This is a genomic window from Aeromonas hydrophila subsp. hydrophila ATCC 7966 (assembly GCF_000014805.1).
GTDB classification, from domain to species: domain Bacteria; phylum Pseudomonadota; class Gammaproteobacteria; order Enterobacterales; family Aeromonadaceae; genus Aeromonas; species Aeromonas hydrophila.
This window is the reverse complement of record NC_008570.1, coordinates 3,744,060-3,800,454: the sequence shown is the minus strand read 5'-3', so window position 1 is coordinate 3,800,454 and position 56,395 is coordinate 3,744,060. Positions and strand designations below refer to the sequence as shown.

51 protein-coding genes (2 of these 51 only partly in view) are annotated in these 56,395 nt (G+C 61.2%); 24 read left to right on the top strand and 27 right to left on the bottom strand.

The window, feature by feature from the left end; translation table 11 throughout:
- Both cysI and AHA_RS17055 read right to left on the bottom strand, forming a co-directional pair.
- On the bottom strand, positions 1-663 hold the beginning of the coding sequence (cysI, locus tag AHA_RS17060; protein ID WP_011707137.1) for an assimilatory sulfite reductase (NADPH) hemoprotein subunit. 1,050 nt of this gene lie to the left of the window's left edge; only the first 663 of its 1,713 coding nucleotides appear in the window; it begins with the start codon at positions 661-663; the stop codon falls past the left edge of the window.
- Positions 663-2,453 (bottom strand): assimilatory sulfite reductase (NADPH) flavoprotein subunit, encoded by a 1,791-nt coding sequence (locus tag AHA_RS17055; protein ID WP_164927808.1) that lies wholly within the window; start codon positions 2,451-2,453, stop codon positions 663-665. Before AHA_RS17055 ends, cysI begins: the two co-directional genes overlap by 1 nt.
- Positions 2,454-2,651: 198 nt before the next feature.
- Between AHA_RS17055 and AHA_RS17050 the strand changes: the two genes are divergently transcribed.
- Entirely contained in the window at positions 2,652-3,455 is an 804-nt protein-coding gene (locus AHA_RS17050) for a PhzF family phenazine biosynthesis protein (protein WP_011707135.1), read from the top strand.
- Between the two features lie 129 nt (positions 3,456-3,584).
- Here AHA_RS17050 and lysS read toward each other — a convergent pair whose 3' ends face one another.
- Positions 3,585-5,120, bottom strand: a complete 1,536-nt coding sequence (gene lysS / locus AHA_RS17045; RefSeq protein WP_011707134.1) for a lysine--tRNA ligase — start codon at positions 5,118-5,120, stop codon at positions 3,585-3,587.
- Between the two features lie 24 nt (positions 5,121-5,144).
- Positions 5,145-6,243 (bottom strand): peptide chain release factor 2 gene (prfB, locus tag AHA_RS17040; RefSeq protein ID WP_011707133.1). Its coding sequence is split into 2 segments (ribosomal slippage): positions 5,145-6,167 and positions 6,169-6,243, totalling 1,098 coding nucleotides; the frame shifts between segments, so codons are not numbered across the junction.
- Positions 6,244-6,496: 253 nt separating this feature from the next.
- On the opposite strand from prfB, the gene AHA_RS17035 reads away from it, so the two are divergent.
- A complete protein-coding gene (locus AHA_RS17035; RefSeq protein WP_011707132.1) occupies positions 6,497-8,368 on the top strand; it encodes a methyl-accepting chemotaxis protein in 1,872 nt (623 codons plus the stop codon).
- Positions 8,369-8,554: 186 nt separating this feature from the next.
- Here the strand turns inward: AHA_RS17035 and gltS are convergent, their stop codons facing one another.
- Entirely contained in the window at positions 8,555-9,754 is a 1,200-nt protein-coding gene (gltS, locus tag AHA_RS17030) for a sodium/glutamate symporter (protein WP_011707131.1), read from the bottom strand.
- Positions 9,755-10,268: 514 nt separating this feature from the next.
- Here gltS and ansA point away from each other — a divergent pair.
- Genes ansA through AHA_RS17010 form a run of 4 tightly spaced genes read left to right on the top strand, consistent with a single transcriptional unit; the run spans position 10,269 to position 15,325 of the window.
- A complete protein-coding gene (ansA, locus tag AHA_RS17025; RefSeq protein ID WP_011707130.1) occupies positions 10,269-11,276 on the top strand; it encodes an asparaginase in 1,008 nt (335 codons plus the stop codon).
- A 39-nt stretch (positions 11,277-11,315) separates the two neighbouring features.
- Positions 11,316-11,486, top strand: coding sequence for a hypothetical protein (locus tag AHA_RS17020; RefSeq protein ID WP_164927730.1), 171 nt, complete (start codon positions 11,316-11,318; stop codon positions 11,484-11,486).
- 57 nt (positions 11,487-11,543) lie between these two features.
- A complete protein-coding gene (locus AHA_RS17015; RefSeq protein ID WP_011707129.1) occupies positions 11,544-13,658 on the top strand; it encodes an AAA family ATPase in 2,115 nt (704 codons plus the stop codon).
- A gap of 8 nt (positions 13,659-13,666) precedes the next feature.
- Positions 13,667-15,325: a VWA domain-containing protein gene (locus AHA_RS17010; RefSeq protein ID WP_011707128.1), complete on the top strand. Its 1,659-nt coding sequence runs from the start codon at positions 13,667-13,669 to the stop codon at positions 15,323-15,325.
- 96 nt (positions 15,326-15,421) lie between these two features.
- On the opposite strand, the gene AHA_RS17005 is transcribed toward AHA_RS17010, so the two are convergent.
- Together AHA_RS17005 and AHA_RS17000 are read right to left on the bottom strand one after the other, a co-directional pair.
- Positions 15,422-15,715, bottom strand: a complete 294-nt coding sequence (locus tag AHA_RS17005) for a YeaC family protein (protein WP_011707127.1) — start codon at positions 15,713-15,715, stop codon at positions 15,422-15,424.
- Positions 15,716-15,755: 40 nt separating this feature from the next.
- Entirely contained in the window at positions 15,756-17,186 is a 1,431-nt protein-coding gene (locus AHA_RS17000) for a glyceraldehyde-3-phosphate dehydrogenase (RefSeq protein ID WP_077392291.1), read from the bottom strand.
- 197 nt (positions 17,187-17,383) lie between these two features.
- On the opposite strand from AHA_RS17000, the gene AHA_RS16995 reads away from it, so the two are divergent.
- Positions 17,384-18,184, top strand: a complete 801-nt coding sequence (locus AHA_RS16995; protein WP_011707125.1) for a DUF2989 domain-containing protein — start codon at positions 17,384-17,386, stop codon at positions 18,182-18,184.
- Between the two features lie 6 nt (positions 18,185-18,190).
- Complete coding sequence (locus tag AHA_RS16990) at positions 18,191-18,748, top strand: NUDIX domain-containing protein (protein ID WP_011707124.1); 558 nt, start codon at positions 18,191-18,193, stop codon at positions 18,746-18,748.
- A 67-nt stretch (positions 18,749-18,815) separates the two neighbouring features.
- On the opposite strand, the gene sppA is transcribed toward AHA_RS16990, so the two are convergent.
- The gene (gene sppA / locus AHA_RS16985) at positions 18,816-20,660 is read right to left on the bottom strand and encodes a signal peptide peptidase SppA (protein ID WP_011707123.1); all 1,845 of its coding nucleotides are present in this window, start codon (positions 20,658-20,660) and stop codon (positions 18,816-18,818) included.
- Between the two features lie 310 nt (positions 20,661-20,970).
- On the opposite strand from sppA, the gene AHA_RS16980 reads away from it, so the two are divergent.
- Both AHA_RS16980 and AHA_RS16975 read left to right on the top strand, forming a co-directional pair.
- The gene (locus tag AHA_RS16980) at positions 20,971-22,986 is read left to right on the top strand and encodes an NADPH-dependent 2,4-dienoyl-CoA reductase (RefSeq protein ID WP_011707122.1); all 2,016 of its coding nucleotides are present in this window, start codon (positions 20,971-20,973) and stop codon (positions 22,984-22,986) included.
- Positions 22,987-23,092: 106 nt separating this feature from the next.
- Positions 23,093-23,641 carry an NAD(P)H nitroreductase gene (locus AHA_RS16975; protein WP_011707121.1) on the top strand — a complete coding sequence of 183 codons (549 nt, stop codon included), beginning with the start codon at positions 23,093-23,095 and terminating at the stop codon, positions 23,639-23,641.
- A 548-nt stretch (positions 23,642-24,189) separates the two neighbouring features.
- Here AHA_RS16975 and AHA_RS16970 read toward each other — a convergent pair.
- The 4 genes from AHA_RS16970 to AHA_RS16955 form a co-directional block, all read right to left on the bottom strand.
- Complete coding sequence (locus AHA_RS16970; protein WP_011707120.1) at positions 24,190-24,753, bottom strand: sugar O-acetyltransferase; 564 nt, start codon at positions 24,751-24,753, stop codon at positions 24,190-24,192.
- A 73-nt stretch (positions 24,754-24,826) separates the two neighbouring features.
- Complete coding sequence (locus tag AHA_RS16965) at positions 24,827-25,804, bottom strand: D-2-hydroxyacid dehydrogenase family protein (protein ID WP_011707119.1); 978 nt, start codon at positions 25,802-25,804, stop codon at positions 24,827-24,829.
- 195 nt (positions 25,805-25,999) lie between these two features.
- The gene (gene prmA / locus AHA_RS16960) at positions 26,000-26,878 is read right to left on the bottom strand and encodes a 50S ribosomal protein L11 methyltransferase (RefSeq protein WP_010675412.1); all 879 of its coding nucleotides are present in this window, start codon (positions 26,876-26,878) and stop codon (positions 26,000-26,002) included.
- Between the two features lie 515 nt (positions 26,879-27,393).
- Positions 27,394-28,410 (bottom strand): zinc-binding alcohol dehydrogenase family protein, encoded by a 1,017-nt coding sequence (locus tag AHA_RS16955; RefSeq protein WP_011707118.1) that lies wholly within the window; start codon positions 28,408-28,410, stop codon positions 27,394-27,396.
- A 100-nt stretch (positions 28,411-28,510) separates the two neighbouring features.
- Here AHA_RS16955 and AHA_RS16950 point away from each other — a divergent pair, with 100 nt between their 5' ends.
- On the top strand, positions 28,511-29,383 hold the full coding sequence (locus AHA_RS16950; protein ID WP_164927729.1) for a LysR family transcriptional regulator: 873 nt from the start codon (positions 28,511-28,513) through the stop codon (positions 29,381-29,383).
- Between the two features lie 2 nt (positions 29,384-29,385).
- Here the strand turns inward: AHA_RS16950 and AHA_RS16945 are convergent, their stop codons facing one another.
- The 7 genes from AHA_RS16945 to acs all read right to left on the bottom strand — a co-directional run bounded on the left by AHA_RS16945 (position 29,386) and on the right by acs (position 37,260).
- Positions 29,386-30,813 carry a PTS transporter subunit EIIC gene (locus AHA_RS16945; RefSeq protein ID WP_011707116.1) on the bottom strand — a complete coding sequence of 476 codons (1,428 nt, stop codon included), beginning with the start codon at positions 30,811-30,813 and terminating at the stop codon, positions 29,386-29,388.
- A 77-nt stretch (positions 30,814-30,890) separates the two neighbouring features.
- Positions 30,891-32,369, bottom strand: a complete 1,479-nt coding sequence (panF, locus tag AHA_RS16940; RefSeq protein WP_011707115.1) for a sodium/pantothenate symporter — start codon at positions 32,367-32,369, stop codon at positions 30,891-30,893.
- Positions 32,359-32,637 (bottom strand): YhdT family protein, encoded by a 279-nt coding sequence (locus tag AHA_RS16935; RefSeq protein WP_016351749.1) that lies wholly within the window; start codon positions 32,635-32,637, stop codon positions 32,359-32,361. Before AHA_RS16935 ends, panF begins: the two co-directional genes overlap by 11 nt.
- A gap of 112 nt (positions 32,638-32,749) precedes the next feature.
- Complete coding sequence (gene accC, locus AHA_RS16930) at positions 32,750-34,090, bottom strand: acetyl-CoA carboxylase biotin carboxylase subunit (protein ID WP_011707113.1); 1,341 nt, start codon at positions 34,088-34,090, stop codon at positions 32,750-32,752.
- Positions 34,091-34,105: 15 nt separating this feature from the next.
- Entirely contained in the window at positions 34,106-34,561 is a 456-nt protein-coding gene (accB, locus tag AHA_RS16925; protein WP_011707112.1) for an acetyl-CoA carboxylase biotin carboxyl carrier protein, read from the bottom strand.
- Between the two features lie 36 nt (positions 34,562-34,597).
- The gene (gene aroQ / locus AHA_RS16920) at positions 34,598-35,047 is read right to left on the bottom strand and encodes a type II 3-dehydroquinate dehydratase (protein ID WP_011707111.1); all 450 of its coding nucleotides are present in this window, start codon (positions 35,045-35,047) and stop codon (positions 34,598-34,600) included.
- A 266-nt stretch (positions 35,048-35,313) separates the two neighbouring features.
- Positions 35,314-37,260 (bottom strand): acetate--CoA ligase, encoded by a 1,947-nt coding sequence (gene acs, locus AHA_RS16915; protein WP_011707110.1) that lies wholly within the window; start codon positions 37,258-37,260, stop codon positions 35,314-35,316.
- Positions 37,261-37,428: 168 nt separating this feature from the next.
- Between acs and AHA_RS16910 the strand changes: the two genes are divergently transcribed.
- Positions 37,429-37,725: a hypothetical protein gene (locus tag AHA_RS16910; protein ID WP_011707109.1), complete on the top strand. Its 297-nt coding sequence runs from the start codon at positions 37,429-37,431 to the stop codon at positions 37,723-37,725.
- Positions 37,726-37,771: 46 nt separating this feature from the next.
- Here the strand turns inward: AHA_RS16910 and AHA_RS16905 are convergent, their stop codons facing one another.
- From AHA_RS16905 to AHA_RS16875, 7 genes are all read right to left on the bottom strand, one after another.
- Positions 37,772-40,222, bottom strand: a complete 2,451-nt coding sequence (locus AHA_RS16905; RefSeq protein WP_011707108.1) for a sensor domain-containing protein — start codon at positions 40,220-40,222, stop codon at positions 37,772-37,774.
- 105 nt (positions 40,223-40,327) lie between these two features.
- On the bottom strand, positions 40,328-40,960 hold the full coding sequence (locus AHA_RS16900; RefSeq protein WP_164927728.1) for a porin family protein: 633 nt from the start codon (positions 40,958-40,960) through the stop codon (positions 40,328-40,330).
- Positions 40,950-42,089, bottom strand: a complete 1,140-nt coding sequence (locus AHA_RS16895) for a hypothetical protein (protein ID WP_011707106.1) — start codon at positions 42,087-42,089, stop codon at positions 40,950-40,952. The genes AHA_RS16900 and AHA_RS16895 overlap by 11 nt, the downstream gene beginning before the upstream one ends.
- 169 nt (positions 42,090-42,258) lie before the next feature.
- A complete protein-coding gene (locus AHA_RS16890) occupies positions 42,259-42,627 on the bottom strand; it encodes a hypothetical protein (protein ID WP_011707105.1) in 369 nt (122 codons plus the stop codon).
- Between the two features lie 7 nt (positions 42,628-42,634).
- Complete coding sequence (gene torD / locus AHA_RS16885; RefSeq protein WP_011707104.1) at positions 42,635-43,279, bottom strand: molecular chaperone TorD; 645 nt, start codon at positions 43,277-43,279, stop codon at positions 42,635-42,637.
- Positions 43,280-43,427: 148 nt separating this feature from the next.
- A complete protein-coding gene (locus tag AHA_RS16880) occupies positions 43,428-43,832 on the bottom strand; it encodes a GFA family protein (protein ID WP_024944278.1) in 405 nt (134 codons plus the stop codon).
- Between the two features lie 23 nt (positions 43,833-43,855).
- Positions 43,856-44,143 (bottom strand): hypothetical protein, encoded by a 288-nt coding sequence (locus AHA_RS16875; RefSeq protein WP_017409302.1) that lies wholly within the window; start codon positions 44,141-44,143, stop codon positions 43,856-43,858.
- Positions 44,144-44,576: 433 nt separating this feature from the next.
- On the opposite strand from AHA_RS16875, the gene glyA reads away from it, so the two are divergent.
- The 6 genes from glyA (at position 44,577) to ribBA (ending at position 50,142) form a co-directional block, all read left to right on the top strand.
- Positions 44,577-45,830 carry a serine hydroxymethyltransferase gene (gene glyA / locus AHA_RS16870; protein ID WP_011707102.1) on the top strand — a complete coding sequence of 418 codons (1,254 nt, stop codon included), beginning with the start codon at positions 44,577-44,579 and terminating at the stop codon, positions 45,828-45,830.
- 129 nt (positions 45,831-45,959) lie between these two features.
- Positions 45,960-46,394, top strand: coding sequence for a hypothetical protein (locus AHA_RS16865; protein WP_165444147.1), 435 nt, complete (start codon positions 45,960-45,962; stop codon positions 46,392-46,394).
- Positions 46,395-46,527: 133 nt separating this feature from the next.
- The gene (gene nrdR, locus AHA_RS16860) at positions 46,528-46,977 is read left to right on the top strand and encodes a transcriptional regulator NrdR (RefSeq protein WP_010675395.1); all 450 of its coding nucleotides are present in this window, start codon (positions 46,528-46,530) and stop codon (positions 46,975-46,977) included.
- A 96-nt stretch (positions 46,978-47,073) separates the two neighbouring features.
- Complete coding sequence (ribD, locus tag AHA_RS16855) at positions 47,074-48,183, top strand: bifunctional diaminohydroxyphosphoribosylaminopyrimidine deaminase/5-amino-6-(5-phosphoribosylamino)uracil reductase RibD (RefSeq protein ID WP_011707100.1); 1,110 nt, start codon at positions 47,074-47,076, stop codon at positions 48,181-48,183.
- Positions 48,184-48,237: 54 nt separating this feature from the next.
- A complete protein-coding gene (locus tag AHA_RS16850; RefSeq protein WP_011707099.1) occupies positions 48,238-48,891 on the top strand; it encodes a riboflavin synthase in 654 nt (217 codons plus the stop codon).
- Positions 48,892-49,032: 141 nt separating this feature from the next.
- On the top strand, positions 49,033-50,142 hold the full coding sequence (gene ribBA, locus AHA_RS16845) for a bifunctional 3,4-dihydroxy-2-butanone-4-phosphate synthase/GTP cyclohydrolase II (protein ID WP_011707098.1): 1,110 nt from the start codon (positions 49,033-49,035) through the stop codon (positions 50,140-50,142).
- 63 nt (positions 50,143-50,205) lie between these two features.
- Here ribBA and AHA_RS16840 read toward each other — a convergent pair whose 3' ends face one another.
- Positions 50,206-51,405 carry a S1 family peptidase gene (locus AHA_RS16840; RefSeq protein WP_011707097.1) on the bottom strand — a complete coding sequence of 400 codons (1,200 nt, stop codon included), beginning with the start codon at positions 51,403-51,405 and terminating at the stop codon, positions 50,206-50,208.
- 197 nt (positions 51,406-51,602) lie between these two features.
- Here AHA_RS16840 and ribH point away from each other — a divergent pair, with 197 nt between their 5' ends.
- The 6 genes from ribH to AHA_RS16810 all read left to right on the top strand — a co-directional run.
- Positions 51,603-52,073, top strand: a complete 471-nt coding sequence (gene ribH, locus AHA_RS16835; RefSeq protein WP_016351731.1) for a 6,7-dimethyl-8-ribityllumazine synthase — start codon at positions 51,603-51,605, stop codon at positions 52,071-52,073.
- 14 nt (positions 52,074-52,087) lie between these two features.
- Positions 52,088-52,501 carry a transcription antitermination factor NusB gene (nusB, locus tag AHA_RS16830; RefSeq protein WP_011707095.1) on the top strand — a complete coding sequence of 138 codons (414 nt, stop codon included), beginning with the start codon at positions 52,088-52,090 and terminating at the stop codon, positions 52,499-52,501.
- Between the two features lie 60 nt (positions 52,502-52,561).
- Entirely contained in the window at positions 52,562-53,521 is a 960-nt protein-coding gene (gene thiL, locus AHA_RS16825; protein ID WP_011707094.1) for a thiamine-phosphate kinase, read from the top strand.
- A complete protein-coding gene (locus AHA_RS16820; RefSeq protein ID WP_011707093.1) occupies positions 53,518-54,012 on the top strand; it encodes a phosphatidylglycerophosphatase A family protein in 495 nt (164 codons plus the stop codon). The genes thiL and AHA_RS16820 overlap by 4 nt, the downstream gene beginning before the upstream one ends.
- Before the next feature lie 510 nt (positions 54,013-54,522).
- A complete protein-coding gene (locus AHA_RS16815) occupies positions 54,523-56,247 on the top strand; it encodes a dipeptide ABC transporter ATP-binding protein (protein ID WP_011707092.1) in 1,725 nt (574 codons plus the stop codon).
- Between the two features lie 70 nt (positions 56,248-56,317).
- Positions 56,318-56,395 carry the 5' end (the start) of an ABC transporter substrate-binding protein gene (locus AHA_RS16810; protein ID WP_011707091.1) on the top strand. 1,479 nt of this gene lie beyond the right edge of the window, so 78 of the gene's 1,557 nt are visible here — the first part of the coding sequence; it begins with the start codon at positions 56,318-56,320; its stop codon lies off the right edge, out of view.

Below are 56,395 nucleotides of genomic sequence, written 5' to 3'. Positions count from 1 at the left end.
CGGGATCACCACAGTGGTCTTGAACTTGCGCGGCAGGTAGTTGGAACCCAGGATCGGCTCCTCGTCACCCCCCAGCTTCTCGCCGTCCAGCCAGATCTCCACGTAGGCGCGGGTCTTGGGCAGCAGGTGCTCGGAGATCTTCTTGGCCCACTCGTAGGCCTCCTGATGCAGCTCGGATTCCACCGGGTTGCTGGTGCAGAGCACGTTGCGGTTCACGTCGCCGGCGGTGGCTATGCTGTCGATGCCGGTGCTGTTGAGGGTCTGGTGCATCATCTTGATGTCGCGCTTGAGCACCCCGTGGAACTGGAAGGTCTGGCGGGTGGTCAGGCGGATGCTGCCGTACAGGCTGTGATCCTCGGCGAACTTGTCGATCACCTGCCACTGGGCCGGGGTGATGATGCCACCGGGCAGGCGGGCGCGCAGCATGACGTTGTGCAGCGGCTCCAGCTTCTGGGCGGTGCGCTCCGGGCGGATGTCGCGATCATCCTGCTGGTACATGCCGTGAAAGCGGATCAACTGGAAGTTGTCGCCGTTGAAGCCACCGGTGAGCGGGTCTGTGAGATCCTGCGCTATGGTGCCGCGCAGATGATCGCTCTCGCGTTTCAGACGTTCGTTGTCGGCCAGCGGTCCTTCCACCGGTCCCGGAATAAGTTGCTTGCTCATCAATAGACATCCCTTTGATAACGTTTGGCACGACGCAATTCGCTCAAATACTCTTCTGCTTCCTCACGGCTCTTGTGGCCATGTTCCGCAATCACATCCAGCAGGGCTTCCTGCACATCTTTCGCCATCTGGTTGGCATCGCCGCACACATAGAAGTGAGCGCCTGCTTCCAGCCACTGATAGAGCTCCTGGCCCGCTTCGCGCAGGCGGTGCTGTACGTAGACCTTCTCGGCCTGATCCCGGCTGAAGGCCAGCGAGATCTTGCTGAGCAGCCCGCTCTTCACATAGCGCTGCCACTCCACCTGATAGAGGAAATCCTGGGTGAAGTGCGGGTTGCCGAAGAACAGCCAGTTGTTGCCTTCGGCCCCCTGGGCCTCGCGCTCCTGCAGGAAGGCGCGAAACGGGGCGATGCCGGTACCCGGGCCCACCATGATGACGGGGGTGTCGGGGTTTGACGGCAGGCGGAAGTTGTCGTTGTGCTCGACGAACACCCGCACCTCGGCATCTTCAGCCAGCCTGTCCGCCAGGTAGGAGGAGGCGGCGCCGCTGCGCACAGTGCCGTCTTCCTGTGGGTAGCGCACCACGCCGACGGTCAGGTGCACCTCCTCTTCCACCTCGCTCTGGCTGGAGGCGATGGAGTAGAGGCGCGGGGTGAGCGGGCGCAGCAGGCCAAGCAGCTGTTCGGCTGTGAGCGCGGTCGGGAAGCGTTTCAATACATCCACCACCTGGGCAGAGGCCACCAGCGCGTTGACCTGGGCCTTGTCGCCAGCCAGATCTTTCAGTGCTGCGTTGCCCGAGATCTCGGCAAGACCGGTGATGAAGCCGCCGTGCAAGCGGGTCAGCTCCAGCTCGCGGCTGAGCACTTCGCGCAGGCTGCCGCGGGCGGTGGCCTCGTCGCCGGAGAGACCGGCCAGCGCCAGCACCTCGTTTACCAGTGCGGGGTCGTTGTCAAACCAGATGCCGAGGGCATCGCCCGGCTGGTAGCGGATGCCTGACTCTTCAAGGCTGATCTCGATGTGACGGATATCCTTGGTCGAGTCGCGGCCGGTGATCTTCTGATTGACCGAGAGTCTGGCCGGGAAGGGGTTCTCCTTGCTGTACTGGCTGTGGCCGACCGCCTGCTGTACCGCACTGGCCACGCTGCTGCCGGCAGGACCGGCGGAGAGGGTGGCGGCAATGGCATTGAGCGCCTGTTCGCCCCACGCCTTGGCGGCATCCTGATAATCCACGTCCAGGCTGGCGAGTTCATGCACCCGATCGGCGCCTGCCTTGGTCAGCAGGCTGTCAAAGTCCTTGCCGGTCTGGCAGAAAAATTCATAGGAGCTGTCACCCAGCCCCAGCACGGCGAACTTGAGCCCTTCCAGCTTGCCGACCTTGCCTTTCTTGAGCTGCTCGAACAGATCGACCGCGCTCTCCGGCGGTTCACCCTCCCCGTAAGTGCTCACTACCACCAGCAGGTGGGTCTCTTTCTTGAGCTGCTTGGGTTTGTAGTCCGCCATGGAGGTGAGGGTCACCGGCAGGCCACGGGCCTCGGCCTGCGCCTTGATGGCACTGGCCACGCCTTTGGCGTTGCCGGTCTGGGAGCCGTAGAGAATGGTCAGATTGCCGCTGGGGGCAGTGGCGGCTGCGCCGGTCACGGCCGGCTGGCTGCCCGCCTGGGAGAGACCGTAGAGATAACCGCTGACCCAGGCCAGTTGCTGGGTGTTGAGGGTCGATAGCGCCTGGCTCAGCTGTCGCTGCTGCTCGTCGGAGAGGGGAGTCAGGTTGGTCAGGGAGTCCTTCAATTGCATCACACACGTCTTCCATGGTCTGATTTTTGGTCAGGTTAAGGGGTGTGATGGATAACAACAAAGAATAAAAATGTCTTTTTTATTCTATTACTGCATTAAAAAGGCGATGGAGAGGGGCGCAAGGCGACTCAGGTCGACAGGGCTCTCATGGTATAAAGGGCGATGAATGAACCCGTATTACCCACACAGGAAGCGTGAATGTCGACCATCAGCTTGTTTCATGTCAATGCCTTCAGCCGGCAGCCATTTAGCGGCAACCCGGCGGTGGTGGCGCTGGGGCCGAGTCAGCCGGATGCCACCTTGCTGGCCATGGCGGCCGAGTTCAACCTGTCGGAGACCGCCTTTCTGGTGCCCCTTGGCCATTCCCGCTACCAGCTGCGCTGGTTTACCCCCGAGCTGGAAGTGGATCTCTGCGGCCACGGCACCCTGGCAGCGGCCCACGTACTGTGGCAGACGGGGGCGGTGGCCGGGGATGAGGTCATACGCTTCGAGACCCGCAGCGGCGAGCTGCTGGCCCAGTGCGAAGGGGAGTGGATCTGGCTCGATTTCCCACGCATTGCCACGGCGCCGCTCGTTCTGGATCCGGCCTATGCGGCTGCGGTCGGTTGCCGGCCGCTGCAAACCCTGGCGGCTGGCGCCAAGTTCTTGCTGGCGCTGGCCAGCGAGGAGGAGGTTAGCGCGCTCACTCCCGATTTTCAGGCCCTGCGCGCGCTGCCCGGTCGCGGCCTGATGGTGACGGCGCCCTCGCGCGACCCGGACCATGACTTTGTCTCCCGCTACTTCGCCCCCTGGGTCGGGGTAGATGAGGATCCGGTGACCGGCTCCAACCACTGCGCCCTGGTGCCCTTCTGGGCCGAACGGCTCGGCAAGCGGCAGTTGCGGGCCCGTCAGATCTCGGCAAGGGGTGGTGAGCTGCGGCTAGAACTGCAGGAGAATCGGGTGCTGATGGCCGGTCAGGCCATCACCTTGTGGCAGGGGGAGTGGCTGCTGCCGGCCTTATAAGCGGCAAGCTGGCGGTGTATTGAAGGTTCGTCAGCGGTTTGTGCCTGCCATAAAAAACGCCCCGCAATTGCGGGGCGTTTTGATTGCCATGGACGGCAGCGTTTTGCTGCGGCCCTGTTTCTGCGGCTCTTACTTTTGTGGACGCAGAGCCGGGAACAGGATGACGTCGCGGATGGTGTGGCTGTTGGTGAACAGCATCACCAGACGGTCGATACCGATACCCTGACCGGCAGTCGGTGGCAGACCGTGTTCCAGTGCGGTCACGAAGTCGGCGTCGTAGAACATGGCTTCGTCATCGCCTGCGGCTTTCTGGTCAACCTGAGCCTGGAAGCGCTCGGCCTGATCTTCCGCATCGTTCAGCTCGGAGAAGCCGTTGGCCAGCTCGCGGCCGCCGATGAAGAATTCGAAGCGGTCGGTGACGTCCGGGTTCTGGTCGTTGCGACGGGCCAGCGGAGAAACGGCGGCCGGGTACTCGGTAATGAAGGTCGGTTGCAGCAGCATGTGCTCCACGGTCTCTTCGAAGATCGCGGTGATCACGTGGCCCAGTTCCCAGCTCTTCATCAGCTCGATGTGCAGGCGCTTGGCGACGGCGGTGGCCTTCTCCAGGGTCGCCAGATCGTCACGGGTCACATCCGGGTTGTACTTCAGGATGGAGTCAACCATGGAGAGGCGCTGGAACGGCTGACCGAAATCGATGGTCAGACCCTCTTCGCCCTCTTTGGCGTAACGGATCTTGGTGTCGCCCAGGATATCCTGCGCCAGGGTGCGCAGCATCTCTTCGGTGAGATCCATCAGATCGATGTAGTCGGCGTAAGCCATATAGAACTCGAGCATGGTGAACTCGGGGTTATGGCGAACGGAGATACCTTCGTTACGGAAGTTGCGGTTGATCTCGTACACACGCTCGAAACCACCGACCACCAGACGCTTCAGATAGAGTTCCGGAGCGATACGCAGGTACATGTCGATGTCCAGCGCATTGTGGTGAGTGATGAACGGACGGGCAGAGGCGCCACCCGGGATGACCTGCATCATGGGGGTTTCCACTTCCATGAAGCGCTTGTCGTTCAGGAACTTGCGGATACCGGCCACGACCTTGGTACGGGTCACGAAAGTCTTGCGGGACTCTTCGTTGGCGATCAGATCCAGGTAACGCTGACGGCAGCGGGCTTCCTGGTCGGTCAGACCTTTGTGCTTCTCGGGCAGCGGGCGCAGGGCCTTGGTCAGCAGGCGAATGTCGGAGACATGAACGGAGAGTTCGCCTGTGTTGGTGCGGAACAGGGTACCTTCGACACCCACGATGTCGCCCAGATCCCACTTCTTGAACTGCTCGTTGTAGAAGCCTTCCGGCAGGTCGTCACGGGTGACGTAGACCTGGATCTTGCCAGCCATGTCCTGCAGGGTGGCGAAAGATGCCTTGCCCATGATCCGGCGGGTCATGATGCGACCGGCAATCTTCACCCGTTTACCCAGTGCGGCCAGTTCGTCGGCGCTCTTGTCACCAAACTCGGCGTGCAGATCGCCGGAAAGGCTGTCACGACGGAAGTCGTTGGGGAAGGGGTTGCCCTGGGCGCGCAAGGCGGCCAGCTTGGAACGACGCTCCTGCATCTCGTTGTTCAGATCGAGAGTTTGGTCGACTTCCGGAGTAGTGGTTTGTTCAGACATGGTGATTCCTGCTGTTCTGTTTTTTTACAGGCCTGATTTCAGGCTAGCTTCGATAAACTTGTCCAAGTCGCCGTCGAGTACCGCCTGGGTGTTGCGGGTTTCGACGCCGGTACGTAGATCCTTGATGCGCGCATCATCCAGCACATAGGAACGGATCTGGCTGCCCCAGCCGATATCGGACTTGGTCTCTTCGAGGGCTTGCTTCTCGGCATTCTGCTTCTGAATTTCCAGCTCGTAGAGCTTGGCCTTCAGCTGCTTCATACACTGATCTTTGTTTTTGTGCTGGGAACGATCGTTCTGGCACTGTACCACGACCCCAGTAGGAATGTGGGTAATACGTACCGCGGATTCGGTCCGGTTGACGTGCTGACCACCGGCGCCGGAGGCACGGTAGACGTCGATACGCAGGTCGGCCGGGTTGATCTCGATGTCGATGTCATCGTCGATCTCGGGGTAGACGAACACCGAGCAGAACGAGGTGTGGCGACGGCCACCGGAATCGAACGGGGATTTGCGCACCAGGCGGTGGACGCCGGTCTCGGTACGCAGCCAGCCGAAGGCATACTCACCGGTGAACTTGATGGTGGCGGACTTGATGCCGGCCACGTCGCCTTCGGAGCATTCGATCAGCTCTGGCTTGTAGCCGTGGGCATCGCCCCAGCGCAGGTACATGCGCAGGACCATGTTGGCCCAATCCTGCGCTTCGGTACCACCGGAGCCGGACTGGATGTCGATGTAGCAGTCGGAGGGATCGTGCTGACCGGAGAACATGCGGCGGAACTCGAGATCCACCAGCTTGGTTTCCAGCACGTCGGCTTCGGCCACGGCTTCGTTGAAGGTGTCTTCGTCTTCACCTTCCACGGCCAGCTCGACCAGCATGGCCACGTCGTCAGCGCCCTGGGTCAGGGTGTCGATGGTGCCGACCACGTTTTCCAGCGCCACGCGCTCCTTGCCCAGCGCCTGTGCGCGCTCGGGTTCATTCCAGACGTCCGGCTGTTCCAGCTCGGCGTTGACCTCTTCTAGACGCTCTTTCTTGGCGTCATAGTCAAAGGTACCCCCTAAGCAGCTCGGTCCTCTCAGACAGCTCCTTAAGCTTGTTTAATACAGGATTGACTTCAAACATCGTGAAAACTCTCGGGGTCGATGTGATTTAAAAACGGGATATTCTAGCCAATTGTGGAAGGAATAAACAGGGTCGGCTGTCCTTGTGCGTGCCTCGTAGTCAATTTCTGGTGCAGTTTTCCCCAACTCGGTGGAAAATATCGCCCGCCGGCCCATTTTCCGGTTTAGTTTTGCGCCGACGGGTCGTTAATAACTACGCAGTGCTGTGCACTTTTTGGGAAATCCTGTTCCTGACCTCATAAGAAGAACGCATGATGAAAAACCTATCACTCAAGCAGAAGATACTGTTGTCGGTGGTGATCGCCCTGTCGCTGGTGATCCTGCTGCTCTCCTGGCAGAGCTATACCAGCCAGAAGTCCCTGTTGCTGCAAGGCAGTCAGGAACAGGTACAACGCCTCGGCAGCCAGCAGGCCGCCAGTGTCAGTGACTGGCTCGCGGCCCGTCGCGACGTGATTCAGGCGCTCGGCAACAAGGCCGGTGCCGAACCCCTCAACGCCCTGCAACAGGCGCAAGTCTCCGGCCGCTTCCAGCTCACCTACTTTGGCGAGAGCGGCGGCAAGATGAACGACTCCGATCCCTCCATCAACCGCGACGGTTACGATCCCCGCTCCCGCGGCTGGTATCAGGAAGCCATGAGCAAGGGCGGCCTGATCGTGACCAAACCCTATCTGGATGTGGCCTACAACATCATGGTGGTGACCCTGGCCCAGCCGGCTCAGGGCGGCGTGGTCGGCGGAGACCTCTCCATCGCCTCGCTGGTGGAAGACGTCACCAAGATGAAGCTGCCGGCCGACGGTTTCGCCATCATGATGCACAAGGATGGCACCGTCATCGCCTACAAGGACGCCGCCAAGGCGATGAAACCGGCCACCGAGATCGACAACGATCTGACCAATGCCCTGATCGAGCAGAGCAAGACCAGCAACAGCCTGGTGCCGGCCTACTTCGACAACGAAGGGCGTGACAAGCTGCTGTGGGCGGTGGACATCCCCGATACCGACTGGGAACTGGTGCTGGTGCTGGACAAGGAGACCCTGGAGGCGCCGCTCTCTTCCCTGCTGATGACCCAGCTCGGCCTGGCCCTGCTGGTGCTGGTGGGCAGTATCCTCGCCATCTCCTGGCTGGTCAGCATGCTGCTCGGCCCGCTCAGCAAGGTCTCCCAGGCCCTGGCGCGCATTGCCGACGGTAACGGCGATCTGACCCAGCGCATCAAGATCGACACCAACGACGAAGTGGGTCAGCTGGCCAACAGCTTCAACCGCTTCGTCGGCAGCCAGCACCAGCTGATCGGCAATATCCGCAAGCTGGCCAACGAGCTGAACGCCGATGCCGAGCGCAGTCTGGTGACCAACCAGGCCGCCGTGGACGAGCTGCAGCGCCAGCAGCAGGAGGTGACCATGGTCGCCACCGCCGTCACCGAGATGGCGAGCGCCACCATGGAGATCGCCGGCAACGCCGAGAACACCGCCGCCGCGGCCCAGCAATCCGCCCAGAGCAGTGAGCAGGGCAAGATGCTGGTGAACCAGACCCGTCAGTCCATCAACGGTCTGGCCGAGGAAGTGGGGCAGGCGACCGAGGTGATCGGCGAGCTGAGCCGCCACGCCCAGGCTATCTCCGGCATCCTCTCCACCATTCAGGGCATCGCCGAGCAGACCAACCTGCTGGCGCTGAACGCAGCGATCGAAGCGGCCCGCGCCGGTGAACAGGGTCGCGGTTTCGCGGTGGTGGCGGACGAGGTGCGGGTGCTGTCGCGCCGTACCCAGGACTCCACCCAGGAGATCCAGTCCACCATCGAGACCCTGCAGCAGACCACGGCCCGTGCGGTGAGCCTGATGCAGACCAGCCAGGGGCTGGCGGACAACAGCGTGAAAGACGCCGATGCCGCTGCCGCCGCGCTCGAAGAGATCACCCAGGCGGTGTCGCTCATCTCCGACATGGCGGGTCAGATCGCCACCGCCGCCGAGGAGCAGACCCAGGTGACCGGCGAGATCACCCAGAACACCACCGCCATCAAGGATGTGAGTGACGAGATCACCGCCGCCGCCATGCGCGATCTGGATCAGGCCGAAAGCCTCAAGGGCCGGGCCACCGACCTGAACCAGCAGGTCTCGACTTTTATCCTGTAAGTGTTTGAACGCGGCGAGCACGGCCGCCATGACAAAGCCCCGTACTCTGCCGAGTGCGGGGCTTTTTGTTTATGCGTCTCGCCGCGGGCAGCCATGAAGGGTGGGGCGTAGCGCCGCTGGCGAGCAGAATAAGGCAGAGCCCACCAAGGGGTGGGCTCTGTTCATAGACGTCTGACGGGAAAGGAATTACAGGAAGGGCAGTGCCAGGAACAGCTTGATCACCATGGCGTTGATGATGTCGATGAAGAAGGCGCCGACCATGGGCACCACCAGAAACGCCAGGTGGGAGGGGCCGAAGCGCTGGGTAATGGCCTGCATGTTGGCAATGGCGGTGGGGGTGGCCCCCAGACCAAAACCACAGTGGCCTGCCGCCAGCACGGCCGCATCGTAGTTGCTGCCCATCACCCGGAAGGTGACGAAGATGGCGTAGAGCGCCATGGCCACGGTCTGGGCCGCCAGCAGGATGAAGATGGGCAGCGCCAGGTTGGCCAGATCCCACAGTCGCAGGCTCATCAGCGCCATCGCCAGGAACAGCGACAGGCTGACGTTGCCGAGCAGGGAGACTTCGCGGTCGCTCACCTCGTGCCAGTTCAGCAGGGTCAGCACGTTGCGCAGCAGCACGCCGACGAACAGCACGCAGACGAAGACCGGCAGCTCGAAGGCGCCGCCCTTGAGGTAGGCGGAGAGCATCTCGCCTCCCTTCAGGCTGATGGCGATCAGCGCCAGGGTCTCGATCAGGCTGAAGGTGGTGAGCGGGCGCTCCATGTCCGGCATCTCGAAGCCTTGCGGCGCGTCATCCCGGTTGTGCTCCTCGCCGGGTACCTTCACCTTCTTCACCAGATAGCGGGCGACCGGGCCGCCGATGAGGCCGCCCAGCACCAGGCCGAAGGTGGCACAGGCGATGGCCAGTTCGGCGGCGGATTGCACCCCGTATTTTTCGGTGAAGGTGGCGCCCCAGGCCGCCCCGGTGCCGTGGCCACCGGAGAGGGTGATGGAGCCGGCCAGCAGCCCCATGTGGGGATCCAGACCGAGCAGGGTCGCCAGACCCACGCCCAGGCTGTTTTGCACCAGCAGCAGACCGGTGACCACCAGCAGGAAGGTGAGCACCGCCTTGCCGCCGCGCTTGAGGCTGGCGAGATCGGCGGAGAGACCGATGGAGGCGAAGAACGCCAGCATCAGCGGGGTTTGCAGGCTGGTATCGAACTGCAGCTCCATCTGCAGGGTGGAGCGCAGCAGCAGCAGCACCAGGGCGACCACCAGGCCGCCGGCAACCGGCTTGGGGATGTTGAAGGTTCGCAGCAGCCCGACTCGGGTCACCAGCAAACGACCGAGCAGCAACACCAGGGTGGCTGCGACCAGGGTGGCGTAGGAATCAAGTTGTAGCATTCAGTACTCCCATGTTGATTGGCTGTGTCTTTCGTTGATGCAGACTCACAGATTCAGCCGGGATAAAAACAGTGTGGCTCAGGTGCCAACAAAGAAGGGGCGACATGCCCCCGCCCCACGTAAAAATGGGACCAGTGCGGGCCTGAACGGATCAGGCTTCCAGATGAGATTTATGAAAAATCGAGCGGATAGTAGCAAAAAGCACCACTTATATCCACATTTGTCAGATAAATGGTCACTCTTGATGTATCTTGTGACATTTAACACTATTGGGTTAGTCGCCGTTTAATACCGGCCGCAGGCCATTTCCCGGCTGTCATTTGGGGCGCCAGTCCCTATAATTCGGCGGTTTTTGGCCCGCCGGACGGCACTGGTGGGATGTGAGCCGGCGGCCCGGCGCGCTATCATGGGCGGGCTTTTGGCCCATGGCGAATGCGGCAGGCTGTCGATGCCGCCGTTTCGCCCCGGGTGAGCCACGATTCGCGGGTGTTGTGCCCATCAAAGAGGAGAGGGTGTGAAGAAGTCCATCTACATCGCCTACACAGGCGGCACCATAGGGATGCAGCGTTCCGACCACGGTTATGTGCCGATGGCGGGCTTCATGGAAGACTGTCTGGCGCGGATGCCCGAGTTCCATCGCCCCGAGATGCCGGATTACCATATTCACGAATATGCGCCCCTCATCGACTCTTCCGACATGACGCCGGCGGACTGGCAGCGCATCGCTGAGGATATTAAAGGCAACTACGACAAGTACGACGGTTTCGTCATTCTGCACGGCACCGACACCATGTCGTTCACTGCCTCGGCGCTCTCCTTCATGCTCGAGGATCTGCACAAGCCGGTGATCATCACCGGCTCCCAGATCCCGCTCGCCGAGCTGCGCTCCGACGGGCAGCAGAACCTGCTCAACGCCCTCTACATCGCGGCCAACTACCCGATCCACGAGGTGACGCTGTTCTTCAACAACCAGCTCTATCGCGGCAACCGCAGCAAGAAGGTGCACGCCGACGGCTTCCACGCCTTCGATTCGCCCAACTACCCGCCGCTGCTCAATGCCGGTATCGCCATCTCGCTGGAAGCGGGCGAACTGGGGGTGCCGTCCGAGCGGCCGCTGGTGCTGCACGACATCACTCCCCAGCCCATCGGCGTGGTGACCCTCTACCCCGGCATCTCGGCCGAGGTGATCGCCAACATCCTGCAGCAGCCGGTGCGGGCGCTGATCCTGCTCTCCTTCGGGGTGGGCAATGCGCCGCAGAATCCGGCCATGCTGGCGCTGCTCTCCGAGGCCTCGGCCCGCGGCGTCATCATCGTCAACCTGAGCCAGTGCCTGCACGGCAAGGTCAACATGGGCGGCTATGCCACCGGCAATGCGCTGTCCCGGGCCGGGGTCATCTCGGGCTTCGACATGACCGCCGAGGCGGCGCTGACCAAGCTGCACTTCCTGCTGAGCCAGGATCTGCCGGCGCCGCGCATCCGCGAGCTGATGCAGCAGTCCCTGCGCGGGGAGCTGACTCCCTGATGCTCAGGTGAGGTATGGATAAACAAGAAGGGAGCCATCATGGCTCCCTTCTTGTTTTTACCAATTATGAATCAGTTGTTGGCTGAATCAGCACAGTCGGGACAGTATCTAACTGAAAAATATGTTTTTCCATTTGATACAGAGCACATAACAATGCTGGAAGTCCTGCTCATTGGCGATGTTCATGATAGATTGCGTTGGTGGGGTTAATTTGAATCCACCGTGTGGTGTGGTTAACGCGTGACTGAATGGGAGATGAAACGGCAGATGCTCGAGATCAAACAAAAACTGGCAACTCTGTTGGCACAGCTTAACGAAGGATTGGTAGAGCGCGACGAGGCGATGAAGCTTGCTTTGCTCTCGTTATTGGCGGGAGAGAACATACTGCTGGTGGGCCCACCGGGAACGGCAAAGAGCCTTATTTCTCGTCAGGTCGCCAAGGCGCTTAAGGATGATGACAAAGAGGGGGTCAGTCATTTTGAATATCTGCTGACCAAATTTTCAACACCCGAGGAGATCTTTGGCCCCCTCTCGATCTCCAAACTGAAAGAGGATCGTTTTGAGCGCAATACGGCTGGGTATCTGCCATCGGTGCAGGTCGCGTTTCTCGATGAGATATTTAAGGCCAGCTCCTCCATTCTTAATGCTTTGCTGACCATTCTTAACGAACGTATCTATCACAATGGGGCAGCAGTGCAGAAGGTGCCGCTACGCAGCCTGATCGCAGCGTCTAACGAATTGCCTACTGGGCAGGAAGAATTGAGTGCACTGTATGACCGCTTTTTACTGCGCGGCTTTGTTAATTATGTGAGCGAAGATAATTTGCATAAGTTATTTACCGTTAGAAAAGGTGAGCAGTTAGAAAAATTGAATAAATTGACATTAGGTGAATTAGTTGAGTTGGATAATAAGATTGCTATTGTAAAGACCCCGGAATTAATCCAGAGGGCGGTTTTGGATATTTTGAAAAAACATAAAGAGTTATTTAAAGAGGATCGCAGAGAGGGGATCTCTGATAGGCGTGTAGTCAAGGTTATTCGGCTGCTAAAGATATCAGCATTGACCAACGATCGAGATGAGATCGACCTATCGGACCTAGTACTATTATGTAACTGTTTATGGAGCTCTCAAGATAATATGGTTGAGGTGAAAAAGCTTATTTTTGATACGTTAAAAAAATATAGCGAAATTCTTTATGAACTTAAAGTGGCAGAATCTAACAATATTAATGCAAGCAACACTCATGTTGCAATAAAATATACTAAAAATATCGAAAACCTCCATTTTATAAGTAGATTTAAAGGCTTAAAAGGGGGGGGGGGGGAACATGATCCCATATTAATTAATAATCTCGATGAGCTATTGCGTTTAAGGAATCCAGAAGTTGGGCTGCAAGGATATTATTTTAAGCAGATGGCAGATATCGATGTATCTACGGTGTCTAACTGGACTGCAATTGATTTTAAGGGGCACTATGATGGTGCCGGTTTTTCTATTGTTGGTCGAGAAAAATCAGAGTCACTCTTTGATTCATTTCAGTCAACATCTTCTGTTAAGAATCTTTACTTAGCTGGATTTTCATTGGCCAATCAGGCAAACAGTTGTAAAATAAGTAGTTGCGTAATGGAACAATCGATGATTTTAGGTAATGCAAATGATTGTGACATCAGTGGTTGTAATATTAAAGGTAGTCTTGCCAAGAAAGATATAAAGAAATGCAATATTTCACAGTGTATAGTATCAGGGTATTCAAATTCGCCTAAGCTTGCCAATCTAGTTCATGACTGTAAAGTTAGTGATGTTGCATTTATTCTAGATTTTAAATCGCGCGATGAAGGTGGTGCGGTAGCTAGAGAAATATCAAATAGTAAAGTAATGCGTTGTTTCATATCTGGTAAAATTGAAAATTCTTATGATAACTCGTTTTTTGGTCGAATTTATGGGGTTTGTTTTTCTTATTCTATGCACGATAGTGAAATAGATTCATGCGCATTGGGATATATTTTTTCAACGTTTGGTAATAACGTGCCAATCTATGGGTTTCATGGTCCAGTATTCGGGGCTACTCAAGAAATGATGCTTGCCAGCAATAAATTTTCGAATAATGCATCACTTGATAAAACTTCTTTGGTGAAGCGACTTAATGATGCTAATGGGAAAGACGGGCAGACAGTTTCATTTGTCAATTTTAATAAGTATTTTTTTGAATTCACGCTGAATTGGGATTTTGATACTGTTTGGGATTGGGATGAACAGAATAATAACCCAATACTGCAATCCGTAGGATTCAACTCTGCGGAAAAAGTTGTAAAACATACTATACCCGAGCAAGATAAAATTGGTCCTCTACTGCAACAAATAAACGCCAATCTTTGGGTGTGAGACGCGCTATGCTCGGTCTACTAGCTGGAATACGCAGTTCATTGTGGCGAGGTATCAGTGGTATTACCGCTGCAATTCCATTCGGGATAAAGGGTATAAAATATTTTATTGACAGCAATTTTCGTGATCAGGTAACCCCACAGCCAGGGAGCGTGCTCTATTGCGATCTCTGGTTAGGTGCAGAACATTCCGGTATCTATGTTGGCGATCAAGAGATCGCCAACATAGAAGTCACAGATATTGCTGAAGGTACTGTTAATCGATGCGGCCCAGCCAGTTTTACATCCAAAAGTACACTGGGTCGCAAGATCTATGTATCCTGTGACGGTGACGGAGCTGTTAGTTGTGAGGTGGTGGCTCACAAGGCCGAGAGTCATATTGGTGATCGTGGCTTTTATGGTCTGGTATTTGCGAATTGCCATGTTTTTTCTGCCCGGTGTGTCAAACATTCGCCCAAAAATAGAGGTTCTTCTTGGTTTAATAACCTGTTATCAACAGTGAATATCATTGACGAGAGTTGGGAACCGACCATCAAGGCTCTAAAAGAGTCTGCCAGATACAAGTTGGGTGCAACCAAATGGCGATTATGGGACTGGGATGACTCGCTGGCGGATAATCCGACCCCGGAACCGGACTGGCTGGCACAGGAGGATCACCTTAAAAACCGGCCTCTTAATGAGGAGATGATTGCCGCTCTTCGTGCCGAGTTGGCAGAGTGTAAAGCTTATGAGGCAGAGCTGGCCGATGAGGAAATCCCTGACGAGATGCGTAAAAAATTGACTGGTTATGGTCAGATATTGGGCGATATAGATACAACCTATGAAAAGTCCAAGGCCTTATTGTTAGCCTGTTCCGGTGCCAATTTCTCGTATAACGATCTCAAGCTATGTAAGGATGATATTGAGCCGCTCGCCAAGCAGCTACAGCAAAATCATGCCATTAAAGAGTTAACTTATAAGATGGGCCGAGCTTATATTTCGGAAGAGAAGAAAAAACAGGCGCGGATCCCGCACGCGAGTAAAAGTGAGGTACACGGTACCCATCGCAGTGAAGATCTGGCTCGTGTACTCCCCACAGAGTTGCTTAATCTGGAGGATGAGGCACTGGAAACCCTGTTTTATGCCCGTTTTCTGGAACGAAACTTGATGACCTATGAGTTGCAGGGAACCACTTGTACTTCGGGTGAACAGCTGGAGTTGGAGCAAAAACGAACAGGGCCTGTGGTCGCCTGCCTGGATACATCCGGTAGCATGAGCGGAGCTCCGCTACTGAAAGCCAGGGCGTTATTGCTTGCTGTATCGGCAGTCCTGCAGCAAGAGGCGCGCTCTCTGCATGTCGTGCTCTTTGGTGACAATGGGGAGTTGAGAGAATATGCCATACATGAAGAAAACAGTGCTTCGGGGCTGCTCCATTTCTTGCGACAGGGATTCGGTGGCGGAACGGACTTTGAAACACCGCTGAACCGTGCCTGTGAGATCATCAGGGATGCCAAGGAATACGAGAAGGCCGATATTCTGATGATCTCTGATGGTGATTGTGTTCTTTCGGATGACTACATTGAGCACCTGCAAACTAGAAAGAAGATACTGGATTGTTCTATTTATTCGGTACTTTGCCATGGTCAACGAGTTGCTGACAGATTCAGTGACGAAGTCGTGGTGTTATAGGGTACGGTAGTGTGTTCGAAGCATGATAGATAGGAGGGGAGCCATATTGGCTCCCCTCTCTGCTGTGGCCGCGGTGGGCGGCCTGGTGGGTCAGACTCAGTGGTTGAGGTCGACCCGCACTATCTCTTCCTCGTCGCGATACTGACGCTTGAGCTCGCTCTTACTCTTCATCACGATCTCGCCGTCACGGCCGATGTTCATGTGCTCGGGGTTGTCGAGGTGCATCGCCTGCCAGGCCATCACCGCCTGCAGGGAAGTGGCCTTCTGCTCGTCAGTGAGCGGTTTGCCATCGGGCCACTTGCCGAGCTCGACCGCCGTCTTGAGGCGTTCGTACACCTCTGCGGGCATCTGCCTGATTGCTTGTAGAAACTCACCTTGTTGAAACGACATCCGGCCTTCTCCTTGCACATTGAGCCATGACGAATCGGGATCAGACCGGCAGATCCTGGCGGACTGCGCCAGCCATCTGCTCCATCACCCGCACTACCTGACAACTGTACCCGAACTCGTTGTCATACCATACGTAGAGCACGCAGTGATCCCCCTCGGCGATGGTGGCCTGGGAGTCGACGATGCCCGCAAAACGGGAGCCCACCATGTCGGAGGAGACCAGCTCGGTGCTGGCGCTGAAGTCGATCTGGCGATGCAGGGCCGAGCTCAGCGCCATCTGCTGCAGATAGGCATTGAGGCTCTCCCGATCGGTGGTCTGTTCCAGCGACAGGTTGATGATGGCCAGCGACACGTTGGGGGTGGGCACCCGGATGGCGTTGCCGGTCAGCTTGCCCTTGAGCTCGGGCAGCGCCTTGGCCACCGCCTTGGCGGCGCCGGTGCTGGTCATCACCATGTTGAGGGCCGCGCTGCGACCGCGGCGCTCGCCCTTGTGATAGTTGTCGATGAGGTTCTGGTCGTTGGTGTAGGAGTGGACTGTCTCCACGTGGCCGTGGCGGATGCCGTACTTGTCCTGCATCACCTTGAGCACCGGGGTGATGGCGTTGGTGGTGCAGGAGGCGGCGGAGATGATCTTGTCATCGGGCCCGATCACCTCGTGGTTGACGCCGAACACCACGTTCTTCATCTCCCCCTTGCCGGGGGCGGTCAGCAGCACCCGGGCGGCGCCGCGCGCCTTGAGGTGCTCAGACAGCCCCGCCTCGTCACGCCAGACCCCGGTGTTGTCGACGATCAGCGCATCGTGAATGCCGTAGGCGGTGTAGTCGATGTCGGCCGGGCTGTTTGCGTAGATCACCTGGATGAAGGTGCCATTGGCGATGATGGCGCTACGCTCCACATCCACTTCGATGGAGCCGTTGAAGGGACCGTGCACCGAGTCACGACGCAGCAGGCTGGCGCGTTTCTCCAGATCCCCGTCACGACCACCGCGTACCACGATGGCGCGCAGCCGCAGGGAGTTGGCGGCGCCGGTGCGCTCGATCAGCAGCCGGGCCAGCAGGCGGCCGATGCGGCCAAAGCCGTACAACACCACGTCGGTGGGGGCCGGCACGCCGCGACCCAGGGCCGGTGCCAGCTTGGCACGCAGGTAGTCGTCGATGCCGGCTTCATTCTGGTGATCCTGCCAGTAACCCACGGCCAGCTTGCCCAGATCGATCTCGGCGGCGGTCGGGTTCAGGGCCAGAATGGCTTGCAGCAGGGGAAAGCTCTGTTGGAGCGGGAGGGGGGCTCCCTGGTGGCGGCGAACGACCCGGTGGGCCTTGAGGATATCGATGGTGGAGGCGTTTTGCAGCGGGCGGCCGAAGATGGTGATCTCGATCCCCTGCTGGCGGTAGAGGCGACCGATCAAGGGTTGCATGGCTTCGGCGAGCTCCTGGCTCTCCTGCCACGCCTGCAGATAGTGCTCGTGGGTCATTAACCAGATCCTTTATTTCACGTTGTTGGGGCAAATAGAAATTCGTCGAATGCAGATCAGTGTAGGGGTGTATATTTCGTTATATTATTCTGCAGTCGCGGCCTTATACGGCGCGCGCATTGTAATGGATATGTAATCTGTTTGCTAGCCAAGGGTGGCCATGGCAGGCTGCAATTGTTACCAACAAGATATGAACCATGACCCCTTTTCCAGCTCGTTCCCTGTTGTTTGGCCTCTGTTGCGGCCTGCTGCTCACCGCCTGTGACGATGACAGGATCCACAACATCTGTGCCAATTATCCGGCCCTCTGTCAGGATCTGGTGGACGATGGCTGGTGTCGTTACGAGCGCAGCGACATCATCCGGGCCCGCTACTACCTGCAGGCGGAGGGGACGCAGCGGCGCCAGTACGAGTTGATGCGTAGCCTGGAGCGTTATCTCAAATGCGCCGAACGCTCCACCAACATCGAGTACAAGCGGGCCCGCGAGCAGAAGAGCCCGCGGGTGGAGGGGATGCTGGCGGCCGGCGAACAGCTGGCCCAGCTTGATGCCGCCACCCGCAACGCCACAGATCCCTACCTGCTGCTCTGGCACTGGACCAACAACACCAACGAGCTGGCTCGCCAGCAGTTTCTTGCGCTGGAGGGGCAACCCGTGCTGGAGGAGCCCGAGCTGCAACTGGCGCTCGGCGGCATTTATGCCAAGAGTGAGCCGCAAAAGGCCATCGCGCTGATGCAGCACGCCCTCTCCCTCTACCGGGAAGGGGAGCAGGTCAACGGCCGGATCCTCACCTCCCTCAGCACCCTCTACATGGGCCAGAAGCAGTACGGGCAGGCCTATCTGTGGGGCAAGGTGAGCGAGTCGTTCCAGAATGCCGCCGAGGTGTCGGCCACCCGTTTCAGCCTCTATCACTCCCTGAGCAAGCAAGAGCAGGAGAGCCTGGACAGCCAGGCAGCCACCCTGGTCGAACAACTGAAAAGCGGGACCTATCGTCCCTGAACCCTGATGAACCACATTGAATCTCTGGCCAGCGACTGGCCGCACCCTTTCGACATCCGGCTCACCCACGGTCGGGTCAACACAGATGGCCGCCAGCTGGAGCGGGTCACCGTCAGGGCCGTCGTGCTGCGCGGCGACCAGCTGCTGCTGGTGCACTCCCAGGTCAACGGCGATCTGATGTTTCCCGGTGGCGGCATCGAGCACGGGGAGTGTCACCGCACGGCCCTGGCGCGCGAGCTGCGCGAAGAGTGCGGCGCCGAGCTGGTGGCGGTCGGTGCCCTGCTCGGCGAGACGCGGGAATACCGGCCGGCCCGCGAGGCTGACTACGACGCCTACTGCATCCGCTCCTTCTACTACCTCTGTCAGGTGGGGGAGGCCTGGTGCGAACCCCAGCCCCAGCCCTACGAGATAAGGCTCGGTTTCACCCCCGGCTGGTTCGAGCTGGCCGAGGCGCTGCAGACCAACAAGACCCAGCTGGCGGGCCCTTGCCCCCAGTGGACGGTGCGGGAGACCAGGGTGCTGGCTGAGTTGCACCACTGGCACGAATCCGGCCTGCTGGCGTGACTCGGACCCCTTGAGGCAGATGTAAAAAAAACCGCCCCAAGGCGGTTTTTTTTGCGTTTGCTGCTGCTCAGGGCGTACAGACCGGGCAGAGGGCGTAGGTGCCCTGCGGATCGTTGAAGCGGGTCAGCGGGTCCAGGCTGCGGTTTACCTCCACCAGCGCCTTGCCAAGCCCGGCCGGCAACCAGTTCTGCAGGTGGGAAGCCAGCACTTGGGCGCTGCTGTCGAACAGCTGGCGCAGGAACTTGTCTTTGGCTGACTCTTCCTGCTCGATGGGGGTGACCTGCCACTCCTTGAGGTTGGCCAGCTCGGCCGCCGCCTTGATGGCCGCCTCCTGATCGCCAAACTCGTCCACCAGTCCCAGCGCCTTGGCATCCTGACCGGTCCAGACCCGGCCCTCGGCCGCTTTCTCGGTCTCTTCCGGGCTCAGGCCACGGCCCTTGCTCACCAGACCGACGAAACGCTGGTAGGTATCTTCCACGTTCAGCTGGATCGCCTGACCGACGTGTTCCGGCAGGGCGCGGGTCAGGCCGACGCCGACATAGTCGGTGGTGCCGACGCCGTCGGTGTGCACCCCGTACTGGGAGAGCGCCTTGTCGATGGTGGCGAACATGCCGAACACCCCGATGGAGCCGGTGAGGGTGGTGGGGGAGGCGAAGATCTTGTCTGCATCGGCGGAGATCCAGTAACCGCCGGAGGCGGCGTAGCTGCCCATGGAGATCACCACCGGCTTGCCGGCCTGCTTGAGGGCCAGCAGCTCGGCGCGGATCTGCTCGGCGGCGAAGGCGCTGCCGCCCGGGCTGTCGACCCGCAGCACCAGGGCTTTCACCTTGTCGTCGCGGCGGGCATCGGCCAGCAGGTCGGCGAGGCTGTCGCCGCCGATGGTGCCGGCAGGCTGGACGCCATCCATGATGGCGCCGCTGGCGACGATGAGACCCACCTCATCCTTGCCGCTCTGGGGATACTGGCTCGGAATGGCGGCCAGGTACTCCTTGAGGCCCACTCCCTTCCAGCCGTGGTCATCGCTCTCGCCCACTTCCTTGATCACCGCCTGGGTCATCTCGTCGCGGGTCGCCAGCTGATCCACCAGACCGTTGTCGAGGGCGTAGTTGGCGGCGTTGCCGCCGGCCTTGCGCAGCAGCTCGAGGAAGCGATCCTTGCCCGGTGCCACGGCGTCGGGTTCGATTTCGCGCTGCTCGGCTACGTCGGCCACATAGGATTGCCACAGCTGATCCAGCCAGCGCTGGTTCGCCTCCTTGCTCTCGGGGGACATCTCGTCGCGGGTATAGGGTTCGACGAAAGACTTGTAAGTACCGACCTTGAACACGTGCGGGGTGATGTTGAGCTTCTCCAGCGCCGACTTGTAGTAGGTCTGGTAGACGCCGAGCCCCTCGATTACCACGGCGCCGCTCTGGTTGAGCAGCACGTGATCGGCGTGGGCGGCCAGCAGATATTGGCCCTGGGTGTAGAAGTCGGCCATGGCGATGACCGGCTTGCCGCTCTCCTTGAAGGCATCGATGGCGCTCGCCACCTCCTGCAGTTTGGAGAAGCTGGTGCCCTGCAGCCCCTGGGGCTTGATCACCAGCGCCTTGATGCGATCGTCATCCTTGGCGCTTTTGATGGCCCACAGCAGATCGGAGAGGACGATCTCGCTGGGCAGCTCGTCGCTGTTGTCCACCTGGCGCAGCAGCTGCACCGTGGGATCGGTCTGCGAGCGCTGTTCCACCAGCACGCCGGAGAGATTGAGGGTGAGGGCCCCTTCGATGGGGGCGCTGGGAGCCTCTTTCTGGCTGACGCTGAAGACGATGATCAAGACCACGACGAGAAACAGCAGATTGACCAGCATCAGCCGGGTGAAATTGAGCAGGCGCCACAGGCTGCGAAACAGCCAACCCAGACCTTTGAAAATAGACATAGTCGCGTTATCGCCCTGTTAATGGGGAGGGAAGCGCCATTATTAACCAGTTGGCCGGTGAAATGCCATTTCCGCTTGGACAGGATCGGAGCCCGGTTGTTCGGAACACGTCTGTTCGCCGAAAAATTGTCCAAACATTTGTTTGAAAAAGCATTTTCGATTCTTTACTCTAGCCTCGGTTTGATAACAAAAAATTAACTGGAGGCCCTGTGAGCCGCCCACCCATTCTGCCGTCGTGGTCCGGGCTTGAGTCCGGACGGTGGGGAATGGGCATGGTGCCATCCAGCCCGGCCCCGACAAGGAGTTCATGATGAGCCGCTACCCGACCCTGCTGACCCCCCTCGATCTCGGCTTTACCCAGCTGCGCAACCGCGTGTTGATGGGATCCATGCACACCGGCCTCGAAGAGGAGAAGGGGGGCTTTGACAAGCTGGCCGCCTTCTATGGCGAGCGGGCCCGGGGCGGGGTCGGCCTCATCGTGACCGGCGGCATCGCCCCCAACCTGCGTGGCCGGTTGGTGCCCCACGGTTCCCAGCTGAGCTTTCCCTGGCAGGTGGCCAAGCACAAGAAGGTGACCAGTGCGGTGCATCAGGAGGGGGGCAAGATAGCGCTGCAGATCCTCCATGCCGGCCGCTACGCCTATCATCCGTTCAGCCTGGCACCGAGTGCCCTCAAGGCCCCCATCTCTCCGTTCAAGCCGCGCGCCATGAGCGAGCGGCAGATCCGCGGCACCATTCGCGACTTCGCCGCCACTGCGCAACTGGCCAGGAGCGCGGGCTACGACGGGGTCGAGGTGATGGGATCGGAAGGGTATCTCATCAACCAGTTCATCTGCGAGCGCACCAACAAGCGCACCGATGATTGGGGTGGCAGCAACGAAAACCGCATGCGTTTCCCGGTGGAGATTGTCCGCGCCATCCGCGAGCGGGTCGGGCCGGATTTCATCATCATCTTCCGCCTCTCCATGCTGGATCTGGTGGAGCAGGGCTCCTCCCTTGAGGAAGTGATCGCCCTTGGCAAGGCGCTGGAGCAGGTGGGGGTCACCCTCATCAATACCGGCATCGGCTGGCACGAGGCGCGCATTCCCACCATCGCCACCAGCGTGCCGCGCGGCGCCTTCAGCTGGGTGACGGCGGAGCTCAAGAAACATCTGAGTGTGCCGCTTATCACCACCAACCGCATCAACACCCCCGAGGTGGCCGAGCGCATTCTGGCGGGCGGCGAGGCGGATATGGTCTCCATGGCGCGTCCCTTCCTGGCGGATCCCGAATTTGTCATCAAGGCTGCCGAGAACCGGGTGGACGAGATCAACACCTGCATCGCCTGCAACCAGGCCTGTCTGGATCATGTCTTCAAGCAGAAGCGGGCCTCCTGCCTGGTCAACCCGCGCGCCTGCTTCGAGACCGAGTTGACGTTTGGCCGGGTGCCCCAGCCCAAGAAGCTGGCGGTGGTGGGCGCAGGCCCGGCCGGGTTGGCGTTTGCCTGCTACGCCGCCGAACGCGGCCATCAGGTGAGCCTGTTCGATCAGGCCAGCGAGATCGGCGGCCAGTTCAACTTCGCCAAGCAGATCCCGGGCAAGGAGGAGTTTCACGAAACCCTGCGCTACTTTGCCAAGCGGCTGGAGAAGTGCGGTGTCGAACTCTATCTGGGCCAGCGCCAGAGTGCCGAGAGCCTCTTGGGCGGCGGCTTTGACGAGGTGATCCTCGCCACCGGCATCCGCCCGCGCACCCCCAACATTCCGGGCATCGAGCATGCCAAGGTGATGAGTTACCTCGATGTCTTGCGGGATCACAAGCCGGTGGGTGAGAAGGTGGCGGTGATCGGCGCCGGTGGCATCGGCTTTGACGTGGCCGAATACCTGGTAGAGGGCAAGGGGGATCGCAGTCGCGATCACTGGCTCAAGGAGTGGGGCATCGACAAGCAGCTCGGCGAGCGCGGCGGCCTGATGGCCCCGGTGATCGACGCCCCCGAGCGCCAGGTGTGGCTGCTGCAGCGCAAGGAGAGCAAGGTGGGTGACGGCCTTGGCAAGACCACCGGTTGGATCCACCGCACCGTGCTCAAGAACCGCAAGGTGGAGATGCTCTCCGGCGTGCAGTACCTGCGCATCGATGATGAGGGGCTTCACATTCAGGTGGGTGAACAGCAGCAGTGTCTGCCGGTGGATCAGGTGATCATCTGCGCCGGCCAGGAGCCGCTCAAGGAGCTGCAGGCCGGCCTGCAGGCGGCGGGCAAGCCGGTACACATCATCGGCGGGGCCGACGTGGCCGCCGAGCTGGACGCCAAGCGCGCCATCCGCCAGGGGGCCGAACTGGCGGCGGTCATCTAGTCGACGGGCCGCCATGTATTGCGACAAACCCCTGATGCTCAGGGGTTTTCTTCATCTGGTGCTGTGCTAAGGTAGCGCCATCATAGCCCCTGACAAGGAACTGCCCATGGATGCCCTCCACCTGTTACTGAATCGTCACTCCTGTGGCCGCCTGGCCGAGCCCGCCCCGAGCGGCGAGGTACTCGACAATATCCTCAAGGCCGGGCTGCGGGCGCCGGATCACGGCACCCTGACCCCCTGGCAGTTCATCCTGTTCGAAGGGGAGGGGCGCGAACGGCTCGGCACCCTGCTGGCACAGGCCGCGCGCAGTCGCGGCGAGGATGAGGAGAGCATCAAGAAGTGTCAGGAGGCCCCGCTGCGCGCACCGCTGCTGATCGCGGTGGCAACCCGCTACCAGGAGCATCCCAAGGTGCCGCGGCTGGAGCAGGAACTCTCCGCTGGCTGCGCCCTGATGGCGATGCAGATGGCGGCCCAGGCCCAGGGCTTCAACGGTATCTGGCGCTCCGGCTGGTTCATTTTCGACGAGCAGATCAATGAAGGGTTGGGACTGACACCGGAGGATCAGCTGGTGGGCTTCCTCTACCTTGGTACCCCCATGCTGGAGGCCCGCAAGCTGCGCGAGCTGCCGGTGAGCGAGTTCGTGCGCCGCTTCTAGTCTGCTTCATGACCGGCAAAGCCCTGACTCGTCAGGGCTTTTTTGTTTCTGGTGGCGGGCTGTACTGATATTTGGAAGATTGCCAAGAGGGATGCCGTGGCTGGCAGGGAATTTTTTAAATAGTGAGATGCCGTTCTCAATCCTGGTTTATTACGCTATGTAAAACGTTTGCGCCTCGTTAATATCCCTGTGCCAGTTTAGAAGGTGACCCCTTCTAATTTTCTGCGATGAGAGTCGCAATTCCGTAGCACCTTTTTACAGCCCAACGTCTTGATGACATTGGGCTTCATTTTTATGGGTGCTTTGCAGGTGTTGGCACTCTCAACCTCCTAGGACCGGAAAGGTCTCCTTTTTACAGGCCATTATGGTCTTGATGATATTGGGCTTCATTTTTATGGGCGCTTTTCAGGTGTCGGTACTCTCAACCTCCTAGGACCGGAAAGGTCACCTTTTTACAGGCCATCATGGTCTTGATGGCGTTGGGCTTCATTTTTGTTGGCGCTTTGCAGGTGCCGCTTCCCTTAATTCCGTAGCGTCCGGTGCAGCTGCTAGCTTACCGGCGTCTTGCCTTTGGCGGGCAACACGCGGGCCGGGTTGCCTACCACCCGGGCGCCGGCTGGCACGTCTTTGGTGACCACGGCTCCGGCGCCCACGATGGCCTCCCGCCCTATGGTGACGCCGGGCAGCAGGATGGCACCGCCGCCAATCCAGACCCTGTCCTCGATGGTGACCGGCAGCGCGGTCTCGACCCCCTGGATCCGTTCATCGGCGTCCAGCGCGTGGGCGGCGGTGTAGATCTGCACGTTCGGCCCGATCATCACCTCGGCACCGATGCGAATGGGGGCGTTGTCCAGCAGGGTGGCCCCCATGTTGATGTAGCTGCGCTCGCCAAGGTGGATGTGGCGGCCATAGGTGCAGTAGAGGGGCGGGCAGATGAAGGCCCCCTGGGCCAGCTCGCCGACGATCTGCTGCAGCAGCGCCAGCTGTTCATTCTCCTCGTCGCTGCGATTGAAGCGGCGGTACAGGCGGGCCGTCTCCCGGCGCAACAGATCCAGTTCCGGCGCCATGCAGTTGTAGGGCTGGCTGGCGATCATCTTGTCGTACTCGGTCATGGCTGCTCCTGTGGCTTGCCTTGGTGGCGCATGGGGTTCACATGTTAGCGGTCCGGCCGCCGGATAACCGTGATCAGCGGCCCGCTACGGGCAGCACCAGATTGGTCGGCCTGCCCTCGGCAAAGGCAATCAGATTGTCAAAGGCGGCCTGAAAGTAGAGCTGGTAGCTGTTGCGCTCCACATAACCGAGATGAGGGGTGGCCAGCACATTGGGCAGGCGCAGCAAAGGCTCGCTTTGCGCCGTGGCAGGCTCTGCGTCGAACACGTCGAGCGCTGCGCGCCGGGTGGGGTTGGCGGCGAGTTCAGCATAAAGGGCGCCCGGCTCGACAAGCTCAGCCCGACTGACGTTGACCAGCAGGGAGTCGGCCTTCATCCGCGCGAGATCGGCGCGGGTCACACAGCCATGGGTTGCCTCGTGCAGGCGCAGATGCAAAGAGAGGATGTCGGCGTCACGAAAGAAGGCCTCCTTGTCGGAGGCGCTGGCATGGCCATCCCGCTCGGCCTGCTGGCGGGAGCCCTCGCTGCCCCAGATCAGCACCGACATGCCAAAGGCCCGGCCGTAACCGGCCACCAGTCTGCCAATCTTGCCGTAGCCCCAGATGCCGAGCGTCAGCCCCTGCAAGGTACGGCCCAGCCCCAGTGTGCCGGATTGCTGCCACTGCCCCTGGGCGAGGGCATGACAATAGGCCGGGAGGTGGCGGGAGGCGGCCATGATGAGCGCCCAGCAGAGCTCGGCGGGTGCCACCGGGCTGCCGATGCCTTCGGCGACGGCCACCCCGTGGCGTTGACACAGGAGGGGGTCGATATGCTGGCTGATCTTGCCGGTCTGACTGATGAGCCGAAGGGAGGGGAGCCTGCGCAGCAACGCCTCGTCGATGCGGGTGCGCTCGCGGATCAGTACCAGCGCCTCCACCCCTGCCAGCTTGGCGGCAAGGCGCTCGGGGTCAGGTTCGCTTTGGGTGAGGATGGTGACGTCGTGGCCCGCTAGGCGGGTAAAGCAGGGCAGATGACGCACCTGATCCTGATAGTCATCCAGTATGGCAATCCGCATAAGCACTCCGTGTCGCAAGGGGGACTGGCGGCCTATCCTACCGGAAACGGGGTGAGCTGTGTGGTCAAATGAGCACTGATTGCCGTGCGAGTGTGGATGGCGCTGGGTAACGGCACCAGAGAGGTGGCTGCCGGCGAGTTGAAAACAGACGGGGCTCCCGTGTGGGAGCCCCGTTGATAGTTTGGCAAGTGCCGCTTAGCCGAGTTTACGGCCGGAGAGCCGGCACCACTCTTCCTTGACGGCGGTCGGGTCCATCTCGAACCACTGGCCGTAGATGGTCTCCAGCTCCGGCGCCTGGCTTTCCAGCACACCGGAGAGGGCCATCAGGCTGCCCGCTTTGCCGTGGCCGGCGATAAGCGGCGCCAGTTCGCGCAGCGGGCCGGCCAGGATGTTGGCGACCACCACGTCTGCTTCGACATCTTGCGGCTGATCCGCCGGCAGGTAGAGCTCTATCTGATCGGCGACGCCATTGCGCTCGGCGTTGTCACGGCTGGCCTGGATGGCCTGCGGATCGATGTCGATGCCGATGACCCGGGCGGCGCCCAGTTTCAGGGCGGCGATGCCGAGGATGCCGGAGCCGCAGCCAAAGTCGACCACGGTTTTACCGGCCAGATCCAGCCCGTCCAGCCACTGCAGGCAGAGCGCAGTGGTGGGGTGGGTACCGGTACCGAAGGCCAGACCCGGGTCCAGCATGACGTTGACCGCATCGGGGTTCGGCACGTCGCGCCAGCTCGGGCAGATCCACAGCCGCTCGCCGAACTGCATGGGGTGGAAGTGATCCATCCACTCGCGCACCCAGTCCTTGTCTTCCAGCTGCTCCACCTTGTAGCCCACGTCTTCACCGAAGATCTGCTGGAAGAAGGCGATGGTGGGTGCCGGATCGGTTTCGGCGTCGAACAGCCCCATTACTTCGGTCTCGCCCCACAGCGGGGTTTCGCCCGGCATGGGTTCATAGACGGGCACATCCTTGGCATCCATAAAGGTCACCGCCTGGGCACCACGCCCCAGCAGCATGTTGCTCACCTTGTCTGCGGTCTTGGCAGTGGCGTTGATTCGAATTTGTATCCAGGGCATGGCGTCGACTCTTCATAAATGTGAAACCGCGGGATTCTATCATCATGGGCGTGTGCTGTCGTGGTTTGCCCATGCAGTGTGGTGGAGGAGGCAGACTTTGCCGAGTTGGCACGGTTCGTGTATTCCTCATTGGGTGACGGGAAGCAACCTGTTCCCGCTGAATGCTTTGCTCTAGGAAAGTTCCGTCATCTTTTTCAGCCACCTTCGGGTGGCTTTTTTTTGCCTGCGGATACAGACCACTGGTGGCAGGGCACAATGTGGCAAGCAAGCGGGGAGGCGGGCGGGATTGGCACACTAGCTGCAAAGGTACAGAGGTCCTGCATAAGGATATGTGTGTGATTGTTACCCCAACGTTCAGGTATTTAGGGCCATCCCGGCGGGATGGCCCCTTTTTTTGGTTCTTTTTATGGTGATGCTGCGTGGTGACTGTCTGTTGCCTGATGTGAGCTGTGCTGTGATGGGGCTTGTCACTGGTGAGTTCACCCCATGATGGTGCAGTTTTTACCCATAAGGGATTAGTTGCCGAACTGGCTCATGTCAATCACCAGCTTGCCCACCATGCGGCCGGCTTCCACCTCGGCATGAGCCTGAGCCAGGGTAGCCGGGGTCAGCTCGGCCACCACCTTGCTGAGGGTGGTCTTGACCACGCCCTGGTCCACCAGGGCGGCGACCAGCCCCAGCAGGTTGTGTTGCTCGATCATGTCCGGGGTCTGGAACAGGGAGCGGGTAAACATGAACTCCTGGCTGAAGGTGACGCTCTTGCTCTTGAGCAGGGAGAGGTCCCAGGGCTCGCTCGATTCGGCGATGGTGCAGATATGGCCGAACGGGCTGATGAGGCTGGCCATGGCATCCCAGTGCTGCTCGGTGGCATTGGTGCAGAAGATGGCGTCCACCTGAGTGATGCCGAGGGCAGTGAGCTCCTCCTGCAACTGGTGATGGCTCACCACCTGGTGGGCCCCCATCTGCAGGCACCAGGCCCGGGTCTCGGGGCGCGAGGCGGTGGCGATCACCTCCATGCCGGTGAGCTGGCGGGCCAGCTGGATGGCGATGGAGCCCACGCCACCGGCGCCGCCGATGATCAGCAGCTTGCCGCTGCTCTCGCGGGTGAGGCGCATGCGCTCGAACAGGGTCTCCCAGGCGGTGATGGCGGTGAGCGGCAGGGCCGCGGCTTCCACGTCGCTCAGGCTGGTGGGGGCGAGGGCGGCGATGCGCTCATCCACCAGTTGCAGGGCGCTGTTGCTGCCGGGGCGGCTGATGTCGCCGGCATACCAGACCCGGTCGCCCGCCTTGAACAGGGTCACCTCGCGGCCGACGGCGATCACTTCGCCTACGGCGTCCCAGCCCAGCACTCGCGGGCTGCTCTCGACCTTGGCCTTGGGGGCTCGCACCTTGGTGTCCACCGGGTTGATGGAGGTGGCCTTGACCCGCACCAGCAGGTCGCGCGGGCCCGGTGTCGGGTCGGCCAGATTGGCTTCGATGAAGCAGTGGGGATGATCGCTCGGCAGATAGTGGGTCAGGGCGATGGCTTTCATGGCAGTTCCTTTCAAATCGGTTGGATGGGGATTGCCAGCCACTCTAGTCTGGTTGATTATTCAGATTAAGATGGGTAATTGGTAAAGACTGTTTGAATATATGAACAATGTCGAACTGGAGCTGATGGGGCTGTTCGCCACCGTGGTGGAGCAGGGCAGTTTCACCGGGGCGGCCGAGCTGCTCGGCATGCCCAAATCCTCGGTCAGCCAGAAGATCTCGCGGCTCGAATCCCAGCTCGGGGTGCGCCTGTTGCAGCGCACCACCCGCCGGCTGAGCCTGACCCCGCAGGGGGAGGTCTATGTGGAGCAGTGCCGGGCGTTGCTGGCACTGGCCCGCAGCGCCAATCTGGCGATGGCGCGGCTGCGCGCGGCCCCGGCGGGCCGGGTGCGGATCACCGCGCCGGAGGCCACCGGCACCCTGCTGCTCGGCCGGATCCTGGCCGAGTTTCGGGCCCTCTACCCCGAGGTGGTGCTGGAGCTGACCCTCTGCGATGAGCAGCTCGATCTGGTGGGGGAGGGTTACGATCTGGCGCTGCGGGCGGCGCCGCTGAAAGATTCCAGCCTGATCTGCCGGCGCATTGGTCAGGTGCCGCGTCATCTGGTGGCGGCGCCCGCCTATCTGGCGGCCCACGGTATGCCGCAACAGCTGAGCGAGCTGGGCCGATACGCCTGCCTGGTGCACACGTCGCTGCCGGTGTGGCCGCTGCAGGAGGGAGGCTGGCGGCCGCAGGGGGCTTGTCTGAGCAACAGCCTGCTGGCGCTGCGGGAGCTGGCGATCAACGAGGGGGGGATTGCCCTGCTGCCCCATCACGTCTGCGAGGGGGATCTTGCGGCGGGACGCTTGCAGAAGGTGCTGCCCAGTCACCCCATTCCGGCCAACCCCTTCTACCTCATCTACCCGAGCCGGGAGCACCTGGCGCCTGCCCTGCGCAGCCTGATGGACTTTGTCGCCGAGCGGTTGCCGTTTGCCTGAGGCTACCAGCCGCTCTGACCGGCGGACTCCTGATTGGGCTTGAGGCCGAGCGGCACCGACTGGCGCTCCGCCAGCATGCGGATCTGCCCCTCGATCAGGCTGGCGTTGGGGCCCAGCACCAGCACCAGCTGATGGTCGTTGAGCTGGATCCAGGAGAGGCAGCCCAGCCCCAGCAGACGGGATTGATCCACCAGCGAGATGTCGCGCACCCGCAGGCTGAGGCGGGTGAGGCAGACGCTCATCGCCTGCAGGTTGTCCATGCCGCCCAGCACCTTGAGGTACTGGATCGCCAGCATCTGGGGGTCGGAGGGGGCGACGCTGGCCAGGCGCGGGTGCTCCGGTGCGATGGGCTTGCTCGGCAGGCTGAGGGGCGTGCGCTCCAGCAGCTGATAGAACAGCAATGTGTAGGCGACGAAGAACAGGATGCCGACCGGAATGAGCCAGAAGCTGTGCTCGCCGGCGTGGTAGCTCAGCACCAGATCCAGCAGGCCGGCGGAGAAGTAGCTGCCCACCTTGATGCCGAGCGCGCTGCAGGTGGCGAGCGACAGGCCGGTCAGCAGGGCGTGGGCCAGAAACAGCCAGGGGGCGGTGAAGGCGAACAGGAACTCGATGGGTTCGGTGATGCCCACCAGCGCCGAGGTGAGCGCCAGGGTGAGCAGCAATCCCCCCTGGGGCAGTCGCTGCATGCGCTGGCGGTGCAGCCAGATGGCAAAGCAGGCGCCCGGCAGGCCGAACATGATGATGGGGTAGAGCCCGGCCACATAGCCTTCGTGCAGCGGCTGGGCGCTGGCCAGAGCCTGCAGGTTGCTCTCCCCCAGCCCGATGAGGCTGCCCAGCACCTGATGCAGGCCGAGCGGGATCAGCAGCCGGTTCAGCACGCCGTAGCAGAAGGCACCGAACGGGGTGGTGAGCAGTTCGGAGGCGAGCAGGGTGATGCCCTGTTCCAGCAGCGGCCAGAGCAGCGCGAGGGGGAAGGCCAGCAACAGACAGGTGAGCGCCGAGGCGAGCAGGCTGGTGAAGTCGCCGTTGATCAGCCGCAGCCAGTGGGGCATGGGGTGGCGCTTGAGCCAGGGGTAGACGATGGCGGTGGTCAATCCCGCCAGCAGGCCGCAGATCATGTCGCTGTGCAGGCCGGGGGCCAGGGTGCCGAGCGCCGAGCTCAGCAGCAGAAAGTTGACCGCGCCGGCCAGCGCCTGGGTGCCTTCACCCTGGCGGCTCAGCCCGAAGGCGATGGCCACCGCATAGATGAGCGGCATCTGGCTGAACAGGGCGCGGCCGGTGAGGGAGAGCACCGCCAGATCCAGCACGTCCGGCTGGCCGAGCCGATAGAGCAGCGCGGCCAGCGGCAGGATGGAGACCGGCAGCAACAGGGCGTAACCGAGTCGCTGCAGGGCTTGGGTCAGGATCTGTCTGGCGTTCTGTACGGGCATAAGGGCACGGCATTTTGTGACATGGCGCACAGTTTACCCGTAAAACACCCATTTTGGGATAGTTTCGGAACCCTTTATTAATCCATCGATGATTGCGGCTCAAACAAGCGCCGCACATGCTGGCTCGGGGCCGGGGTCAGCAGGCTGACCAGCACGAAGGCAATCAGCCCCAGCCCCAGGCTCGGCACGATGGCGTGCAGGCCGGCCGGCTTGATCTCCCACTGGCTCAGGATGGCGTAGCAGAGGATGCCGCACACCATGCTGGCGAGGGCCCCCGGGCCATTGGCCCGCGACCAGTAGAGGCCGAGCACCAGCGGCCACAGGAACACCGCCTGCAGGCCGCCGAAGGCGAGCAGATTGAGCCAGATGATCATCTCGGGCGGTTGCAAGGCTGCAAGCAGCACCAGCGTGCCCAGGATCAGGGTACAGAGTAGGGAGAGGCGCGGCACCCGTACCTCCAGCTTCTCCTGGCCAGCCTTCTCCGGACTCAGGTAGTTGAGGTAGAGATCCTTCACCAGGGTGGCGGAGGCCTGGATCAGCTGGGAGTCGATGGTGGACATGATGGCCGCCATGGGCGCCGCCAGGAAGACCCCCGCCAGCCAGGGGGGCAGCACTTCCATCATCAGGGAGGGCATGATCTTGTCCGGGCTGTCCATGCCGGGCAGGATGGCGCGGCCCAGGGCGCCGGCCAGGTGCATGCCGAACATCAGCAAGGCGCTTACCACAGTACCGATCAGGATGCCGCGGTGCAGCGCCTTGCTGTCGCGATAGCCGAAGCAGCGCAGCGCCGAGTGGGGCAGCCCCACCACCCCGATGCAGACCAGCACCCAGAAGCTCAGCATGAAGGGCTGGGTCAGCAGGTCGCCGGCCCCCTGCGGGCTCACCAGCTTGGGATCGATCACCTTGAGCTGGTGGATGAGGTTGGGCAGGCCGTCACCGGCCACCAGAATGCCCGCCAGCAGGGCGCCGGTGCCGATCAGCATGATGATCCCCTGCAGCGCATCGGTCATCACCACGGCGCGAAAGCCGCCGATCACCGTGTAGAGCAGCACGCAGCTGGCAAACAGCAGGAGCCCCTGCTGGTAGCTGAGGCCGGTGGCGGTCTCCAGCAGACGGGCGCCACCGATGAACTGCACCACCATGGTGGCGATGAAGGCGAGGATGATGGTGACCGAGCCCAGCACCACCACCGCCTTGCTCTGGTAGCGGGCCCACAGCATGTCGTTGATGGTCACCGCATTGACCCGGCGGGCGATGATGGCGAACTTCTTGCCAAGCACCCCCAGGGTGAGCCAGACGGTGGGCAGCTGGATCATCGCCAGCAGCACCCAGCCCAGCCCGATCTTGTAGGCCGCCCCCGGCCCGCCGATGAAGGAGGAGGCAGAGGTGTAGGTGGCCACCAGGGTCATGGCCAGCACTAGCCCGCCCATGCTGCGGTTGCCGATGAAGTACTCCTGCACGAAGTCGCCGCCCACCCGGTGGCGGCTGGCCCAGAAGCCGACTCCCAGCACCAGCACCAGATAGATGATGAGCGGCAGCATCAGCTCAAGATTCATGGGAAGGCTCCTTGGCATCGAGGGGAGGAGAGTCGAGGGGGATGTCCACGAACAGACGATCCACCATCAGGCCGCACAGCACGATGAACAGCAGCGGCATCAGGATGCAGCTGAGCAGGAACCAGAGCGGCATGTCCCAGCATTCGATCTCTGCGGGGATGAAATAGGCCGTGCCATACCAGGCAAGGAAGTAGAGCAGGGTCAGCAGCAGGCAGAGGGCTGCTTCCCGGCGAGCGAGCGCGAAACGATTCACCTTGGCCTCCGACAATTTTGAGGGGCGCAAGGATAACAAAAAAGGGCCATGTCGCCATGGCCCTTTTTCAACAGAGGCTCCTTGCGGAGCCGACGTCCACCGACATTGCGGCCTTCGTCAAGGATCCTTACAGCCCCAGCTTCTTGTGCAGGTAGTGGATGTTGGTCCCACCGTGCTGGAAGTTTTCGTCCTTCATGATCTCTTTTTGCAGGGAGACGTTGGTCTTGATCCCTTCCACCACCAGCTCGTCCAGCGCCTGACGCATGCGGGCGATGGCGACGTCGCGGTTTTCACCGTAACAGATCAGCTTGCCGATCATGGAGTCGTAGTAGGGCGGTACCTTGTAGCCGGCGTAGATGTGGGAATCCCAGCGTACGCCCAGACCGCCCGGCGCGTGGAAGCGCTGGATCAGGCCCGGAGACGGCATGAAGGTGGCCGGGTCTTCGGCGTTGATCCGGCATTCGATGGCATGGCCACGGATGCGGATGTCCTGCTGGGTGATCGACAGGGGCTGACCGGCGGCAATGCGCAGCTGCTCCTTGATCAGATCCACGCTGGTGACCAGCTCGGTGACCGGGTGTTCAACCTGGATACGGGTGTTCATCTCGATGAAATAGAACTCGCCGTTCTCGTACAGGAACTCGAAAGTGCCCGCACCGCGGTAGCCGATCTCGATACAGGCGCGCACGCAGCGCTCACCGATGAACTTGCGCATCTCTTCGGTGATGCCGGGTGCCGGCGCCTCTTCGACCACCTTCTGGTGACGACGCTGCATGGAGCAGTCGCGCTCGCCCAGGTAGAGGGCGTTGCCCTGGCCGTCTGCCAACACCTGAATTTCGATGTGGCGCGGGTTCTCCAGGTACTTCTCCATGTAGACCATGTCGTTCTTGAAGAACTGGCCTGCTTCGGATTTGGTCAGCGCGATGGCGGCAGACAGCTCGGCTTCACTGCGCACCACGCGCATGCCGCGACCACCACCGCCACCGGCGGCCTTGATGATCACCGGGTAGCCAATGCGCTTGGCGATGGCGGCGTTGTGCTTGGCATCGCTGTCGACCGGACCGTCGGAGCCCGGTACGCAGGGCACGCCCGCTTTCTTCATCGCCTCGATGGCGGAAACCTTGTCACCCATCAGGCGAATGGTCTCGGCGCGCGGGCCGATGAAGATGAAGCCGGATTTCTCGACCACTTCGGCGAAGTCGGCGTTCTCGGAGAGGAAACCGTAACCCGGGTGGATGGCGACGGCACCGGTCACCTCGGCGGCGGCGATGATGGCCGGCACATTGAGGTAGGAGTCGGTACTGGCCGGTTTGCCGATACAGATGGTTTCGTCGGCCAGCAGCACATGCTTGAGCTCCCGGTCGGCGGTGGAGTGAACGGCCACTGTCTTGATCCCGAGCTCTTTACAGGCGCGCAGGATCCGCAGGGCAATTTCACCGCGGTTGGCGATGACTACTTTGTCCAACATGGGTGGCGACTTCCCTTATTCGATGATGAACAGCGGCTCGTCGAATTCGACGGCCTGACCATTTTCAACCAGGATCGCTTTGATCACACCGGCCTTGTCAGACTCGATTTGGTTCATCATTTTCATGGCTTCGACGATGCACAGGGTATCGCCGACATTGACGTGCTGACCGACTTCCACGAACGGCTTGGCTTCCGGGCTGGAGGAGCGGTAGAAGGAGCCAACCATCGGGGAGCGCATCAGGTGACCGCTCGGGATGGCGTCGGCAGCCGGGGCAGCAGCAGCCGGTGCGGCGGCAGGAGCGGCAACCGGGGCGGCAGCTTGTTGCATGATCATCTGCGGAGCAGCGGTCACCTGACCGGAGAAGTTGCGGCTGATGCGAACGGACTCTTCACCTTCGGAGATCTCCAGTTCGGCGATGCCGGACTCTTCAACCAGTTCAATCAGCTTCTTGATTTTGCGGATATCCATTAGCATTCTCTTTCTTCTTTATCTGATCAGTGATTATCAAGCCGCGCGCAACTGGTGCACGGCCGCGGTTAAAGCGAATTGGTAGCCATCGGCCCCCAGCCCACAAATGACCCCCTTGGCGACATCAGACAGATAGGAGTGATGACGGAAGGGTTCCCTGGCATGGACGTTGGACAGGTGAACCTCGATAAAGGGGATGGCCACACCCAGCAGCGCATCGCGGATGGCGACGCTGGTGTGAGTGAAGGCGGCCGGGTTGATGATGATGAAATCCACCTGACCCATGGCCTGGTGGATGCGGCCGACCAACTCATGTTCGGCATTGGATTGCAGGTGTTCCAGTGTGACCCCGAGTTCGTCGGCGTTGTGCGTCAGATCGGCGACGATCTCATCGAGCGTCTTGCTGCCGTAGATGCCCGGTTCCCGTTTGCCCAGCAGGTTCAGGTTCGGCCCGTTGAGCAGGAGAATTCGGTGTTTTTGCGACATATTGAGTACATCCTCGATGATAATGCTGCTATCTGTCAGCCATCTTGTGGACTATCAGAAATCTAGTCATTTTCTGCGCAAATCGGTGTGCACTGGCACACAGATTTCGCAATTATATTGATTTCGTGAAAATTAGCAGCATTTTACTGGTCTAATCTCTACATCTGTCTATTTTTTGCGCTAATTGGTGCGTTGTTGAAACACTCAGTAGCAAAGACGACAAAGCCGGCTCGAGGCCGGCTTTGGAGGCAGGAACGCAGTCAGGATCAGGCGGCTTCCGACTTCTCGCGGATCAGCTTGTCCACCACGCCCGGATCCGCCAGGGTGGAGATATCCCCCAGGCTGTCGGTCTCGCCGGTGGCGATCTTGCGCAGAATTCGCCGCATGATCTTGCCGGAGCGGGTCTTTGGCAGCCCCTCGGCCCAGTGGATCACGTCCGGGGTGGCGATGGCGCCGATCTCCTTGCGGACCCACTCCTTCACCTCCTTGTGCAGCTCCCGGCTCGGCTCCTCGCCGGCGATCAGGGTGACATAGGCATAGATGCCCTGACCCTTGATCTCGTGTGGCACGCCCACCACCGCCGCTTCGGCGATCTTGGGATGGGAAACCAGCGCGGATTCAATTTCGGCGGTGCCCATGCGGTGACCGGAGACGTTCAGTACATCATCCACCCGTCCGGTGATCCAGTAGTAACCATCCTCATCGCGACGGGCACCGTCGCCGGTGAAGTAGCGGCCGGGGAAGGTGGAGAAGTAGGTCTGCTCGAACCGCTCGTGATCGCCGAACACGGTGCGCATCTGGCCCGGCCAGGAGTCGGTGATCACCAGGTTGCCCTCGGTGGCCCCCTCCAGCGGCTCGCCCATGTTGTCCACCAGCGCCGGTTGCACGCCGAAGAAGGGACGGGTAGCCGAGCCAGGCTTGAGATCGGTGACGCCGGGCAGCGGGCTGATCAGGATGCCGCCGGTCTCGGTTTGCCACCAGGTATCGACGATGGGGCAGCGCTCCTCGCCGATGGTGCGGTAGTACCACTCCCAGGCTTCCGGGTTGATGGGCTCGCCCACCGAGCCCATGATGCGCAGGCTCGAACGGGAGGTGTCGGCTACTGCCTCGTTGCCCTTGGCCATCAGCGCCCGGATGGCGGTGGGGGCGGTGTAGAGGATGCTGACCTGGTGCTTGTCCACCACCTGGCTCATGCGGTTGGTGGCCGGGTAGTTGGGCACCCCTTCGAACATGATGGTGGTGGCACCGTTGGCAAGCGGCCCGTAGACCAGATAGGAGTGGCCGGTGACCCAACCCACGTCGGCGGTACACCAGTAGATGTCCTCTTCGTGGTAGTCGAAGATGTACTTGAAGGTGAGAGTGGCATAGACCAGATAGCCGCCGGTGGTGTGCAGCACCCCCTTGGGTTTGCCGGTGGAGCCGGAGGTGTAGAGGATGAAGAGCGGATCTTCAGCCCCCATCGCCTCGGGCGGGCAGTCGGCGCTGACGGTGGCGACTGCGTCGTGCCACCAGATGTCCCTGTGGTTGTGCCAGGCGATGTTGCCGCCGGTGCGTTTGAGCACGATCACATTGTTGACCTTGGTCTCCGGGTTGGTGAGTGCTTCATCCACGTTCTTCTTGAGCGGTACCGGGCGGCCGCCGCGCAGCCCTTCATCGGCGGTGATGACGATGGAGGAGCCGGAGTCGATGATGCGACCGGCCAGGGCTTCCGGCGAGAAACCGCCGAACACGATGCTGTGCACCGCGCCGATGCGGGTACAGGCCAGCATGGCGATGGCGGCTTCCGGCACCATGGGCATGTAGAGGCAGACCACGTCGCCGCGATGCACCCCCTGCGCCTTCAAGACGTTGGCAAACTTGCACACCTCGGTGTGCAGCTCGCGGTAGGTGAGCTTGCGATCTTCGGCCGGGTTGTCTCCTTCCCAGATGATGGCGACCTTGTCGCCGCGCTGGGCCAGATGGCGGTCCAGACAGTTGGCAGAGACGTTGAGCAGGCCGTCTTCATACCATTTGATGGAGACGTGGCCCGGATCATAGGAGGTGTTCTTGACCCTGGTGTAGGGCTTCATCCAGTCGAGGATCTTGCCCTGCTCGCCCCAGAAGGCATCCGGATCCTGCACCGAGGCCCGGTACATGGCTTCATAGCCTGCCTTGTCCAGCAGGGCGCCGTTGCTGATGTGGGCTTTGACCGGGTAGACCTTGCTCTCGCTCATGTGTCACTCCTTTGAATACATTCTTGTAATGATTAGGTAACAACTTATACCTTTGGCGGGGGAGGGCAATTAGACTTTTGGATAGATGGCAACATCCGCTTACAGTCGCGCCGATGACAATTCATCGCTGATTGGGTAAAACGTCGTTTTAGCGACGGAGATAGTCCCATGTTGACCCTGCTATTGTGTTCCTCCCTCTGGCAGTTTGAGGCCCCGCAGGCCACCGATGAGGCCGCATTGGCCGCCCCCCATGCCAACGGTCTTGCGCTGACACCGGCACAGCCCGCTTCGCCATCCTTGCGGGACCACATCAGCGGCCAGTTGAGCGAGGCCTGGCTGGCGCGCAAGCCGTCGGTGTCCGTCACCCTCGAAGAGAAAAAATCCTCCTATCCGCAGGACTCGTTGCTGGAAGAGTCACGCCGGCAGCAGGACGAAGGGTGGGATGCCAGGCTGACCTTCAACTGATGAGCGTCAACTGCGCCGCTGGCGCGGCGCGGATCCCGGCGCACCGCTAGCACCAGGCGCCCTTGCGCGAGCCCAGCTGCTCGGCCAGATGGGGCTCAGCCAGCGGGTGGCTGAACAGATAGCCCTGCCCCTCCTGGCAGTGCAGTGACTGCAGAAACTGGCGCTGGGCCTGGGTCTCGATCCCTTCGGCGGTGACCATCATGCCCAGGCTGTCGGCCAGGTTGATGATGGTGCGGCACAGCTCCCGGCTGTGTTTGTCATCGGGCAGGGCCTGCACGAAGGTGCGGTCAATCTTGATGCGATCGATGGGCAGGCTCTTGAGCAGGCTCAGGGATGAGAAGCCGGTGCCGAAGTCGTCGATGGCGATCTGTACCCCCAGCGCCTTCAGGCGTCTGAACAGCTGCAGGCTCTGATCGACTCGCTGGATGATGCTCTCGGTGACCTCTATCTCCAGCTTCTCTGGCGGAAAGCCGGTCTCGGCCAGGATGGCGGCGACCCGCTCCACGTAACCTGCCGAGCGCATCTCCCGCACCGACACATTGATCGACAGCCTGGGTACCGCCAGCCCGGCGGCCAGCCACGCCTGTCCCTGCTGGCAGGCGGTGCGCATCACCCACTCGCCGATCTGCTCGATGAGCCCACACTCCTCGGCCACCGGGATGAAACGGGTGGGCCCTATCATGCCCTCGCTGGGGTGCTGCCAGCGCAGCAGGGCCTCCAGCCCGCTCATGCGGTTGCTGGCGAGCTCCGTCATGGGCTGATAGAGGACGCAGAGCTGATGCTGCTCGATGGCCTTGAACAGCCCCTGCTCCATGCTCATTCGCTCCCGGGTCTGCTCGGTCATGTCCGGGGTATAGAACAGATAGCCGTTGCGGCCCCGGTTCTTGGCCTCGTACATGGCGCTGTCAGCAGCGCTGACCAGGGTATCCGGGCTGGTGGCGTGTTCCGGATAGAGGGCGATGCCGATGCTGGCGGAGACGGCCACCCGCTCGTGGCCGAGTTCGACCGGCTCGCGCAGGCAGGCCAGCAGTTGCTCGGCGAGCCGCTCCAGCTCTTGTGGCCGTTCAAAGAAGGGGATCAGCACCAGGAACTCATCGCCACCGAGCCGGGCGGCCACGTCGTTGTGGCGCAGGACGCGGCGGATCCGCTCGGCCAGCAGCTTGAGCAACTCGTCGCCAGCGCGATGGCCCAGGGTGTCGTTGATCAGCTTGAAGCCGTCCAGATCGATGAACAACAGGGCCAGTTGCTGGTGGTTGAGCTGGGCGGTCTTGAGTTCCAGCTCCAGCCGCTCCTGCAGCAGGTTGCGGTTGCCGAGCTCGGTCAGCGGATCGTGATAGGCGAGGTGGTTGAGCTGTGCTTCGGCCTTGCGAATGGCGCTGATGTCGGAGAAAGCGATGACGTAGTTGGTGGTGTTGTGGCGACTGTCGTGTACGGCGCTGACATGCTGCCAGGAGGTGAAGTAGCCGCCATCCTTGCGCAGACACATCATCTCGCCATGCCAGGCGTGACTGCCGGGCAGCAGGGTATGCCAGGGATAATCGATGTCGGTGTGGCGGCGCGGGTGCATGATGGCCTCCGGCGACTTGCCCACGATCTCCGCCTCTTCATATTGAGTCATGCTGGAAAAGGCCGGGTTGACCGAGATGATCTGGCGCTGGCCATCCATGATGATGATGCCTTCGGCGGCGGTCTCGAACACCACGTTGGCCTGGCGCAGCTTGTCCTCCTGGTTGCAGCGACTGGTGGCATCGTGGATCACCCCGGTGATGCGCCGCCCCTGATGGTCGGTGGCCGCCACGTGATCGGCGTGAATGTCGACCCAGCCCCGCAACTGATCCGGCCCGAGATAGCCGAGGGTGAGGTGAATGGGGGCCGTGCCGTTGACCGCCGCCCTGAATTGCTCGCCAGAGAGCGGATCGAAGCGCTTGATGAACTGCTCCATCCCCCCCTGAAACTGGCTGGCCGTGGTGCCGAGCAGGCGCTCGACCTGGCCGTCAAACTGCAGCCTGTCCTCCGTCACATGCCACTCCCACACCCCGATCTGGCCGGCACTCATGGCCAGTTGCAGCCGCTGCTGTGCTTCGACCTGCTCGGTGACGTCCCGCACTATGGTGAGGATGCGGTCGGGCACCCCCTGTTCGTCCAGCATGGGGCTGTAAATCGCCTGCCAGTGGCGCTGCCGGCCCTGGTGGGCCGCGGTATGGCCGCTCAGGTTCAGCTCGACCCGGGGGACGCCGCTGCTGATGATCTGCTGGAACAGGGGTTCCAGCACCGGAGCCAGCGTGGGGACGATTTCGCGCAGATATCTGCCGTAGTGCTCTTCTCGGGAGAGACCGTTGAGATCGGCCAGGGTCTGGTTGACGCTGCGGCAGCGGAAGTGGCGGTCAAACACGCCTATGCCAAACGGGGCCAGTTCGAACAGCTGCTGCAGCTCGTTCATGTTCAATTGCCCCGCCAGCGGTGGATCCGGCATGGCATTGAAAGTCTCTTCACCCATCGCACGCTCCTGAATTGACTTCTTTGTCATTTAAGCTGCTGTCAGTATGGCATGAAGCATTCTGAAGGGAAGAGAGGGGGCGTCATTCGCCCCCTTTTTACGGTGTTACCAGCTGAAGTGATAGCTCAGGGTCAGGTTGATCATCGGTTGCCAGTCGTGCTCCTTGATGAGCCACTGCTTGGCGCCGAACTCGGTGCCAAGGCGCCACTGCTGCCAGCGCCAGCTGCGTTCCAGCGTGACTCCCCAGTCCCGCAGGCCCTCGTTTGCCCCATAGGCGGCCATGTGGGCCTGACTGCCCCGGGTCAGCCAGAGGTTGAGGGAGATCTCGGCCGGCAGCGGCAGGCTGTGCTCCATGTACCAGAGCTGGCCATAACGGCCGCTGACGTCATAGAGCTGGCCCAAGGTGAGCTGGTGATCGTCGTCCAGTTGCCAGCCGAGGCGCCAGAAGGCGCTGAAGCGGTTGCGATCGACCACCTGCATGGGCGCGACGCCGACGGCGAAGAAGCTCTTTTTGTAGAGCGGCAAGGCCAGCCCGGCGCTCTGGCCATCAGCGAAGAGCAAGCCGACCTGGGTTTCCCGCTCATAAGCGAGCCAGAACTGCATGCTGGCATCGGCGCGGACCCCCGCCTGATTGCTGCCAAGCTGCCACTGACCGCCCAGCTGCCACTGGTTGTCCGGCTCTTTGGCCGCCAGGGGCAGGGTCAGGAACAGCAGCGGCAGCCAGCACTTATTTGCCATAGAGCCGTGCCCAATCACGGTCCTGATGCATGCCCATCAGGTGGCAGATGATGCCGGAGCGCTGGAAGGCGTAGATGAGCAGCACGCTGGTGGCGCTGAGCGCCATGATGAGGCCGAAGTTGTTGGGCAGTATGGTGCCCTGACGGGCGGTCCACCACAGCAAGAGCGGGCCCCACAGGTGCACGAAGATGCTCTTGTGGAAGATGAAGACGGTCAGCGAGTACATGCCGATCCAGTTGAGCGGGCGCCAGCACAGCCGGATGTTGCGCTGATGCAGCCAGAGCACGGCCCCGATCACCAGAAACTCCATGCCCCAGATACCGGCGCGGCCGACCATGTCCATCGCCAGTTCGTGTTCGTTGGCGTAGATGTCGCTGAGCTCGACCGTGCTGGTCTCGCCGAACATGAGATAGACGGCCAGCGCCACCAACGAGAGCGTCAGCACCAGGGCGTTGAGGCGATCCCGCCATTGGGGCCGCTGATGCCAGCACCAGCCATAGAGGAAGCCGAAGCAGCCGCTGGCCATGAAGAGGTCGAGGCGGGCATCCAGCTCGTAGTCGGGGTGCACGTGCAGCTTCATCCAGCCATCGATGTGACCGAGCAGATCCTGCACGCCGAGCTGATCCAGCAGCAGGCTGAGCAGGGTCAGCAGCAGCATGCCGCGAATGCCGAACCAGGCGTAGACCAGCGAGAAGAGCGCCAGCAGGCACATCCACAGCATCACCGGGTAGAACGAGATGGCCTCGCCGAAGTTGGGGGCGATCACCAGCCCTTCCACATAGAGCACCAGAATGATGCTGGCGAACAGCACCAGCTTGCCGCCCAGCTGCGGTCTGAAACTGGCCTGATCGCGGCGACTGAGATTGAAGGCGGCCAGTGCCAGGTAGATCTGGCTGACCCAGGGAATGAGCCAGGCCGAGACCTGGGCCGTGGTGTGATCCATGGGCAGCAGCTGGCCGGCCATCGCCTTGTGCGACAGATAGAAGCTGTCCCACAGGGCGTGTTCCCGGTTGAAGAAGTCGATGTACCAGTAGTTGAGGTAGCCGGTGTAGTGCTCGAAGACGGCCATGAAGATGACGAGCCCTCGCAACAGGTCGAGACCCGTGATGCGTGCATCCTGTGGAGGCATGCTGATGCTCCTGCATTGGTTGGAAAAGGAGCGGCACTATAACGGTTGCGGCGAAACTGAACAGGAGCTGAATGTAAGCGAATGTTACCAGCAATTGAGGGCCTGCCCTTGTGACAAGGGCGGATGGGCGGATCGGGCTGTCATGATTTGTAATAGTTTTGGCGGTTTATCAGCCTTTCTGGCGGCCGAAGGCCTGGATGCCGCGCACCAGCACCAGCAGGCCGAGCCCGTGAAACGGCAGCGCCAGGGCGAGCAGCAGCAGCCAGTGGGCCTCGCTGCCGCTGCTGTTGATGAAGTCGACCCAGGCGGCCAGCAGGGCCAGCATACCCGCTATCTGGAAGCGGCGGCGCAGCACCACCTCCACCCCGAGATTGGCGAGGTAGAGGGTCAGCAGGATGCCGGCAAAGCCGGTGAGCTGGGCGGTGCCGTAGAGGACGCGGTCCGGGTTGAACAGCAGGGTTACGAGGGGGGTAAGGCCCTGATCCAGCGGGATCAGGGCCAGCAGCCAGCAGGTGATCAGCAGCAGGGCCGTCTTCATGTCGAACTCAGTCGGCGGCTGGCGCCGGTTTGACCAGGCTGAGGTAGTTGGCATCCATGGTGAGGAAGACCCCCAGCAGGCGGGCGCTGGCGCCGTAGAAGCCAAACGGATCGGCGGCGCGGCAGGCGCGCTCGAAATGGGGGAACCAGGCCAGCAGATGGCCGTGCAGCAAGGCCTCCTGCTCGCCGAGCCACCGTTCGCGCAGATCGGCGCTGGCGGCTTCGGCGGCGCGGATGATGAGATTGCCCATCAGATCCAGTTCGACCCCCAGATGATCGACCGGTTGTTGGTATTTGGCGCTGACATCGATATTGAGCCGGCTCAGCCGCGCCTTCATGCGCTCGAGCGCAGCGGCGTCCTGGTGGGCGGATTCATGGGGAGAGACGGCGTCGTTGGCTAGGAACAGCTCATGGAAGTCGCCGGCCAGCGCGTTGGCCCGCTCGGGGCGCACCAGCAGGCGGGCGATGGCGTCATTGAGCTCGGCCACGGCCGGGCGCATCGGATCGAGCGTGGAGAGGCTCTTCAGGAAGCTTCGCACATCATAGCTGTCGTATTCGGCGATCTGTTCGTCGCTGAGCTGGGCGGTAAACAGGGTGGCAAACCACCAGTAAAGTTCGGCCCGACGTTCGCTAGTGGCCAGAAATTCCTGCATTTTTCCTCCGTGGATGGCAAGCGGGAAGCAGACTGAGCCCGATTCTAACGGCTTTGGCAGAAAAGTTAACCCATAGGTGACAATCCGCCGAACAAGTCGGGAAAAACGCCGCCAGAGGCGGCCTTTTCAGGGCATGTGGGCGACGGTGTCAGGCGGTGGGGCGAGTCTCGAACTGCGGCAGCTCATCGGTGATCTCGTGCCAGGGGGCCTTGGAGCCGACGAAAATGTGAAAGCCGGGTCGCTGGCTCGGTGCCGTGTCGAGAATGCCGAGGCGCAGGTTCAGCTTGCCGCTGCTGCGCTTCTCGCTGAACAGGCTGGAGCCACAGTGGCGACAGAAGGCGAGGGTGGTCTCGGGGGATTTCTGGAAGCGGCTGATGGCCTCTTCTCCTCGAGTGATGGTGACGAGCGCGCCATCCAGGCCGCCCACCGGGGCGTAATCGGCGCCGGAAAATTTGCGGCACTCGGAACAGTGGCAGTTGCCCAGGTAGTCGAAGCGGTCGGGCAGGCTCAGGGCGACGGCGCCGCACAGGCAGCTGGCGGTCAATGATGTCATCTTGCGGATCCTTGGCTGATGGGTCAGAGCTCCTCGCGATAGAGCGTCTTCTTGCAGCGGGTGCAGATATGCTGGCGCCGGAAATCGGTCTGGTGCACCAGGCCCACATCCAGTTGCTGATGGTGGCCGCAATGAATGCAGAAGATGATGTCGCCATCGATGGCTTCCGGGTGCGCTGCCAGATACTGCTCGCGGGTGGGCAGTTGATCCCACTGCGTGACAAAGGGACTCTTGCGAGTGCCGGTATAGTAGATCCAATAGAACAGCGCGAATACCGAAATAATCAGAAACAGCATCAGGTTATCCAGCATGGCTTACTCCCGTGAGGTCTGCGGTGCAAAGAGGCAAGGGGGTGACGTGAGCAGCAGTTGACCGGATGCGATGAGAGGGCCCTTCTGTTGCCGGTCGCGTCGTTGTTGCGCATGCCGGGCAACCGCTGTGCCAGCTAAAGATGTTATCTGTTAGTAAATGCTATATCCATGATCTGGCTCTGGTTTTGGCAGTTCGGCCAGTCCGGGCCCGGTCATGTTGCCTGGGCGGTGACAGGGGATCGCACGGCTGGCGTGGGTGTCGGGTGATGACTCTCACGCCGATTGGGGAGCATGGTCATTGTGAATTTTGCGACACATTTTACATTTTTTAAACAAATTTTTGGGTGGTTGGACTGTCTCTTTGATCCAGCTCACGTTACAATGCGCCTGCCCACTTCACCTATCGCGCAAACGATTTTCAGGAGAGAAACGGATGTTGAAACGTGACATGACCATTGCCGGCTATGATCCAGAGCTGTGGCAGGCCATCACAGACGAGACCCGTCGTCAGGAAGAGCATATCGAGCTGATTGCGTCCGAGAACTACACCAGCCCCCGTGTCATGGAAGCCCAGGGCTCCCAGCTGACCAACAAGTACGCCGAGGGTTACCCCTCCAAGCGTTACTACGGTGGTTGCGAGTATGTGGATGTGGTTGAAACCCTGGCTATCGAGCGCGCCAAAGAGCTGTTCGGTGCCACCTACGCCAACGTGCAGCCGCACTCCGGCTCCCAGGCCAACAGCGCCGTCTACATGGCCCTGCTGCAGCCGGGCGACACCGTGCTGGGCATGAATCTGGCCCACGGCGGTCACCTGACCCACGGCTCCCCGGTCAACTTCTCCGGCAAGCTGTACAACATCATCCCCTACGGCATCGATGAGTCCGGCAAGATCGACTATGACGACATGGAACGTCAGGCGGTCGAGCACAAGCCGAAGATGATGATCGGTGGCTTCTCCGCCTACTCCGGCATCGTTGATTGGGCTCGCATGCGGGAAATCGCCGACAAGGTCGGTGCCTGGCTGTTCGTCGACATGGCCCACGTGGCCGGCCTCATCGCCGCTGGCGTCTACCCGAACCCGGTGCCCCACGCTCACGTGGTTACCTCCACTACCCACAAGACCCTGGCTGGTCCGCGCGGTGGTCTGATCCTCTCCGCCGCCGACGACGAGGAGCTCTACAAGAAGCTCAACTCCGCCGTCTTCCCGGGTGGTCAGGGTGGCCCGCTGATGCACGTCATCGCCGGTAAAGCGGTGGCCTTCAAAGAGGCGCTGGAACCCGAGTTCAAGACCTACCAGGCTCAGGTCGTGAAAAACGCCAAGGCAATGGCTGCGACCTTCATCGAGCGCGGCTACAAGATCGTCTCCGGCGGTACCGACAACCATCTGATGCTGGTTGACCTGATCGGCCGCGAGCTGACCGGCAAAGAGGCCGATGCGGCCCTTGGTAAAGCCAACATCACCGTCAACAAGAACTCCGTGCCCAACGACCCGCGCTCCCCGTTCGTCACCTCCGGTGTGCGGATCGGTACCCCGGCCATCACCCGCCGTGGTTTCAAGGAAGCCGAGTCCATCCAGCTGACCAACTGGATCTGCGACGTGCTGGACAATCACGACAACGATGCCGTGCTGGCCACCGTACGTGAACAGGTGCTGGACATCTGCCGTCGTTTCCCGGTGTATGCCTGATAAGGGCCTTCACCCGGTTTGAGACCAATGCCACCCACGGGTGGCATTGTTTTTTTGTGGCGTTTGGCAACACAGGAGGGCCTGATGACGCTGAAGGGCGAAGAGCATAGCGGGCAAGGCAATCTGACCATGGCCAGTGAACAGCAAGACGAGGCGCTGGAGGCTGCGCTCAGGCAGGCGATCCGCGCCCAGTACCACTTTCGCGCCAGCGAGCAGGGGCTGCTGGCCTGGGACGTGCGCCGGCTGGTGCGACTGAGCCGTGATCTGCCGGTGCAGACGGTGGCGCTCGGCGAGATTGCCGAGCTCGATCAGGTGCACTGGTACGGCCATGACGCCGCCCGCCCCACGGTGCGCAGCGTGGTGGAGCACTGCCAGTTGATGATGGCGGCCGATCTCGCCTATCCCATCCTGCTGGACAGCGCCGGCCGGGTGATGGATGGCATGCACCGGGTGGGCAAGGCGTTGCTGCTGGGCCACAACCATATCGAGGCGCGTCGTTTTGCCGTGGATCCCGAACCCGATTATCAGGGCTGCGACCCAGATACCCTGCCTTATGATGACTGAGCCAGGGGCGCCTGGGTGTATGCCGTCCCTTGTTTCCACGGGCTTTTACCGGTTCCGGATGGCCGTGCTACACTGGCCGGCCTAGAGCCAGCCCCCGGGGCCGGCGCCCTTTTCCGTCAACGCCGGAGGTCCGATGCATTGCCCTTTCTGTAGTGCGGTAGATACCAAGGTGATCGATTCCCGTCTGGTGGCCGAAGGCCATCAGGTGCGCCGCCGTCGCGAATGCCTGCTCTGCCACGAGCGCTTCACCACCTTCGAGATGGCCGAGCTGGTGATGCCCCGCGTCATCAAATCCAACGGCTCGCGCGAGCCGTTCAACGAAGACAAGCTGCGCGCCGGCATCTTACGGGCGCTGGAGAAGCGGCCGGTGAGCATGGAGGCCATCGAAAAGGCGGTCAACCACATCAAGTCCCGCCTGCGCGCCACCGGCGAGCGCGAAGTCGCCTCCCAGCTGGTGGGCAACCTGGTGATGGACGAGCTCAAGAGCCTGGACAAGGTGGCCTATATCCGCTTTGCCTCCGTCTATCGCAGCTTTGAAGATATTCGCGAGTTCGGCGAAGAGATCGCCAAGCTGGAGAAGTAAGTCTTTCTTCCAAACCAGGTTGCCGCGTTCGATAACGCTGCGCTAATCGAACCTACCATATTGCGTAAGCCTGGATGTGCTGTCAGAGGAGCCCAGATGTTTAGTCAAGACGATTACCAATGGATGAGCCGGGCCCTCGAACTGGCCCGCCGCGGCCGTTACACCACGGCCCCCAACCCCTGCGTCGGCGCCGTGCTGGTGAAAGCCGGCGTGGTGGTAGGAGAGGGCTGGCACCAGCGGGCCGGCGAGCCCCATGCCGAGGTCTACGCCCTGCATGCCGCCGGTGACAACGCCCGTGGCGCCACCGCCTATGTGACCCTGGAGCCCTGCTCCCATCACGGTCGCACTCCGCCCTGCGCCGAGGCGCTGATCAAGGCCGGGGTGACCCGGGTGGTCGCCGCCATGGTGGATCCCAACCCTCAGGTGGGCGGGCGCGGCCTGCGGATGCTCTCCGAGGCCGGTATCAAGACCGATTTCGGCCTGTTGGCAAGCGAAGCCGAGGCGCTCAACCCGGGTTTTTTCAAGCGGATGCGGACCGCGTTTCCGCAGGTGACGGTCAAGCTTGGCGCCAGCCTGGATGGCCGCACCGCCATGGCGAGCGGCGAGAGCCAGTGGATCACCTCCCCGGAGGCGCGTCGCGACGTGCAGCGGCTGCGGGCTCGCCACGATGCGGTGCTCTCCAGCGCCGAGACGGTGCTGGCGGATAACGCCTCCCTCACCGTGCGTTGGGACGAGTTGCCTGCCTCGGTCAAGGCCAGCTACCCCAAAGAGACCCTGCGCCAGCCGCTGCGGGTCATCGTCGATTCGCAAAACCGGCTCACCCCGGATCTGCCGCTGCTCCAGAGCGAGGGCCCGGTGCTGCTGGCTCGCCACAAGGCATCCGGTGAGTGGCCCGCCTGGGTGCAGCAGCTGGAAGTGCCGCTGCTGGATGGCAAGCTGGATCTGGTCAGCCTGTTCATGCTGCTGGCCAAGCAGAACGTCAACTCTGTGCTGGTGGAGGCGGGACCGCGGCTGTGCGGCGCTCTGCTGGACAAGGGGCTGGTGGACGACCTGGTACTCTATCAGGCGCCCAAACTGATGGGGGATGAGGGGCGCGGCCTGTTCCACCTGCCGGGGCTGACCCGGCTGTTCCAGGCGCCCAAGCTCAACATCAAGGACGTGCGCATGGTGGGGCCGGATATCCGCATTACCGCCAGACTGGCCTGATTTATCAATGTTAAAGGGGGCGGTACCGCCCCCGTCATCAGCAAGGTGATCTGCATGTTTACCGGAATTATCGAAGCGGTGGGAACCCTGGCCGAGCTGCGCCGCCAGGGTGAGGACATGGCCCTCACCGTGCACGCACCGACCCTGGACTTTGGCGACGTCAAGCTGGGCGACTCCATCGCCACCAACGGCGTCTGCCTCACCGTGATTGCGCTGGGCGACAAGAGCTATACCGCCGACGTGTCGCTGGAAACCCTCTCCCGCACCGGTTTCGCCACCGCCAGGGTGGGCGATCGGGTCAACCTCGAGAAGGCGTTGATGCCCACCTCTCGCCTTGGTGGCCATCTGGTCTCCGGCCATGTGGACGGCATCGGCGAGGTGAAGAGCAAGTCCGCCAGCGGCCGCGCCATCGAGTACTGGATCAAGGCGCCGGGGGAGCTCTCCCGCTACATCGCCGAGAAGGGCTCGATCGCGGTGGACGGCATCAGCCTCACCGTCAACGCCGTGCGGGGGGATCTGTTTCGGCTGACCATAGTGCCCCACACCGCCGAGGAGACCACCATCGCCCAGTGGAAACCTGGCTACAGGGTCAATCTCGAGGTGGATCAGATTGTCCGCTATCTGGAGCGCTTGATGACGGGCAAGCGCGAGGAGAGCAGCGCCTCCACCCTGACCCTGGAAAAGCTGGCCCAGTCCGGTTTCCTGTGACGGCCCCTCGGCGGGAAAAACGCTTTTCTGTGATCCCGCGCCGATTGAAATGGGGCCTCCTGTGCCCCATCTAGAGCACAATAGGCAGTATCAAGCCGAGCCGACTGGCTCAATCCCCGCAGCATGTTGATGGAGTAGCCCATGGCGCTAAGCACGACCCAGGAAATCATTGCCGATATCAAGGCTGGCAAGATGGTGATCCTGATGGATGACGAAGACAGGGAGAACGAAGGGGACCTCATCATGGCCGCCTCCTGTGTCCGCCCGGAAGATATCAACTTCATGGCCCGTTACGGCCGGGGGCTCATCTGTCTGACCCTGACCCGGGATCGCTGCAAGCAGCTGGCGCTGCCGCTGATGGTCGATCGCAACAATGCCCAGTTCTCCACCGCCTTTACCGTGACCATCGAAGCGGCCGAAGGGGTCACCACCGGCATCTCCGCCGCCGACCGCGCCATCACCGTGCAGGCTGCGGTGGCGCCCAATGCCAAGGCCGCCGATCTGGTGCAGCCCGGCCACATCTTCCCGCTGATGGCGCAGGACGGTGGCGTGCTGACCCGCGCCGGCCACACCGAGGCCGGTTGCGATCTGGCCCGGCTGGCGGGTTACGAGCCGGCGTCCGTCATCGTCGAGATCCTCAACGAAGATGGCACCATGGCGCGCCGCCCCGATCTGGAGCTGTTCGCCGAGCAGCACGGCATCAAGCTCGGCACCATCGCCGACCTCATCGAATACCGCAACCAGCACGAGACCACGGTGGAGAAGGTGGCCGAGTGCAAGCTGCCCACCGAGTTTGGCGAGTTCGACCTCATCACCTTCCGCGACACCATCGACAACCAGGTGCACTTCGCCCTGAAAAAGGGTGAGGTACAGGCCGAGCAGCCAACTCTGGTGCGGGTCCATCTGCACGACGTGCTGAGCGATCTGCTGTTGACCGATCGCCACAGCGCCCGCAGCTGGCCGCTGCCCAAATCCATGGCCCGCATCGCCGACGAAGGCGGAGTGCTGGTGATCCTGGGGGCGGAAGCTCACGGCGCCGAGCTGCTGGCCCGGGTCAAGGGGTTCGAGGCGGCGGACAAGGGGCTGGCACCGGAAGGGGCCAAGTGGCAGGGCACCTCGCGCCGGGTTGGGGTCGGTTCCCAGATCCTCAAGGCGCTGGGCATCGGCAAGATGCGCCTGTTGAGCTCGCCGAAGAAGTACCACGCCCTCGGCGGTTTCGGTCTGGAAGTGGTGGAGTACGTCGGCGAATAAGCCTGATGTGATGAAATGAATATGAAGCAAGGGATGACCTCGGTCATCCCTTGTTGTTTTGCCTCAGCGGCGCCGGCGCAACCAGGCCAGCGGCAGCAGCAACAGGGCTGCGAAACCGGTGGTGCCGCCACCGCCACTGCTTGAAGTGGTCGTCGTTGTGATATCCGGAGTCTTGGTGGGCTCGCTGGTGAGACTGATCATGGCCCCTTCAAGGCGCTGGCTCGCCCCCTGTTCATTGGTGGCGGTGAGTTCAACGCCCTGCACGCGCAGGGTACCGACTGTATTGTTGCCATCGGCGCGAAGCCGCAGGGTGCAGGTTTGACCCGCTTCCAGACGGGCGGCGCAGCCGTTGCTCATGGCGGGGGCATCGCTGTAGATGCCGCTCAGGGTGACCGCCTGGTTGCTGCGGTTGGCCAGCAGGTAGTCGGCCCAGCCACTGGTGCCTGAAGGCAGGATCAGGCCGCGGACCGTGGTCAGGGTGACGCCTTGCTGCTGCTCGGCGATCCAGTCACTGAAGGCGGGGGCGTAGACATAGCCACCGGCGCTGCCGGTGGCGCAGGGGAAGGCCCCGTAGCTGGTCACGCCGACCAGTTGCCCACCATAAGTGAGCGGACCACCGCTGTCGCCTTTGCAGGTGTCCTGACCGGCCAGCTTGCCGGCGAAGATATGGGTCGTGGTCGGGTCACCGTACCAGAAGTCCCGGTCTCCCCGATAGGCGAGATCCACCGCCAGCAACTGCGGGCTGGCTTTGGTCGCGCTGGGGTCGATGCCACCGTACCCCAGGGCATGCAGCATGGTCGTGTTCTGCTGCCAGGTATCCTTGATGACGGGGTCGGCGATGGCGATCGGTGCCTGGATAACGGGGGTGGCAAGGTGCAGCAGGGCCACATCCGAGGCATTCGGGGTGTCGCGATAACCCAGATTGGTCAGCAGGTTGACGTAATACTCCGGGTGCATCAGCACCTGATCGACCTTGCTGCGAAGGTGGGGGCGGCTGAGATCACTCACCCCGATGGCCACTTCCATGGGGCCGGACTGGGCCTCGGCGACGCAGTGCGCTGCGGTGAGTACCCACTGCTTGTCGATGAGGGTGCCGCCGCAGAAATTGCTCCAATTGCCGTTGACGACTTCGCCGACGGCCACCATCCAGCTGGGGGCTGTCACGGCGCTGCCGCCGATGATGCGCGGGCTGCCAGCATCGGCCTGAGCAGCCAGCGGCAGCAGGCAGGCGAGTGCGACGCTGCTGCGTTTGAAATCCAACATACTGAACTCCTTGGTGTTATTATTTTAACCCGTAGTAGGGTGACGTATTATTATCAGGTCGGATCAGTTAAGCAAAAAGTCAATTGCGCTGTCGTTGCCAGAATTGTGATGCATGTTTTTGTCCGATTCCCCTTTGTGCTAGAATGTGCGCACTTTTGACTCCGGCCCCTTTTGATTGCACAGAGACAGGATTTCCCATGAAGGTTATCGAAGGAAATATCGCCGCTCCTGAGGCGCGCGTTGCTATTGTCGTTGCCCGTTTCAACAGCTTCATCAACGAAAGCCTGGTGGACGGTGCGGTAGACGTACTGAAGCGTCAAGGTCAAGTCCAGGACAGCAACCTGACCCTGGTGCGAGTGCCGGGCGCAGTCGAAATCCCCCTGGCCATCAAGAAGCTGGCCAAGAGTGGTCAATATGACGCCATCGTGGCGCTGGGCACCGTCATCCGTGGCGGCACCTATCACTTCGATCTGGTGGCAAACGAGAACAGCAAGGGCATGGCCCAGGTAATGATGGAATATGAAATTCCGGTTGCCTTCGGCGTACTGACCACTGAAAACATTGAACAAGCCATCGAGCGTGCCGGTACCAAGGCGGGTAACAAGGGTGCAGAGGCAGCATTGAGCGCGCTCGAAATGATCAACGTCCTGAAACAGCTGGACGTGTAACGAGGAGAAATGCATTGAAACCGTCCGAGCGCCGCAAGGCCCGCCATTGTGCCACCCAGGCCATCTACCAGTGGCAGATGACCAAGGCCAACGTGGGCGACATCGAAGAGCAGTTCAAGATCGATCAGGACACCAAGGGTGTGGACCTGAACTACTTCCGCGATCTGCTGTTCGGAGTAGCCCTCCACTGCAACGAGCTGGACAAGGTCTTCGCACCTTTCCTCTCCCGTCCGCTGGAAGAAGTGGACATGGTGGACAAGGCGATCCTGCGTCTGGCGACCTATGAGCTGACCCGTCGTGATGATGTGCCGCCGCGCGTGGCCATCAACGAAGCGATCGAGCTGGCCAAATCCTTTGCTGCCGATGACAGCCACAAGTTTGTCAACGGTGTACTGGACAAGGTGATCAAGTCGCTGAACAAGCGTTGATCCTGCTGTCCGTCAACAGCATCTAAGAGAGGAGCCAGCTTATTGCTGGCTTTTTACTGTATGGGTGAATTCGAGCTGATTGATAAGTACTTCAAGGTCCCCCACGCCCGCAAGGACGTGGTGATGGGCCCTGGAGATGATTGTGCCCTGCTGACCCTGCCCCCCGACACCCAGCTGGCGGTGAGCACGGATACCCTGGTGAGCGGCGTCCACTTCTTTCCTGACATGGATCCGGTGGATCTCGGCTACAAGGCGCTGGCGGTCAATCTCTCCGATCTGGCTGCCATGGGCGCCGAGCCGCGCTGGGTGTCGCTGGCGCTGACCCTGCCCACCATCAACGAGGCCTGGGTGGCCGGTTTTGCGGAAGGGTTCCTGGAGCTTGCCGAATACTACAACGTGGCGCTGGTGGGCGGTGACATGACCCGCGGCCCGCTCTCCATCACGGTATCGGTGAAAGGGTCGGTGCCGGCTGGCCGTGCCCTGCTGCGCAGCGGTGCCAAGGCCGGGGACGGAGTCTATGTGACCGGCACCCTGGGCGATGCCGCCCTGGCGCTCTCCCATCTGCTGGCCAAGCGAACCCTCAACGAGAACCAGCTGGCGGCCGTGCTGCCGCGCCTCGACCATCCCCATCCCCGCATTCTAGCCGGACAGGCCCTGCGCGGGCTGGCCGGCAGCGCGCTGGATCTCTCCGACGGGTTGGCCTCGGATCTCGGCCATATCCTCAAGGCCTCCGGTGTGCGAGCCCAGATCGATCTGGATCTGCTGCCGCTCTCGCCGGTGCTGCAGGATGCGGTGAGCGAACAGGATGGCTGGCAGCTGGCACTGGCCGGTGGCGATGACTATGAGCTCTGTTTCACCGTGCCGGAGGAGCATCGCGGCGCGCTGGACACGGCGCTGGCCAACTGCGGCGTCAAGTTTACCCGCATCGGCCGCATCGTTGCCGGCGAGCCGGGGATCGACTATCTGCGGGGCGAACAAACGGTGGCGCTGGAACTGAAAGGGTGGGACCACTTCGCATGAGCCTGTTCACGATAAAGCCCGAGCTGAGGCGGCTGAACCTGAAGCATCCGCTGCACTTTCTGGCGGTGGGTTTTGGCTCCGGCCTCTCGCCCAAGGCGCCGGGTACCATGGGGACGCTCGCCGCCATCCCCCTTTACCTGCTGGTGAGCGGTCTGTCGACACCCTGGTTCATTGCGCTGCTGATAGTGGGCTTCGTGGCGGGCATCCGTATCTGCCAGAGCGCCACCGATGCCATCGGCATGCCGGATCACGGCGCCATCGTCTGGGACGAGGTGATCGGTTTTGGGGTCACCATGATAGCGGCCCCGGCCGGCTGGGAGTGGGTGCTGGCCGGCTTCGTGCTGTTCCGGTTGTTCGACATCCTCAAGCCCTGGCCCATCTCCTGGTTTGACCGCCGCATTCATGGCGGCCTCGGCATCATGCTGGACGATCTCATCGCCGGCCTGTTCGCCCTGTTTTGTATGCAATCACTGGCATACTGGCTGGGTTGAGGGTGACAGCAAGGGGGAGCGCCATGCTGGCATCCCCCTATATATCTCTGTTTAGTTTTCATTCATCGGCATATGCTGCCGTTAAAAAATCATTTCACATAAATATTCACTACTCATTCGAAGCTTAAGACTATTGTGTCAATAGTGAATATTCCCGCCTGTTACGCCATTGTTGAAAGTAAAAGCACTAGCCAGGCATTTTATCGGTCATATAGTCTGTATATGTGATAGGAGTCATGATTTATGACTGCTGACTTGGCTGCTAACTGAGCAAAGTATTGCGAAATTGTATAACCCGATCATTTACACTCGCCGCCAAACCGTCTAAGTTACTCGCGGGTTATTCCAAAAAAATGCAAAAAACCCGCCCGGATCGCTGGTTTCGTTGTCTCATGGATTGAGCGTTTTGCAGTCACATCAAGCACTCAAGATCACCCCAAGGCACGACCGGCATCTGCGGCCGATTTACGGACGAATTATTTGGGACGGATGTCCCCCGCAGAGGTAAACATGTCCTTGCTCGAAGTGAAAAACTTGCGGATCGAGTACCCCTCCCGCTACGGGGTGCTGGCCGCAGTGAAGGATCTCTCTTTTTCCGTTGAAAAGGGGGAGATAGTCGGTGTGGTAGGCGAGTCCGGTGCCGGCAAGTCCACCATAGGCAACGCCGTCATCGACCTGCTGAGCCCCCCTGGCCGTATCGCCCGTGGCGACATCTATCTCAATGGCGAACTCATCTCCGGCAAGAGCCAGAACGAGATGCGGGCCATTCGAGGGTCGCGCATCGGCTTCATCTTCCAGGACCCCATGACCTCCCTCAACCCGCTGTTTACCGTCGAACGGCAGCTGGTTGAAACCATTCTGGCCAATACCGACCTCACCCGTGAGGCGGCCTTTGCCAAGGCGCTTTCCCTGATGGCTGCGGTGGGGATCCCGCAGCCTGAGCTGCGTATCAAGCAGTATCCTCACCAGTTCTCCGGTGGCATGCGCCAGCGGGTGGTGATTGCCATCGCCCTCTCCGGCGACCCCGAGCTCATCATCGCCGACGAGCCGACCACTGCGCTGGACGTCTCCATTCAGGATCAGATCCTTCAGCTCATCCGCAACCTCTGTAAAGAGCGGCAGGTGGGCTGCATGCTGGTGACTCACGACATGGGCGTGGTGTCCAACGTCACCGACAAGGTGGCAGTCATGTATCGCGGCGATCTGGTGGAGTTCGGTACCACCGAACAGGTGCTGGGTCGCCCCAACCACCCCTATACCCGCAGCCTCATCTCGGCGGTGCCCCGCTCGGATGTGAAGCTGGTGCGCTTCCCGCTGGTCTCCTATATCGAGGACGCCGGTGCGGCGGATACCAGCATCGATCTCAAGACCCACTGGCTCGGCCAGAGTCAGGACGAGCGCGCCTATGAAGGGGCGCTGCTGCGGGTGGAGAACGTGGATCTGAAGTTCGTCACCAAGGATTCCCTGTTCCCGAGCCGCCGTCAGTACGTGCGGGCCTGCAACAACATCAGCTTCGAGATCTTCGAGGGTGAAACCTTCGGCCTGGTGGGGGAGTCCGGCTCCGGCAAGTCGACCATCGCCCGTGCCATCACCGGCCTCTATCCGCCCGATACCGGCAAGATCTTCTTCGAGGGGATCGATCTGACCGCGCTCAAGGGCGAGCATGAGCGGCGCCCGCTGCGCCGCCAGATGCAGATGGTGTTCCAGAACCCCTACTCCTCGATGAATCCGCGCATGAAGGTGCGCGACATCATCGCAGAGCCGATTCGCTTCCATAAGCTGGCCGGCAGCGAGAGCCAGATCGAGGGGATCGTGGGGGATCTGCTGGATCATGTCGGTCTCGGCCGCGGTGCCGGGGTCAAGTATCCCCACGAATTCTCCGGCGGCCAGCGTCAGCGCATCTCCATTGCCCGCGCCCTGGCGACCCGGCCACGCTTCCTTATCTGCGATGAGCCCACCTCGGCGCTGGATGTCTCGGTGCAGGCCCAGATCCTCAACCTGCTCAAGGATCTGCAGCAGGAGCTTGGCCTCACCATGCTGTTCATCAGTCACGATCTGCCAGTCATCCGCCAGATGTGCGATCGCATCGGGGTGATGCAGCACGGTCATCTGGTGGAAGTGGCGGAGACCGAGAAACTCTTTACCAATGCCGAGCATGAGTACAGCCGCAAGCTGATCTCCCTCATGCCGGAGTTCAAGGGAATGTCCCGCGAGGGGCTGGAAATCGCAAGCTAGGAAAGGGGCGGCCCGCCGCTCTGCTTGTCAAAAAAAGTGTCAATAAAAAGCCAAAAGCATGGAGAAAGACATGAAGAAAGGATTATCCAAGATTGCCCTGGCGCTGTTTGCCGCCGGTTTCGCTTTTAACGTTTCCGCCGTCGACATC

What these genes read in the sequence shown, in the direction of transcription:
- AHA_RS17055 (WP_164927808.1), bottom strand. Translation starts at nt 2,453, where the DNA reads ATGCAATTGAAGGACTCCCTGACCAACCTGACTCCCCTCTCCGACGAG.
- AHA_RS17050 (WP_011707135.1), top strand. Translation starts at nt 2,652, where the DNA reads ATGTCGACCATCAGCTTGTTTCATGTCAATGCCTTCAGCCGGCAGCCA.
- lysS (WP_011707134.1), bottom strand. Translation starts at nt 5,120, where the DNA reads ATGTCTGAACAAACCACTACTCCGGAAGTCGACCAAACTCTCGATCTG.
- AHA_RS17035 (WP_011707132.1), top strand. Translation starts at nt 6,497, where the DNA reads ATGAAAAACCTATCACTCAAGCAGAAGATACTGTTGTCGGTGGTGATC.
- gltS (WP_011707131.1), bottom strand. Translation starts at nt 9,754, where the DNA reads ATGCTACAACTTGATTCCTACGCCACCCTGGTCGCAGCCACCCTGGTG.
- AHA_RS17020 (WP_164927730.1), top strand. Translation starts at nt 11,316, where the DNA reads ATGGCTCCCTTCTTGTTTTTACCAATTATGAATCAGTTGTTGGCTGAA.
- AHA_RS17015 (WP_011707129.1), top strand. Translation starts at nt 11,544, where the DNA reads ATGCTCGAGATCAAACAAAAACTGGCAACTCTGTTGGCACAGCTTAAC.
- AHA_RS17010 (WP_011707128.1), top strand. Translation starts at nt 13,667, where the DNA reads ATGCTCGGTCTACTAGCTGGAATACGCAGTTCATTGTGGCGAGGTATC.
- AHA_RS17005 (WP_011707127.1), bottom strand. Translation starts at nt 15,715, where the DNA reads ATGTCGTTTCAACAAGGTGAGTTTCTACAAGCAATCAGGCAGATGCCC.
- AHA_RS17000 (WP_077392291.1), bottom strand. Translation starts at nt 17,186, where the DNA reads ATGACCCACGAGCACTATCTGCAGGCGTGGCAGGAGAGCCAGGAGCTC.
- AHA_RS16995 (WP_011707125.1), top strand. Translation starts at nt 17,384, where the DNA reads ATGACCCCTTTTCCAGCTCGTTCCCTGTTGTTTGGCCTCTGTTGCGGC.
- AHA_RS16990 (WP_011707124.1), top strand. Translation starts at nt 18,191, where the DNA reads ATGAACCACATTGAATCTCTGGCCAGCGACTGGCCGCACCCTTTCGAC.
- sppA (WP_011707123.1), bottom strand. Translation starts at nt 20,660, where the DNA reads ATGTCTATTTTCAAAGGTCTGGGTTGGCTGTTTCGCAGCCTGTGGCGC.
- AHA_RS16980 (WP_011707122.1), top strand. Translation starts at nt 20,971, where the DNA reads ATGAGCCGCTACCCGACCCTGCTGACCCCCCTCGATCTCGGCTTTACC.
- AHA_RS16975 (WP_011707121.1), top strand. Translation starts at nt 23,093, where the DNA reads ATGGATGCCCTCCACCTGTTACTGAATCGTCACTCCTGTGGCCGCCTG.
- AHA_RS16970 (WP_011707120.1), bottom strand. Translation starts at nt 24,753, where the DNA reads ATGACCGAGTACGACAAGATGATCGCCAGCCAGCCCTACAACTGCATG.
- AHA_RS16965 (WP_011707119.1), bottom strand. Translation starts at nt 25,804, where the DNA reads ATGCGGATTGCCATACTGGATGACTATCAGGATCAGGTGCGTCATCTG.
- prmA (WP_010675412.1), bottom strand. Translation starts at nt 26,878, where the DNA reads ATGCCCTGGATACAAATTCGAATCAACGCCACTGCCAAGACCGCAGAC.
- AHA_RS16955 (WP_011707118.1), bottom strand. Translation starts at nt 28,410, where the DNA reads ATGAAAGCCATCGCCCTGACCCACTATCTGCCGAGCGATCATCCCCAC.
- AHA_RS16950 (WP_164927729.1), top strand. Translation starts at nt 28,511, where the DNA reads ATGAACAATGTCGAACTGGAGCTGATGGGGCTGTTCGCCACCGTGGTG.
- AHA_RS16945 (WP_011707116.1), bottom strand. Translation starts at nt 30,813, where the DNA reads ATGCCCGTACAGAACGCCAGACAGATCCTGACCCAAGCCCTGCAGCGA.
- panF (WP_011707115.1), bottom strand. Translation starts at nt 32,369, where the DNA reads ATGAATCTTGAGCTGATGCTGCCGCTCATCATCTATCTGGTGCTGGTG.
- accC (WP_011707113.1), bottom strand. Translation starts at nt 34,090, where the DNA reads ATGTTGGACAAAGTAGTCATCGCCAACCGCGGTGAAATTGCCCTGCGG.
- accB (WP_011707112.1), bottom strand. Translation starts at nt 34,561, where the DNA reads ATGGATATCCGCAAAATCAAGAAGCTGATTGAACTGGTTGAAGAGTCC.
- aroQ (WP_011707111.1), bottom strand. Translation starts at nt 35,047, where the DNA reads ATGTCGCAAAAACACCGAATTCTCCTGCTCAACGGGCCGAACCTGAAC.
- acs (WP_011707110.1), bottom strand. Translation starts at nt 37,260, where the DNA reads ATGAGCGAGAGCAAGGTCTACCCGGTCAAAGCCCACATCAGCAACGGC.
- AHA_RS16910 (WP_011707109.1), top strand. Translation starts at nt 37,429, where the DNA reads ATGTTGACCCTGCTATTGTGTTCCTCCCTCTGGCAGTTTGAGGCCCCG.
- AHA_RS16905 (WP_011707108.1), bottom strand. Translation starts at nt 40,222, where the DNA reads ATGGGTGAAGAGACTTTCAATGCCATGCCGGATCCACCGCTGGCGGGG.
- AHA_RS16900 (WP_164927728.1), bottom strand. Translation starts at nt 40,960, where the DNA reads ATGGCAAATAAGTGCTGGCTGCCGCTGCTGTTCCTGACCCTGCCCCTG.
- AHA_RS16895 (WP_011707106.1), bottom strand. Translation starts at nt 42,089, where the DNA reads ATGCCTCCACAGGATGCACGCATCACGGGTCTCGACCTGTTGCGAGGG.
- AHA_RS16890 (WP_011707105.1), bottom strand. Translation starts at nt 42,627, where the DNA reads ATGAAGACGGCCCTGCTGCTGATCACCTGCTGGCTGCTGGCCCTGATC.
- torD (WP_011707104.1), bottom strand. Translation starts at nt 43,279, where the DNA reads ATGCAGGAATTTCTGGCCACTAGCGAACGTCGGGCCGAACTTTACTGG.
- AHA_RS16880 (WP_024944278.1), bottom strand. Translation starts at nt 43,832, where the DNA reads ATGACATCATTGACCGCCAGCTGCCTGTGCGGCGCCGTCGCCCTGAGC.
- AHA_RS16875 (WP_017409302.1), bottom strand. Translation starts at nt 44,143, where the DNA reads ATGCTGGATAACCTGATGCTGTTTCTGATTATTTCGGTATTCGCGCTG.
- glyA (WP_011707102.1), top strand. Translation starts at nt 44,577, where the DNA reads ATGTTGAAACGTGACATGACCATTGCCGGCTATGATCCAGAGCTGTGG.
- AHA_RS16865 (WP_165444147.1), top strand. Translation starts at nt 45,960, where the DNA reads ATGGCCAGTGAACAGCAAGACGAGGCGCTGGAGGCTGCGCTCAGGCAG.
- nrdR (WP_010675395.1), top strand. Translation starts at nt 46,528, where the DNA reads ATGCATTGCCCTTTCTGTAGTGCGGTAGATACCAAGGTGATCGATTCC.
- ribD (WP_011707100.1), top strand. Translation starts at nt 47,074, where the DNA reads ATGTTTAGTCAAGACGATTACCAATGGATGAGCCGGGCCCTCGAACTG.
- AHA_RS16850 (WP_011707099.1), top strand. Translation starts at nt 48,238, where the DNA reads ATGTTTACCGGAATTATCGAAGCGGTGGGAACCCTGGCCGAGCTGCGC.
- ribBA (WP_011707098.1), top strand. Translation starts at nt 49,033, where the DNA reads ATGGCGCTAAGCACGACCCAGGAAATCATTGCCGATATCAAGGCTGGC.
- AHA_RS16840 (WP_011707097.1), bottom strand. Translation starts at nt 51,405, where the DNA reads ATGTTGGATTTCAAACGCAGCAGCGTCGCACTCGCCTGCCTGCTGCCG.
- ribH (WP_016351731.1), top strand. Translation starts at nt 51,603, where the DNA reads ATGAAGGTTATCGAAGGAAATATCGCCGCTCCTGAGGCGCGCGTTGCT.
- thiL (WP_011707094.1), top strand. Translation starts at nt 52,562, where the DNA reads ATGGGTGAATTCGAGCTGATTGATAAGTACTTCAAGGTCCCCCACGCC.
- AHA_RS16820 (WP_011707093.1), top strand. Translation starts at nt 53,518, where the DNA reads ATGAGCCTGTTCACGATAAAGCCCGAGCTGAGGCGGCTGAACCTGAAG.
- AHA_RS16815 (WP_011707092.1), top strand. Translation starts at nt 54,523, where the DNA reads ATGTCCTTGCTCGAAGTGAAAAACTTGCGGATCGAGTACCCCTCCCGC.